This window comes from Burkholderia sp. Bp9090 (assembly GCF_003857985.1).
Taxonomy (GTDB): domain Bacteria; phylum Pseudomonadota; class Gammaproteobacteria; order Burkholderiales; family Burkholderiaceae; genus Burkholderia.
Genome location: NZ_QTPV01000002.1, coordinates 1 through 56587 on the forward strand (window position 1 = coordinate 1; position 56587 = coordinate 56587).

Here is a 56587-nt window from a genome sequence, read left to right on the forward strand (position 1 = left end):
GGTCGACGTGGACGTCGACAGCGAAGCGACCGAGCTATCGGTCGAGCTGAGGCCGGTCGACAGCGAGCTGATGCCGGTCGAGGTCGACGTGGACAGCGAGCTGATCGAGCTGGTCGCCGACGAGAGGCCGGTCGACGTGGAGGTCGACAGCGAAGCGACCGAGCTATCGGTCGAGCTGAGGCCGGTCGACAGCGAGCTGATACCCGTCGAGGTCGACGTGGACAACGAGCCGATCGAGCTGGTTGCCGACGAGAGGCCGGTCGACGTGGAAGTCGACAGCGAGGCCACCGAGCTGTCGGTCGAGCTGAGGCCCGTCGACAGCGAGCTGATACCCGTCGAGGTCGACGTGGACAACGAGCCGATCGAGCTGGTTGCCGACGACAGGCCAGTCGACGTGGAGGTCGACAGCGAAGCAACCGAGCTGTCGGTCGAGCTGAGGCCCGTCGACAACGAGCTGATGCCCGTCGAGGTCGACGTGGACAACGAGCCGATCGAGCTGTTAGCCGACGACAGGCCGGTCGACGTGGAGGTCGACAGCGAAGCGACCGAGCTATCGGTCGAGCTGAGGCCGGTCGACAGCGAGCTGATGCCCGTCGAGGTCGAGGTGGACAGCGAGCTGATCGAGCTGGTCGCCGACGAGAGGCCCGTCGACGTGGAAGTCGACAGCGAAGCGACCGAGCTATCGGTCGAGCTCAGGCCCGTCGACAGCGAACTGATACCCGTCGAGGTCGACGTGGACAACGAGCTGATCGAACTGTTAGCCGACGACAGGCCGGTCGAGGTCGAGGTGGACAGCGAGCTGATCGAGCTGGTAGCCGACGAGAGGCCGGTCGACGTCGACGTCGACAGCGAAGCCACCGAGCTATCGGTCGAGCTGAGGCCCGTCGACAACGAGCTGATCCCCGTCGAAGTCGAGGTGGACAGCGACGAAATCGAGCTGTTAGCCGACGAGAGGCCCGTCGACGTGGAAGTCGACAGCGAAGCGACCGAACTATCGGTCGAGCTCAGCCCCGTCGACAACGAAGTGATGCCGGTCGACAGCGACGAGATTGCGCTGCTGGACGACGACACCGTCGTCGACAGCGAATCCACGATGGAATTGGTCGCGAAGAGTTGGGAGCCGTTGATCGCGTCCGTGCTGGTCGGCGTGATTTGACCTGCTGCGACGTTGGTGATCTGACGCGTGGTGCCCGTACTCGCGTTGCCGACGCTCACCACGCTGCTCGGGTTGCCGCCCGCGAACGTGGTGGTTACGCCGCCGACGGTACCCGTTGGCGTTGCGTGGGGCGTGTCGGTGACGGAGCCGCTGCCGAGTGCGACGTCGCCGGTGTTGTTGGCGATGGCATTCGGGCCGATCGCGACCGAGTCGGTGCCGAGCGCCTGGCTGTCGGCTGCCGTCGACTTCGCGTGGAAGTACTTGATGCCCTGGCTGTTGATGCTGTCGATCGCCGAGCCGACGCTGCTGGCGGTCGACGTCGTGCCATTCGCGTTGTACGTCGTGTACGCCGGAGCGGAAACCGTTCCGGTCGTCGGATCATACTTCGCACCGCCGCCGAGGGCGGAGGCCGTGCTGGTGCCGAGATTGTCGGTCTTGGTCGTGACCGTGCTGAGGCCGGTGGACAGTGAATTGATACCGGTCGAGGTCGACGTGGAAAGCGAACTGATCGAGCTATTCGCCGACGAGAGGCCGGTCGACGTGGACGACGACAGCGATGCAACCGAGCTGTTGGTCGAACTCAGGCCCGTGGACAGCGAGCTGATACCGGTCGAAGTCGAGGTGGACAGCGAGCCGATCGAGCTGTTCGCCGACGACAGGCCGGTCGACGTGGACGACGACAGCGAAGCCACCGAGCTATTGGTCGAACTCAGGCCCGTGGACAGCGAGCTGATACCGGTCGAGGTCGAGGTGGACAGTGAGCCGATCGAGCTGTTCGCCGACGAGAGGCCGGTCGACGTGGACGACGACAGCGATGCAACCGAGCTATTGGTCGAGCTCAGGCCCGTGGACAGCGAACTGATGCCAGTCGAAGTCGACGTCGACAGACTGGTGATGTTCGACATAGTCGTGGTTGCGACCGCGTACAGTTGGCTGCCGTTGATCGCGTCCGTGCTCCCTGCGCTGACCAGGCCGGCGCCGACGTTCTGAATGCGGCGTTCGGCGTTGATGGCGCCGACGCTGACCACGCCGCCCGCCGATCCGGCGCCTGCGTACGGACCGAAGCTCTGGCCGCCGATCGTCGAGCTGCTGACCAGGCCGGTGCCGCCGGTCGTGGTGCCTGCCGTCGCGATCGTCGTCGAGTTGCTACCGAGCGCGACCGAGTTCGCGATGGTCACGCTCGACGCGGTGCCGATTGCGATGGCATTTGTGGCCGATGCATTAGCGTTTTGGGAGAGTGCGATCGAGTTTGAACCCGATGCGGTCGCGTTCGCTCCCAAGGCCGTCGCATAGGTGCCCGATGCGACGGCTGCCGCGCCGACGGCGACCGAGCCGGCGGTGCCGCTGGCTGTCGAGCCGTTCCCGAGCGCCAATGCGTCCGAGCCAGTGGCCAGCGACTTGGCCCCGAAGCTGCCGATGGTGCCGAGCGAGATCGCGCCGGTGCCGGTTGCGGTCGCGGCATTGCCGATGGCCACCGCTCCATTGGTGCCCGTGGCCGTCGCCGAGCTGCCAAGCGCGACGGAGCTGTTGGTCGCAGTGGTGCTGTTACCCAGTGCGACGGCGCCCGTACCGCTTGCGGAGGTGCTGTTGCCGAGCGCGACGGCGCCGGAACCGCTCGACGTGTTGTTTGCACCGATCGCCAGTGCACCCGTGCCGGTTGCGCTGTTCGGATCGCCGATCGCGACCGCGCCGTCGCCCGTCGCCACCTGGCCTCGGCCGATTGCGACGGCACCGCCCGCTGACGTGGCGCTGTTGGCCGTCGTGCCGCTCGAACCGATCGCGACGTTCTGGCCTGTCGCGCCCGAGACGACGCTATCGCCTTGTGCAATACCGTACGCGCCATTGACAGTCGCGTTGCGGCCGACCGCGACGCCGGACGTGGCGCCCGATGCAACGGAAGACTGACCGCCGATCGCGATCGAGTCCGAAGCGGCTGCTTGCGCGCCCTTGGTTGCGTTACTGCCGATCGCGATTGCACCCGCACCCGATGCGATGGTCGAGTTTGCCTGGGACAGCGGCGTCGTGCCGTTACCGCCCGCGCCGCCGATCGCGACCGAGTTCAGCGCGTTCGCGGTCGAGCCGAAGCCGAGCGCGGTGGACCCGGCGCCGCTGGCGGTGGTTTCGAGGCCGGCGGCCGTGCCCCACAACGCAGCCGAGCTGAGGAAGCCCATGGCGGTGCCGCCCTTGCCGGTGACCTGAGAGTAGGTGCCGTAGACCGTCGCGGCGAGATTGTTGTTGCCGGATGCGTTACAGCCGGTCACGGTCGACCACGTACCCGAGCCGTCGGTCGGATACGAGTTGGTGTCGCCCATGGTTATGCGCCCGGCTGCCGTGCTGCCGCTGGAGGACGTACAGCTCGATGGCGAAAACTGTCCGAATCCGTTGACTGTCCCGGGGATGTAAGTCGCCGCGCTGGCGAACGATGGCAGACCGATCGTCAGCGCCGCGAGGGCCGCGACCACAACGGCGGACTTGTTCGGCTTGCCCCGTGCCGAATCGTGTTCGGATGCCGCGACCCAGGCGCCAAGGGCTTCGTTCCAGATCGAGCGGTATGTGCGGTTCATGTCCTACTACCTCCAAATATGCACGCCACACACCGGTCTCTTTCGTTAGAGGAATCTGCCGTGCGCTCGCGCGAATCTTAAAATTGATGGGCGGAGTTTATTTGAGGCGATATTTTGAGATTGACAAACAGTGATAAATCGAAGGTTTTGGAAGTTAAAAGATGGTTAATAGATCGTGTTTTGATCTGTTGGTGTGTAAGAAAGTTGAAAATGACTGGAAGGTGGAGTGAAGGTCTCGTGCGGATGCGGTGATGGATGAAAAAAACCATAAAAATCAACGTTGTGACGTAGTTTTGTGTGTGTTGCCGCACATTGGGTAACCAAAAAAGTAAGACAAATGAAACGACAAACGTTTGCGGCAAACGTTTGCCTTTCTGAGTTGTAATGTCAGGCGGGACGCTGGCTCGTATGCATTCGAGGCTCTTGTTAATTTATTAATACGAGATTTGATGTGGATTTTTAATTGTATTTATTGGTTTGCCGGTAAATCAAAAAAAACATGAGCCACGGATTGTCTGATTATGCTGGTTTGCGCATCTCATCGGCCGCGCGCGCCCGTGGGGCGGGCCTTCCCCGGCGCCGGTTTCTCAAAGTTGTAAAAAAGTGCTACAGGTGCATTGGTACGGCGATTGGGATTCCAGTTCGGAATCTGTTCAATTGACGTACTTCATATGACGGGTTGGGGCAGGGGGAGACGAGGTGCCAGATCGCCCGCGCCGGGCAGTCTTGCAACCGGAGTCGTTGCGATGATGTGGCGGGGCGCCCACGATGACGGCCGAAGACGCGAACGATGGGGGCAACGGGGAGCCGCGAGCAGAAACCCGCATCTGCTTCGCGGTGACTCTACCGTGCTGGCAAGGGGGGCATTCCGCTGGAGAGAAAGACGATACGCAAGCGCGTCGGATGAGCATCGTCAGGCTGACGAGCGTTCGTTGGCTGGCGTGATGCCGCACCCAAATCGCCGGATGCGAGCCGGGGTGTGGTTCGTTCTCGTCCGGAAGGGTGAACCGCGATGAGGATGGCGGCCGCGGCAACGCGACCCGGTTCTGCCACCCGGTCGGGGCGGCGCAGTACATCGTCCCGGACAAGGCGCCGACGGCCGGCCTGCGTGCGTCGCCGGCAATCCGCCGCAGCAGCCTTATTTCCGCATGAATCGCAGCGCGAGGCGCGCCATGCGCGGCACGAACATCGGGCGCAGCAGCCGTTTGTCGTACCCGGCCATGCGCCGGTCGTTCTCGCTGACGCAAAGTTCGATTAGTTCGCGCGGGTTCAGCGCATCGCCGATGTCGGCGGTGCTCGTCGCCGGAAAGTTCGCGTCGTGCGCGACGCCGTCCGCATCGATCCCGCGCGCGATGCCGATGCGTTCCCGGATCAGGAATGCCCACACGGCCGCCACCCGCGCGAAGAACCACGGCCGGCGCCACCACGGCAAACTCCGCCAGTACCACGCATACCAGTTCACGAAGAACAGGATGTGCCGGCCTTCCTCCTGGATCACGGGCTCGAAGGTGTCGACGAGTTCGGGCGGGAAATAGCCGGAGCGCTGCGCGGAGCGGAACAGGCCGAACGCGAAGAAGCTGTCGATGCATTCGCTGAAGCCGGTCACCATCCACGACCACTCGGGGTCCTTCGGTGCCGGATAGGCCGGTTCGGGTGCGAGCTTGATGCCGTATGCCTGGACCAGCTTCGACAGCACGACCTTGTGCCGAGCCTCCTCGGCGCCGTCCATCTCGAGCGCCCGGCGCAGCAGCGGATCGCCGACGGTTGCCGCGAAGGTGGCGACGCGGATCGACGCGCGGCCTTCGGTCTGCACGGCGATGTCCCAGATCGGCAGCGACGTGAGCCGCTTGAGTTCGTCGGGCTTGAGCGGCGGCCAGTCGATGACGGCCGGTTTGTACGGGTTGTGCGTATCGAGCAGCATGCGGCAGAACATTTGCCTGTGCGCATCGGAACCGATCCTGACCGGACCTTGACGTTCGAAGGTCCAGTTGCGCATGGCGTGATCTGCCGCTGCATGGTCTTCCTGCAGCGTGTCGGACATGGCTGTTGTTATGCGATTACGAGACGAAAGATTCTTGCATAGCTTCCGTAATCGCGCATTTTCGAGCAGCCCTGCTGCTGCCGGGTGCCGCGCTCAGGCCTGTGTATCGACCCAGAGGCGTCCCCAGCGGGACGCATACGCGAGCGCGTGTTCCTCTTCGAAGAAGAAATCGATTGCGTCGAACGATACGGCGCGCGGCGACGGGCCGCCGCTTGCCTTCTCGATCGTCAGATTCGCGGCGAACAGCCCGTTCGGCAGCCGGGCGGCGGCGGGGGCGACTTCGTAGCCCTTGTAACGGATCGTGCGGTTCATGGCGTGCGCATGGAAGGTTCGGGCTTTCAGCGTACGAAAACCCGCGGCCCGCGTGAACCAATCTTTCGGCCAATGCAAATCACGTGGTGGGCCGGATCGTTATCGGGGTGGGGAGCCGGCATGAAGCAGGCGGTGGCGCTGCGATGCGCGCCGGACTGCCAGACGCGCGCAGCCCGCGCGCGGCGAACGTCGTCGGCCGGGCGCGGGCTGCGGGGAGGCGGGGATTACTGGTTGGCGATCTTCAGCACGGGCGCGAGCGCGTCGACCGACGCGGCATGCGTGGCCGCGCGATGCGATGCGAACGCGAGCGCGAATTCGGCTGCCTGCGAGCCGACGGTCTCGAGCTGTGCGACGACCTTCGGATCCGAGCAGCTGTCGGCGCTCTCGAAGCGCGTTTCGAGCGTGTTCACGGTGGCGCCGAACGGGGTCGGCCAGCCGCGCAGCGCGTGGACGATCGAGCGCAGCGACGTCAGCACGGTGCCGGCGGCCTGCCAGCCGTAGGCCGTGACGATCAGGCCGACCGCGCGACCGTCGAGGTACGGGCGCTCGTCGGCGCGCAGTTCCTCGAGCGTGTCGAGCGCGTTCTTCACGAGGCCGGACACGCCGCCGTGATAGCCGGGCGTCGCGATGATGATCGCGTCGGCTTCGCGCACGGTGTCGATCAGTTCTCGCTGCGCGTCGGTCAGCGTCTTGTGTTCGGGGGCGTAGTGCGGCAGCGTATGCAGGAACGGGCCGTCGAACAGGCGCGTGCGTGCGCCGGCGGCTTGCGCGCCGCGCAGCGCGAACGACAGCGCGCGCTCGGTCGACGACGCGGCCCGGGTGGTGCCGCCGATGCCGACCACGAACGGGCGGCGGTGTTGATCGAATGCAGTCAAAGGGCGCTCCTTGGGGATGGCTTGCCCGGCTAAGCACAGGCTTAAAACCAGATGGTAACGACCCCGCCGCCACTCTGAAAACGACTTTTCGTTCTATCGATATGCCAGGCACGCGGGGCGCGCGTGCGCGCGGCGACGCAGATGGATAGCAGAAATGCTTGGTTGGGACGGCGAGCCGCGCTCGATAAGATGGGCCCGTCTCCTCCATGATGTCTCTACTGACATGGGTTGGCCCCGCCGCGCGGATGCAGGCGGGGCTTTTTTTCGTCCGGCGCCGGAAAGGGGGCGCGATGCGCGGGGTTACTCGAACACCGGCCGGAAGAAGCTGCGCTCGTAGCTGACGATGCAGCGTGTTTCCTCTGCATACCGGAACGCGGCCTGGCACGCGGGATCGGCCTTCGAGCGTTCGCGATAGCGCTCGTACTCGGCGAGACTCGGGAACGAGAACATCGCGAGCGCGATGTTGCTCGCGCCCTCGGAAGGCAGGAAGTAGCCGTGGTGCGTGCCGCCGAATTGCTCGACGAGCGGAATCCACATCTTGCCGTAGGTTTCGAACTGCTCGAGTTTGTACGGATCGATGACGTAGCGAAGGAAGCAGGTGACCATGAGCGCTCGCGGTGCGGTGGAGGATCAGCGAGTCTGGAGCGCGTCGCCGGGTGTGTCAACGACGATGCGGGGCGCTCGCGCGGGGCATCGCGAGTCCGGAATCGGGCGGCATGGGGTCGGCGACGCAGTGTGCGTCACGCATTGCTTGCAGGCACAACGATCGGCGTGTTCGACCACGTGACCGAAGGCGCCGGACGCATGAAAATGCACACCGTCGCGCCATCGCCTCGCTTCGAATTCTCGTCTTTTTACGACATTTTTTCTTGCGACGCCTCGCGGCGCGCTCCTAGACTTCGGTCATCCTGACCACGGAGCGCTGCCATGTCGATATCCCGGAACACGATCGCCGAACGTTCACCCGCCGCGCCGCCTGCCGTGCGCGCCGACCGGGTCATCGTGCGGCGCTTCGATCCGGCAGTCGACAGCTACACGCAGCTCACCGCGCTGCTGCATCGTGCGTTCGCGCGACTCGGCGCGATGGGGCTCAACTGTACGTGTGTCGACCAGGCCGAGGAGGTCACGCGTCGCCGCGCGGAAGCGGGTGAATGTCATGTCGCGGTGTCTGGTGGTCGCGTCGTCGGCACGATGACGCTCTACGCCACCGATCCGGCGTCGCCGTGTTCGCTGTACCGTCGCGACGGCGTCGCGAGCGTGCGCCAGGTGGCCGTCGATCCCGGCTGGCAAGGCGGCGGGATCGGTGCGACGCTGCTCGCATTTGCCGGGCAGTGGGCCGCGTTGCGCGGTTATTCGCTGCTCGCGCTCGATACGCCGCATCCCGCGTCGCATCTGCTGGCGTTCTACCGGGCCCAGGGCTTCGACGTCGTCGATATCGTGCGCTTCGCCGGCAAGCGCTATGACAGCGCGATCCTGTGCAGGCGTCCCGTCGCATGCGTCGCGCGTCGCATGCCGCCGGCATCGCGGCGGGGCGTACGGCCTGTCGTGACGGCGCAATCATGGGCGCTTCGCGCGATCGCGGCGATCCGGGCCGACTGGCGTGCGCGTCGCGGTACGCGCTCGCCGGCGATGGGGGCGGCCGGCGCGGCCAGCTGCCGCTCGTCGCCGTGGCGGCCGCGTCCGCACGGCCGCGTCGCGGCGCGAACGGTGTGAACGGTGTGAACTGCGCGAACGGTGCGAGCGGCACCGGCCTGATTCGGCGTGCCGGTGTGCCGGCGTGGTCCTACTCGTCGCGAGCAGGCGTGTCGCCGCCGCCGCGTGCGAGGCGCCATGCGATCGTGCCGAGCACGCCGACCGCGACGACCAGCGCACCCCACAGCACGTAACGGCGGGCCGCATCCGTATCGGCTGCCGGCCCGGGCGCGACCGCCGAGGCCGGCAGCGCCGCACCGACGCGCGCGGGCCGCACCTCAGGCGCCATTCCGACCAGCAGCGCATCGCGGCTCACGGCCGACGACGGCAGCGACGCATTGCCGACACCGAGCGTGAACGGCGGCATGCCGCGCGCGACGAAGGTCAGGGCGGCCGGATGCCAGCCGACCGCGACGGCCGGCTGGCCGCCGCCGAGCCCGCCGTTGCGCATGTCGACGATGATTCGCCACGCGCGATCGGGATTCGATGCAAACGCCAGCGGCGGGTTGCGCTGTTCGCCGCCCTTGCCCTGCAGCCGGAACAGCACGGCATTGGCGACCTCGCGCCACGGCGCCTGCGCGTCGGGGCGACTCTGCAGCGTTGCGCGCGCAACCGTATTCGGTTGCGGCAGGTCGATGCGCACGCGGTCGACCGGATAGGCGCCATCGGTATCGAACAGATACTCGCCGGGCGCGCCGCCGGCCCGCACGTGTACGGCTTCGCGCCATTGACGCGGCACGGCAGCGGAGTCCGCCGTGCGCGCATCGTGCGGTTGCGTTTCGATCTCGATCGATCCGATCGCGGGCGCGCCGTCGAGCCAGTCGAGCCGCAGGTAGCGCGGTCCCGCGCCCTCGAGCGCGATGCGTTCCTGCACCAGCAGGTCGCCGCCGCGGCCGACCTTCAGCAGTTGCGTGCTGCCGAGCGAGCGCCAGCTGCGCAGGTCGTCGCTCGCTTCGACGGCGACACGGCCCTGGTAGCTGTCGTCGCTCACATGCACGAGCAGCGCGTCGACCTCGCCGTCCGCATGCGACAGGTCGACGAGATCGGCCGCGTGCTTTGCGCGAGCCGGCGCGGTGACGGCCGCGCGCAGCGAGCCGTCCGGCGCGACCGACACGCCGAGCGGCGCCTGACCGTCGTCGGCGCGCGCGGGCGGCAGCGGGAACCAGTGCACCGGCGTGCGCGCCGGCGGCACGGCGGCCGCCGCAGGCGCATCGAGCGAATACGGCACGGGCTCGCCGGCGCCGTTGAACACGCGCACGTCGCCGAGATCGTCGCGCCGGCTGGCCGCATAGATGGCCTGCGGCACGGTGAGCTGGTAATACGCGGCGCTGCCGTCGAGATCGAGCGAGAAGCGCCGCGCGACGCGTTCCGCGCCGGGGGCGCCGTCGGCCGTCGCGAACGACGTCAGCAGGCTCAGGCCGAGCAGGGCTGCGAGTCGTTTCATGGTTGGGTGTCGCCCGGTTGGGCCGCGGCCTTCGGCGGCAGCGGCGAGAAATAGCCGATCAACAGCAGCAGGATGCCGATGCCGATGAACGACACGATGCGTTCGATGCCGGTGACGTGCGACAGGTCGAACAGGAACAGCTTGATCACCGTGAGCGCGAGGAGTGCGGCGCCGACGAACCACAGCGGACGCAAGCCGCGGCGCGTGGCCCAGATCATCGTCGCGAGCGCGCAGAGCGTCCAGTACACGGAGACCGACGCCTGCACGAGCGTCGATTCCGCCATCGCGTCGAATGCGTACGGCACGCCGGTCCAGTGATGCAGCGTGCGCAGCAGGATCGCGTTCAGCCACAGGAAGGCCGTTGCGCCGGCCACGCCGAGCAGTTCGACGCGATAGTTGCTGAACGGCCAGCCGAGCGTGCGCGCACGCACGAACCACGACGCGGCGAGCGCATAGACCACCACCAGCACGAGGTCGAGCGGATTGAGCAGAGGAATGCGCGCCCAGCTGCCGCCGTCCTGCGTGAAGTTCGCGTAGAAGGTCCATGCCCACATCACGACGATCAGCGGCAGCGACGCGAGCGCGCACACGCGCGCGATGCCGTTGCGGCGCGTCAGCCACATGCCGGCGAACGCGAACAGGCTCCAGCCGACCATGAACACCTGCTGGATGCCGAACGAGGACAGCACGGCGTCGATGTCGTAGGCCAGGTGGAAACGCTGATGCAGCGTGCGCAGCAGCAGCGCGTTGAACCACAGGAACACGGTCGCGAGCGCGGCGAGGTCGGCCGCCAGCGGATGCCAGGTGACCCCGAGCGTCTTCAGGCGGCGCAGCCAGGTGGCGAACGCGACGAAGATCAGCAGTTGCGCGACGTCGAGCGGATTGAGCAGCGGCAGCCAGAACAGCGGCGACGCATCGCCGTCGCTCGTCACGCTGGCGATGCTCCACAGCCACAGCAGCGCGGCGAGCGGCGCAGCCCCCCATACCTGATACGCGCGCGGGAACGCGGCGACCGGCCAGCGCAGGCGCGAGCCGGGGCCCGACACCAGCAGAAGCAGCGCGCCGAAGCCGTAGGCCCACGCGCTCCAGCTCCACGCGCCTTCGGGGACGAACGCGCGCAGGCGCCAGAAGCCCTCGAGCGAGAACAGCCCGCACAACGTCCAGAACATCAGCGTGTGCAACGGCGCGATCACGGGAACGGGGATGGCCGCCACGGCCAACGTGCCCGCCGCGCCCGCCGCGCTCGCCGCCGGACCGGCTGCCGCCGTGCCGCGCGACTGCCGCAGCAGCAGCGCATAGCATGCGATGACGGCGATCGGCCACGCGAACGCGCCCATGCCCGACAGCGGCGCCTCGTGCGAATCGAACGCGCGCAACGCGAGGAGCGCGAGCACCGGCGTCAGCGCGAGTGCCGGCCATTCGGCGATCGGCCACGCGAGCTTGCGGCGCGCGACGTGCGCGAGCCACGCGGTGCCGGCGGCGAACAGCGCGGTCGCGTCGACGACGAACCGGTCCGCATGCAGGTCGACGTGACGGCCCGCGTAGACGAGGATCTCGTGCAGTCCGCCGCTCAGCCACCACAACAGCCCCCACGCCGCGGCGGCCGCGCCGACGTCCGGCATCCACGCGTGCCACGCGCGCGCTTCGTCGCGTCCGTGCAGCCACCAGCCCGTGAACAGCCCGGCGAGCGCGATCAGCAGCATCGCGATGTATGCGCTGTTGAGCACCGGCAGCGCGTTCGTGTCGGCCGGGCCGAGCAGGCTCGTGAAGAATGCGCCGGCCGCGGCGATCTGCATCAGCAGGCCGAAGCCGAACGGCGCAAGGCGTTTCTCGCGCACGCCGACCCACACGATCGCCGCGCCTTCGATCGCCCACGCGGCACTGGTCGTCGGGCCCGAGAACGCGAGCGGCACCGCGAGCGTCGCGAAGATCACCGCGAGCGCGAGCATCGCTTCGAACAGCAGCGCGAGACGATCGCGGCGCCGCGCGAGCCAGGCGGCGATCGCGACATAGAACGCCGACAGCGCGACCGCGCTCCATGCGAGCCCGAACGGCATGTCCTTCACGAGCGACGCCTGCAGCGCGGTCGCGACGATCGGCGTGCCGAACACGAGCGTGCCGTCGACATAGTGACGCAGCGCCAGTTCGCGTTTCACCGCGTACAGCAGCGCGATGCCGACATACATCAGGAAGAACAGGATCAGGAACGGCTCGGTGGTCGCGAACAGCGCGGGGCGGTACGCCGTCACGCCCCACGCCGAGCCGATCGTGAACGTGAACACGAAGCCGAGCAGGTTCAGCGGACGCCAGGCCTTGAACCACGCGATCGCGAAGATGCCTGCGTTCAGCAGTGCGTAGTAGCTGAACAGCGCGACATGGCTGCCGTGGCCGGTCGACAGCAGCACCGGCGCGAGAAAGCCGCCCGCGCTGCCCATGAACGCGAGCGGCAGCGCGTTCTGCTTCACCGCGAGGAACGCGCTCAGCGCGCACACCGCGACCATCAGCGGGAACGCCGCGCCGACCGGCAGCAGCGCGTAGAGCTTGGTCGCGGCGAAGATCGTCAGGTACAGGATGCCGATGCCGCCACCCTGCAGCACGAGACCGTACGCCGCGCGGCGCGCACGCACGCGCCAGCCGATCGCGAGCAGCGCGGCCGCGGCGAGCGCCGTGCCGGCCAGGCGGAATTCGATCGGCAGCATGTTGTTGTCGGCCGCGTACTTGAGCAGGAATGCGACGCCGAAGAACAGCACGATGATGCCGACGCGCACGACCGTGTTGCCGCCGAGCAGCCAGTCGCGCGCGGCGCGGAGCGCGCGTTCGGCGATACCGGGTTCGCGGGGCTTTGGCGGGGCGGGCGAGGCGGGCGGCGTGGTCGATGCGGGCGCACCCGTCGGTGCGCCGGCGGCGGCCGGTGCGGCGCTCGTCCGCGTGGCGACTGCCGGCGCGGGCGCGGGCGCGGACGTCGACGACGGCACGCCGGCGCTCGCGACCGCAGGCTGCACGGATGGTCGAGGCGGGATCGCGGCGGGTGCAGGCGTGATGGCGGAGGGAGGCGTCGACGGCACCTGCGCGGCGCTGCCGGTCGCTGCGGCACCGGCCTTCGCGCCGGCGAGCTGGCCGCGCAGCAAGTCGAGCTCGCGCGTGAGCGCGTCGACCGTCGCTTCGAGGCGCGCGACGCGATCGGCGAGCGGCACGGGAGCGGGTTGCGGCGTCGCGGAAATCGCGAACGCGTCGGGGGCCGTACCGCCGTGCGTGTGCTTGCGTTGCTGCAGCGCGTAGCCGATGCAGAACCCGGCCGCCGCACCGAGCAGCGCGCCGTTGGCGGCGGAGAAATCCCCGAACAATGCGGCGATACCGCCCACGATGAAACCGATTGCGGCAAAAGCCCAATTCATCGCCTTGCTCCCTCTCTCATTTCGTTATCGTCCTTCGATCGTCGCGCGGCGCGATCGAGGCTGTTTCCGTATGGCCGGCAGGCGAACCGGCATGCGCGGACTGCCGGCGCAGCGCCATGCGCAAGGCGCGCGGCGACGTCGCGATCGGCGTGTTTGCCGGAATGTATCACAATGGCCATGGGGGATTTTCTGGGTTGCGGGCGGGCCGCGAAGCATGGCTGCCGCGCGTTCGCGGCGCCTGTTTTCGTACGACCATTCTTTTTCCCGGCGCCGGGCAGGCGAACGGTCCGATCGGACGTGGAATTGTCGCAAAGCGACGCGCGGTTTTTGCGGGTTGTCGCAAAACGCCGCCGCTCGCGCGTCGCGCTGCTGCGCACAAGTCACGCCCGCGATGCCCGCCGTTGCTGGCTGTGCGCGTATTGCGTTGCCGCAATCGGGGGCCGCCGAGCGCCGCGCCCCGCCGGGCGGGCCTGCGGGGTGTGTCGTATTTGCGCAAGCGTTTGTCGTAATTCGTCGGCAGGTCGGGGTTTTTTCTGGCAACTATGTAGGCACGTTGAGTCACACGCGTGAGTCCCCGCTACACGAGGAGAAGGTTTCGATGGATGCCCCCAAGGTCGTAGTCGAAGGTCTGTGCAAGGTATTTGGAAGCAACCCGCAGCAGGCGCTCGACATGCTCGCCGCCGGCGCAACGAAAGACGATGTGCTCAAGCGTACCGGTCAGGTCGTCGGTGTGCACAACGTTTCGTTCGACGTGCAGGAAGGCGAAATATTCGTGCTGATGGGCCTGTCCGGCTCCGGCAAATCCACGCTGATCCGCCTCGTGAACCGGCTGGTCGATCCGAGCGCCGGCAAGGTGCTGATCGACGGGCTCGACGTCGCGTCGGCACGCCGCTCGGCGCTGACCGCGCTGCGCCGCAAGGACATGAGCATGGTGTTCCAGTCGTTCGCGCTGATGCCGCATCGCACCGTGGTGTCGAATGCCGCGTTCGGCCTCGAGGTCGCGGGCGTCGGCAAGAAGGAACGCGAACGCCGTGCGATGGAGGTGCTCGAGCAGGTCGGCCTCGCACCGTTCGCGCACAAGCTGCCGTCCGAGCTGTCGGGCGGCATGCAGCAGCGCGTCGGCCTGGCCCGCGCGCTGGCCGTGAACCCGTCGCTGATGATCATGGACGAGGCGTTCTCCGCGCTCGATCCGCTCAAGCGCCGCGAAATGCAGGACGTGCTGCTGCAACTGCAGAAGGAACAGCGCCGCACGATCATGTTCGTGTCGCACGATCTGGAAGAGGCGCTGCGCATCGGCAACCGCATCGCGATCATGGAAGGCGGCCGGCTCGTGCAGGTCGGCACGCCGCAGGACATCATCGCGAACCCGGCCGACGACTACGTGCGCGCGTTCTTCGACGGCATCGACACGAGCCGCTATCTGACCGCGGGCGACCTGATGCAGACGGGCGCCGTGCCGACCATGTCGAAGTGCGACGCCGCGAACGTCGCGGCGACGCTGAACGGCAGTGCCGAATATGCGTTCGTGCTCGACGCCGCACGCAAGATCCGCGGCTTCGTCACGCGCGAGGCGATCGGTCAGGACACGCCGTCGGTGCGGCCGATCGAAAGCATCCGGCGCGATGCGTCGCTCGAACATGTCGTCGCGCGCGTCGTCGCGAGCCCGAATGCACTGCCCGTCGTCGACGACGACGGCTGCTACTGCGGCTCGGTCGACCGCGCTCTTATCCTGAAGGCCATCACGCGTTCGCGAGGCTCCCATGTCTGAAATGATTCCGCTCGGTACCTGGGTCGACCAGTCCGTTCACTACCTGCTCGATCATGACGCGGCGACGTTCGATGCGATCGGCCGCGCGATCGAGGGTCTCGCCGCCTTCGTCGAGCACAGCCTGCAGGCGATCCCGATGTGGCTGATGATGGCGATCTTCATCGGCGTCGGCTTGTGGCGCGTGGGCTGGCGCTTCGCGCTGTTCACCACCGCGTCGCTGCTGCTGATCTTCGCGACGGGCTTCTGGGATCAGACGGTCATCACGCTCGGCCTCACGCTGTCGTCGACGATCATCAGCCTCGTGCTCGGCATTCCGCTCGGCATCTGGGCCGCGAAGAGCAAGTGGGTCGCCGCGATCGTGCGTCCGATCCTCGACCTGATGCAGACGATGCCCGCGTTCGTCTACCTGATTCCTGCCGCGATGCTGTTCGGTCTCGGCCGCGTGCCGGGGATCCTGTCGACGGTGATCTTCGCGATGCCGCCGGCCGTGCGCCTGACGAGCCTCGGCATCCGTCACGTGAACCGCGAGATCGTCGAAGCCGGCCAGGCATTCGGCTGCACGCCGTGGCAGCTGCTGTACAAGGTGCAGTTCCCGAACGCGCTGCCGTCGATCATGCAGGGCGTGAACCAGACCATCATGATGGCGCTGTCGATGGTGATCATCGCGTCGATGGTCGGCGCGGGTGGCCTCGGCAACGATGTGCTCGCAAGTATCCAGCGCCTCGACATCGGCCTCGGCTTCGAAAGCGGTCTGTCGGTCGTGCTGCTCGCGATCATTCTCGACCGCATCACCGAGAGCTTCGGCCGCGCGCCGGGCACCGCGAAAGCACCGCTGTTCTCGGGCCTGAAGCAGCTGTTCCGCGCGAAGGCCGCGCCCGCGCAAGCGTAAGCAACCGGCGGCCGGTTCGACTTCCGGCCGCCTCTTCCGATTCGATACCGGCTTCCGTGGCGTTTGCCACGGGGCTGGCTGCGTGCAACCTGCTCAACCGTTCGCCAGGAGCTCGATGTGACGTCCGCCGCCGCTGCCGCCGTGCCCGCCGCTCGCGTTTCACCGGTTTCGTCCCTTGCCCATTTCGGCTTCCTGACGCTGCCGCACTTCTCGATGATCGCGTTCTCGAGCGCGGTCGAAGTGCTTCGGATGGCGAACTACGTCGGGCGTGCCGATCACTACCAGTGGTCGATCTATTCGCTCGACGGTGCCCCCGTGCGGGCCAGCAACGGCATCGCGGTGCGGCCGACCCAGGCGCTCGACTACACGAACCTGCCCGACGTGATGATCGTGTGCGGCGGGATTCACATCCGCGAGGTGGTCGACGACGGCGCGCGCGACACGCTCGCGGCGCTCGCCGAACGCGGGCTGCCGCTGGGCGGCATCTGCACCGGCGCGTATGCGCTGATGTCGGGCGGCCTGCTCGACGGCTATCGCTGCACCGTGCACTGGGAGAACCTGTCCGCGCTGCATGCGGAGTTTCCGCAGGTGGGGTTCGCCGACGAGCTGTTCGTCGTCGATCGCGACCGGCTCACCTGCACCGGCGGCACCGCGCCGCTCGACCTGATGCTGAATCTCGTCGGCATGCGTTTCGGCCAGCAGCTCGCCGCGCAGGTGTCCGAGCAGTTCATCCTCGAACGCATCCGCAGCTCGACCGATACGCAGCCGATCCCCGTCGATGCGCGCGTCGGCTTCTCGCGCGCGGAACTGATCGAAGTGGTGCGGCTGATGGAAGCGAACATCGAGGAGCCGCTGTCGCTCGAGGAACTCGCGCGGCTCGTGCGGCTGTCGCAGCGTCACCTGCAGCGGATGTTCAAGGTGTACCTGAACGTGTCGCCCACTCACTATTACCTCACGCTTCGGCTGAAACGCGCGCGCGACCTGCTGCGCACTACGGATGCGTCGATCGCGCGCGTGACGACGACGTGCGGATTCCATTCGCCGTGTCACTTCAGCAAGGCGTATCGCGCGCAGTTCGGTCACGCGCCGAGCTACGAGCGACGGTTGCCGGGGCGCTGACGCAACCCGCGCGAACCATTCGGTCCGCGACGCCGCCGGGATCGCGGCGCGCGGCTTCAACCATCGATCCCGCCCCCATGAAAAACGACGTCACTTTGAGGAGAAGACAGATGAAGCGCCAATTGATCGCAGCGGTATGCGGGATCGGGATGGCCGCGCCGATGTCGGCGGTTTATGCGGCCGACCCGCCCGTATGCAAGAACGTGCGCTTCGCGGACGTCGGCTGGACCGACATCGCTGCCACCACCGGTCTTGCAGCGACGATGCTGCAGGGGCTCGGCTACGCGCCGACCAAGACGATCGCGTCGGTGCCGATCACGTTCGCGGGCATCAAGAGCAAGCAGATCGACGTGTTCCTCGGCTACTGGTCGCCGACGATGGACCCGATCATCCAGCCGTTCACGAAGGCCGGCACGATCAAGGTGCTCGCCACGCCCAACCTGACCGGCGCGAAATACACGCTCGCGGTGCCCGACTACGTGTACCAGGGCGGCCTGAAGTCGTTCGCCGACATCCAGAAGTACGCCGACAAGCTCAACGGCAAGATCTACGGGATCGAACCGGGCAACGACGGCAACCTGCTGATCAAGAAGATGATCGACGGCAACCAGTTCGGCCTCGGCAAGTTCAAGATGGTCGAGTCGAGCGAGGCCGGGATGCTGGTCGAGGTGAACCGCGCGATCCGCGACAAGCAGTGGATCGTGTTCCTCGGCTGGGAACCGCATCCGATGAACGTGCAGATGAAGATCGACTACCTGAGCGGCGGCGACGACGTGTTCGGCCCGAACTACGGCGAGGCGAAGGTGCTGACGGCCACGCCGCCGGACTACGCGCAGCGTTGCCCGAACGTCGCGAAGTTCGTGTCGAACCTGCAGTTCACGACGTCGATCGAGAACCACGTGATGTTGCCGATCATGAACAAGGAAGACCCGAACAAGGCCGCCGCCGAGTGGCTGAAGGCGAATCCGCAGGCGCTCGACAAGTGGCTGGCCGGCGTGACGACGCTCGACGGCAAGCCGGGCCTGCCGGCGGTGAAGGCGTATCTCGGCGTGCATTGAGCGTCGACGTGACCGGCGCGCTCGCCGAAGGCGGCGCGCCGGCGTGATGAAACGCGGCCCTCCCGTATCGTGCGGGCGGGCCGCGTTGCTTTCGGGCTGCGCGTCGATCGGCGCGAAGCCGGCCCGCGAACACCTCGTCACGATTCCTTCGTCGCCGCCGGCACATCGAACACGCGATCGAACGCCCACTGGAACACGAACGCGTAGCAGAAGAAGAACGCGAACAGCCCGATGTCGACGACGAACGCGTCGAACCACGAGATGTCGAGCCACCACGATACGACCGGCACGAGGATGAAGATGAGCCCGCCCTCGAAGCCGGTCGCATGCAGGATCCGTCGCGCGAGCGTGCGCGCGGGCTGCCGGCGCGACGCTTCCCAGCGCTCGAACAGCGCGTTGAAGATCATGTTCCACAGCAGCGCGATCGCCGACATCGTCGCGGACAGCGCGCCCGAATAGACCAGACCCTGCTTGAAGAGCGCCGCGATCGCGGGCGAGATGCAGGAAATGGCGATCGCTTCGTAGAGCACCGCCTGCGTGATCCTGCGCGGTAGGCCTTGCACGTTGGTTCTCCGGTTCGACGGTTGCTGGTGCGTCGATGGTTGGGCGGTGGGTTGGCCGCTACTGCGTGCCGCGGCCGCCGTGCCGCGACGTCCCGGAAGGCTACCCGCGTTGCGCGCGCGCCTCAATTCACCTAATCTCACGCGGATTGAATCGAATTCAACCTGGCCGGATCCGGCCCGCGAGGCCTCGTGTTCTCGAAAATTCCCCTGACTGCATTGCGTGTATTCGAGTCGTGCGCGCGGCTCGGCACGTTCAAGGCGGCCGCCGACGAACTTTCCGTGACGCCGGCGGCCGTGTCGCATCAGATCAAGTCGCTCGAAAGCCGGCTCGGCGTGCTGCTGTTCGAGCGTGGCGCGAGCGGCGTGCGGTTGACGGACGAGGGCGGGCAACTGTTTCGCGCGTGTCACGACGCGCTGCTCGGCATGAGCCGCGGGCTCGATGCGCTGCGGCCCGCGGCGGCCGATACGCGCACGCTGGTGCTGACCACCACGCCCGCGTTCGCCGCGATGTGGCTGATTCCGCGGCTCGGCCGGTTCCGGCGCGTCGATCCGCAGTTGCACATCAAGGTGGAAACCGGCAACGCGCTCGTCGATCTCGAACGCGACGCGCGGGTCGATCTCGCGATCCGCGCGACGTCGCGCACGTTTCCCGCGCTGCACGAGATCGCGCTGATCGACGAGTATTTCGGCGCGTATGCGGCGCGCGGCCTCGACGTCGGGCGCGCGAACGAGCGTATCGAGCTGATCGAGACCACCTGGGATACGCCGCTTCCCGTGTCGGTCGACTGGGCATCGTGGTGCCGTGCGGCTGGTCGCGAAGCATGGCTCGAGCGCGCGGTGTTCCGCCATTACGACGACGAGCATTACGCGCTGCAGGCCGTGCTGCATGGGCAGGGTGTCGGGCTGCTCAGTTCGGTGCTGGCCGCCGAGCACGTCGAACGCGACGCGCTGACGCCGATCGATGCATCGGTGCGGCTCGCCGGCGCGCGTTTCGTCGCGCTGTGCCGGCCCGGGCGAGAGCGCGAGCCGCGGGTCCGGCGGTTTCTCGACTGGCTTGAAGCGGAAATCGTGCAGACGCGCGACACGGTCGCGCGGATCGCGCCGCCGACGTAACGCAACGGGCGCGCGCTGCGTGTGAGTCGTTCGTTATCCGAAGCGCACGCAATACACCGGTGGCAAATGCGCGGAGACCTGCCGCCAGTTTTCGCCGCCGTCCGCGGAGGTCCATAACCCGCCCGTCGTCGACGCCATCGCGAGACGCGTGCCGGAGTCGTCCACCGCGAGCCCGTGCCGATAGACGAGATCGTAGGCCGGCGCAGGCGGCAACCCGTTCGACAGGCTCTCGAAGCTGCGGCCGCCGTCGCGCGTGCGCGTGACGACGAAGCGGCCGTTCACCGGAATCCGGCACGCATCCTTCACGGCGGGGACGAACCACGCGGTGTCGGGGTCGTGCGGATGCACGGCGACCGCGAAGCCGAAGCTCGATGGCTGCGCTTCGATCCGCTGCCAGTGCGCGGCACCGTCGGTCGAGCGGAAGATCGCGCAGTGATGCTGGGTCCACAGCACATCGGGGTTGGCCGCGCACTGGACGACGCGATGCGGGTCCTGCACGTTGGGTTCGCCGCGCCGCTCGGGCGGCATGTAGTCGGCCTCCATGCCGTCGGCGCTGACCCGCCAGGTCGCGCCGCCGTCGAAGGTCTGCCAGACGCCGCCGCACGAGATGCCGATCGTCACGTGCCGGCTGTCGCGCGGATCGACCATCACCGAATGGATGCCCGGCGCATCGTAGCCGCCGCCGAACCACTCGGGGCGCTCCGGGCGATCCCACAGCGGGCGGTTGAGCGCCCACGAATCGCCGCCGTCATCGGAGCGGAAGAGGCCGCCCGGTATCGTGCCGGCCCACAATACGCCCGGTTCGTCCGCGCCGCCGGTTTCGAGCGACCAGATCTGCTGAAGCGTCCACGGCGGGCGGGGCGGGGTGGGCGCTTCGTCGTGCGTGTCGCCGGTGCCGGCATGGGCGCTGACGTCGGCGCGCGGTTCATCGGCGGGCTGCGGCGGATAGACGGGGACCGCACATTCTTCCCATGCGGCGGCACCGGCACGCCTGCGGTGCAGCTTGACCCCGAAATGGCCGAGATTGAGCGCCGCGTACAGCGTGCCGTCGCGCGGGTCGGCCAGTGCCATGCTGACCGGTTCGCCGACGAAGTGCGGCTCGCCGAGCGCCCAGCCGCCGTTGCCGTCGGCGTGCAGCACGAACAGGCCCTTGCGGGTCGCGACGAGCAGTCGATCGTTCATGTCGGATGTCTCCTGTGGGCGCGGCCGCGCGCTCGTTTGGATGGCGATGCGTCCCTTTATCCGCCGGACAGCGCCTGCACGACGTACACGCGGCTGCCGTTGCCGAGCGGATCGGACAGATGTTGCCGGTCGCGTACCGGCTGGCCGTCGATGAACACCGACAGGTGCTTTCGCAGCGCGCCCTGGTCGTCGACGATATAGCCGCGCAGCCGCGGCTGTTCACCGAAGACGGTTTCGAGCGCTTCGCCGAGCGTCCGTGCGTCGATGTCGCGCTCGGGCGTGTCGATATGGCGCTGGATCGACGCCGCGAAGAAGAGGTGTGCCATGGCGGTGGCTGGCAGGAGCCGTGCGGGGGGACGGTCTGTAGTGTAGGCGATCGATCGGGCCGGCAGCGACATTGCCGTACGGCCGGCGGCGCGGCGACGTTGCTGCGCCGCGCAACGGCCGTGGTGCCTGATCCCCGTCGATGCGCTATGCGTACTTGTCGCCGACCGTACTGCGGATCGGATAGGTGTCGTAGACGATGATCATGCGCTCGATGCGCGCGTCGTCGTCGAATTCGAAGACGTCGACACACTCGAATTGCACCGCGGTGCCGTCCTTCAGTCCCCAGTCGTAGACGAAATAGCCGGTGGCCCGACGTGCGCCCGTGGCGCTGACGCAAATGTCGATCGGCGTGATCCGGCTTTGTCCGGAGGCCGCCGCGACTTTTTCGAAGAAGGGCAGTGGCGACATCCAGCCGAGGAACGGCGAAAATATCTGCGCATCCGGCGTGAACAATGCGCAGATCGCGACGACGTTGCCGCTCTCGAGCGCTTTGAGGTAGGTATCGACCTGCCGCGTGTATAGTGCGTCGGACGACGAGACCATGGTATTTCTCCGCTGATTGTTGACGAGCCAGCCACGACAGCCGTCGCGAACCGGTTCAACCACGATAGCGATGCAGCGATGACCGAACAAACGAATAATCCGCAACCCGGGTATGCCGCCCGCGCATATCCGCTCGCGGATCTCACCCGTGCGCTGCCGCCGCTGACGGCATTCCAGGCGTTCGTCGCCGCCGCCGAACTCGGCAGCTTCAACCGTGCGGCCGAGCATCTGTGCCGGACCCAGGGTGCGGTGAGCCGTCAGGTGCAGCAACTGGAAGCGCATTACCGGTGCGCGTTGTTCGTCCGTCATGCGTCGGGATTGACGTTGACCGCGGAAGGCGGCGCGCTGCTGACGGTGGCCGTCGACGTACTCTCGCAACTGGCGCAACACGCGCGCGCGCATGCGCATGCCGCGTCGACCCTCACATTGCGCTTGCCCTCCACGTTCGCGATTCGCTGGCTGTTGCCGCGGCTGTCGGCGCTCAATCATGCGTTGCCGCGCACGGAGTTGCGCATTCACACGTCGGCGGACGACACGCCGGATTTCACCGACGCCGGTTTCGATGCGATCGTCGTGCGCGGCAGCGGAAGCTGGGCGGGCATGGTGGCCGTGCCGCTGTTCGACGAGTGCCTCACGCCGATGTGTACGCGCGAGGCGGGCGCGGTGCTGAAGTCGATCGCCGATCTCGCGCACGCGACACTGCTGCATCCCGCCAGCAATCGCGACGAATGGCGATGCTGGCTGGACGCCGTCGGCGCAACGCAGGTCGACCCGGGCACCGGGCTCGTGTTCGATACGCTCGAGCTGACATTGACGGCCGCGTCGGACGGGCACGGCGTCGCGATCGGCGATCCGCGCATGGCGGCGGATCGGCTGGAAGCCGGCGCGCTGGTCGCGCCGTTTCCGGAGGTGGTGCGCAACGGTCTGGGCTACTACCTCGTGTACCCGGTGCAGCGCGCCGCTCAACCCGCGATTCAAGCGCTCACGGAGGTGCTGACGCGGCTTGCGCGCGAGGATCGACCGCAAGGCGCGTGCGCCGGGCGGGTTGCTAGACCGGAATCGACCGCCCCCGCACCCTGATCCCGAGCCGCACGACGCCGATCACCGCATTCGACAGCCACATCAGCAAGCGCGGCATGCCGCGCCGGCGGATATCGAGCAGCAGCACGATCCGCACTTCGTCACTGTCGTTCCACACTTCGTGCACGAAGGTGTCGTCCCACAGCAGGAAGCAGCCTTCGTCGAGCCGGTAGTCGCGGCCATCGACCTTCAGCACGGCGGCCGGCGTGCCATCCGCGCGCTTCGGCATCGACAGCACCAGATATCCGCGCAGGATGCCGCGGAACGGCCCGCGATGCGGCGGGATGTGTTTGCCGGGCGCGAGGAACGACAGCGACGCGGACAGCACGTCCGGCGACGCCGCGACGATCGATTCGACGGTCGGGCAGCGCGACAGGTTGCGCGGGAACGGCTGGCCGTAAGCCTGCATGATGAACATCCGCCAGTCGCGCGCATCGTTGGCCGAGATGTCGTGCTGCTCGCGCATGATCTCGTGGAAGCGCGGGATGCGCGGCAGGTCGCGCGCGACGGCCAGCGCTTCCGCGCGAATGGCCGGCCACGCACGAACGAATCGCTCGGCGTCGGGAAACGCGGCCGTATCGAGCACGGCGCCGCCGTCGAGATGGCGATCGTACAGCGTGCGAAGCAGGCCGGCTGCATAGTCGTAAGCGACGGACATGATCGAGGGGCGATCCACAAGGTGTCGTCAGTCTGCCCCACGCGCGGTGGGGCCTGCGTTACGTCAGGTTACGCCGGCTGACGAAAGAATGACAGATCGGTGAAGGTCTGGTGCGAGCGCTCCGGCATTCCGGGAATAAACGTACGCCCCGCGTCGTCATACGGGTGTAGCACCTCGTTTCGTTGACTTCCGAAGGAGTGGAGCATGAATACGCATTGGCTGGTGGCCGCCACGGTGGCGGCGATGTCCGTCGCGAGTGTCGCGACGCCTGCGTCGGCACAGGCACTGACGCGCGCGCAGGTCAGGCAGCAACTGATCGACGCCGAAACCAACGGGCTGCGCTTCGTGACCGATACGTCGTATCCGGACGTAAGTCCGCTGTTCCAGCAGCAGGCCGGGCAACTTCCTCGGCATCAGGCCGAAACCGCGGTCGGCGGCGATCCGGCGGGGACGTCCGATGCGGGCAGGCCGGCGGCGCAACCGACCCGTCCGCGCCCGGCCGCATGCGTCGGCCCCGAGAGCTTTTGCACGCCGTATTTCGGAAGCTGACGCAGCGGACCGCCGCGGCGGGTTCGACATTCACGAAGGTTGATCGGCACGCAACATTGAAGGAGTTGATGATGAAAACTTATATCGCACTACTGATGATGATCGGCGCAATCTCCGGTCAGTCCGCATTCGCGCAATCGAATGCGCCGCTCACGCGTGCCCAGGTTCGCGAGGAGCTGATTCGTCTGGAAGCGGCCGGGTACGATCCGTCGAAGGGGGATGACGGCGAATATCCGGCGGACATTCAGGCCGCGCAGGCGAAGCTCGCCGAGCAGGATCGCGCGAGGATGGCGGCTTCGGCTTCGGCTTCGGCTTCGGCCGCCGCGCCTGCGCCGGCCTCCGTCATGCCGGCGCAGGCCGGCAACTAGGAGCCGACATGTACGTGTGTGTCTTCAGGCCGTCGTGTTCGCGGTGCGGCGATACGCATGCCGTTCGCGGCACGCGGCCCGGTCGAACGGCACGGACGGCCAGGCCGTCGATCGCGCGCCGCTTCGCGCGGCGCCGCGACCGTCTCGTTGCCCGATTCCGTTGGGCGCGCAGGTGGATCGCGGGATGAGCGGCGATGCGGGCGAGATGCGATCCGCGATCGGCGGACTGCTGTCCGCGATGGCGCGCAACGATGCCGGCGGCGGGATTACCAGGGCATCATCCGCTGCATGACCTGGTCGCGCAGGATGAAACGATGCGCGACCGCGGCCGCGACGTGAAGGCAGATGCCGCCGAACAGCACCCACGCGAGGATGCCGTGCACGTCGCCCATCGCATGCCCGAATCCCGATCCGGCCGCCGACAGCGCAGGCAGCGGCACGATGCCGAGCAGCGTCACGGCCCAGGCACGCGACGACGCATTGATCCAGCCGAGCAACGGCACCGCGATCAGCAGCGCATAGAGCCCGAAGTGCGTCGCGCCGGACACGGCGCGCATCGCGGGCGACAGCTGGTCGGCGGGCGGACGATGCGTCACGCGCCAGAGTACGCGGCAAGCCATCGCGGCGAGCAGCGCGGTGCCCACGATCAGGTGCGCGGCGATCAGGCCGACCGGTTGCGTATCGCGATGCACGTCGGGCATCGTCCAGCCGATTGCATACTGCGCGACGACGAGCGCCACGATCAGCCAGTGGAGAAGGCGTGCGACTGCATCGTATCGGGCGGAGGTAGACATGAAAGCTCCTGGCAAGCGGGTGGGGACCGTATCTTCCGGAGGATTCTACGGCCGAATCCTTAACAAAACGTTAAGCGTGCGGCTGTGCATCGGATTCGCCCCGTGACGCATGCGCGCTCTCGACCCGGGCGGCGTCGGCCGACGGCAACACGATCGCGACGCCGGGGCCGTATCCGCCGATGCCGGGCCCGAACCGCACGCGGCCGCCGAACCATCGCGCGATGCGCCGGATGATCGACAGCACGGACCCGCTGCCGGGCTGCTTGTGCGCCGGATCGTCGGTTGCAAGCGCCACCACGCACGGGTGTGTCGTGCCGGTTCCGCTGGGTTGCGCCGCGCGTACCCGAAGCGTCTTTCACGGCGATGACATTCCGCATCCGGACCGTCATCGCGACCGCGATCCTGTCGGCCCGTAAGGTGGCTCACGCGGCGTTCAGGGGCGCGGACGTTCGCGGCTGTGTGCGCGTGGCCGGAATCGATCGCCGCACGGTAGTTGTGTCATCTGATTGCGCGTACCGTCGGTTGGTCGTCCTTGATATCCGGCTCAACGGGAATCGACACGGCGGCGTGTCCGGGCGAGCGCGCGTTCGCGCGTGCCGGCCGGGGCGTCGCGGTCATTGGGCCACCACTGGGGAGAAGCATGATCTTGTTGCATCTGCTGCACGCGCTGGCCGGCGCGATGTCGATCGCCTGCGGACTGGGCGTGTTGCTCGGCATTGCCTACACGGTCACGGCCAGCGTGCTGGTCGGCCGGTTCTTTTCCCGCGCGCGGGCGGTGCCGTGCGATTATCCGGGCGTGACCGTCGCGAAGCCGCTGCACGGCGACGAATGGAATCTCGTACAGCATCTCGAAAGCTTCTTCGTGCAGGATTATCCGGGGCCGGTACAGCATCTGTTCGGCGTGCACGATGCGGGCGACGCGGCGCTCGCGGCCGTCGAAACGTTGCGCAGGCGCCATCCGGACGCGAACATCAAGGTCGTCGCCGACGCGCGACTGTACGGGCCGAACCGCAAGATCGCGAATCTCGTCAACATGCTCGAACACGCGGAACATTCAGTGCTGTGTCTTGCCGACAGCGACGTGCTGGTCGAGCGCGATTATCTGCGTGCCGTCGTCGGCGCGCTGCAGCAGCCGGAAGTCGGCATCGTGACGAGCGTGTATCGCGGCATCGCGTCGCCGGGCTTCTGGCCTGGTGTCGCCGTCGCGATGACGAACTACCATTTCCTGCCGGGTGTCATCACGGGGCTTTTCATCGGGCGCGCCCGTCCGTGCTTTGGCCAGACGATTGCGATCACGCGCGCGACGCTCGAACGCATCGGCGGGCTCGCGCGTTTCGCGCATCACCTGGCCGAGGATCACGCGCTCGGCGAAGCAGTGCGGCAGATCGGCGCGCAGGTCGTCGTCCCGCCGTTGGTCGTCGGGCACGCCTGTGTCGAAGAGACGTTCGCCACGCTGTACGCGCACGAATTGCGCTGGAGCTGCACGATCCGCGCGGCGGACCGGCTCGGTCACGCCGGGTCGGTGCTGATGCACCCGTTGCCGCTGGCGGTGCTGGCCGTGCTGTTTTCCGGCGGCACGCTCGCTGCCTGGGGGCTGGCGTTCGCGGCGCTCGTCGCGCGGGCGTTGCTGATGTTGAAGACGAGCCGCGCCACCGGCGCGGGTCTGCGCGGCGCGCTCTGGTTGCCGTTCGTCGATTTCCTGCAGTTCGTGGTGTTCGTGTCGAGCTTCTTCTCGTCGCACGTCGTCTGGCGCGGCACGCGCTTTCGCGTCGACCGCGAGGGCTTGCTGTCGCCCGCGGGGAAATCATGACGCACGACACACATGCCGACCTCGAAGGCGCGGACCGGCGGTCCGCGCGTCGCGACGCGCGCCTGCGGCAAGCGGGGCGCGCGGCGGCGCTGGCCGGGCTGGTGCTCGCGGTGTGGCTGGTCTGGCGCGAGCATCCGCTGGAGATCCTGCACCGGCTGCGGATCGCCGGCGCCGGGTTGCTGGTCGCCGCGCTGGCCCACATCCTGCCGATGCTTGCGAATGCGTGGGACTGGCGGATGCTGATCCGCGGCCCGCGCCGGCCGTCGTTCGCGACGATGCTCGAGCTCGTATGGATCCGCGAATCGATCAACGGATTGTTGCCGGTCGCGCGAATCGGCGGCGAGATCGTGTCGTTCGGCCTGCTGCGGCAGGCGGGCGTACGCCCGGCGACCGCCGTGGCGAGCCTCGTCGCCGACATGCAGCTGACGTTGATCAGCCAGCTCGTGTTCGCGCTGGTCGCGATCGGCTACGTGCTCGAACACGTATCGTCCGATGCCGCGCAGGTGGCCGCGCGCCTCGCCATCGGCATGGCGGCGCTGGTGCCGGTGCTGCTGCTGTTCGCACTGGTTCAGCACGCGCGGCCGTTCGAGCGCGCGATGCGCGTGGTCAACCGCGTCACGAGCGGCAAGGTGGTGGCGCTGGTCGGCGAATCGGCACGCACCGATCAGTCGATCCTCGTGATCTGGCGCAAGACGGGTATCGTCGTCCGCTATCTGGTGATCTGGCAGACGCTGCAGTTCGCCGGCTATGCGCTGGAAATCTGGCTCGCGCTGCGTTTTCTCGGCGCCGATCCGACGTTCGCGCAGGCGCTCGCGATCGAAGCGCTGATCCAGCTGCTGAGCAGCATCGCGTTCCTGATGCCGGGCGGGCTGGGCGTGCAGGAGGGCGGGTTCGTGCTGATCGGCGGGCTGCTCGGGTTCGACGCGCCGACCTGTCTGGCGCTCGCCGGCGCGCGACGAGTGCGCGATCTGCTGTTCTATCTGCCCGGATTGCTGGCGTGGCAGCATGCGGCCGGCGCGGCGCGCTCGCCATCCGGCGCGAAGCGCGCATCGATACACGTCGGGGAGTCCGCCGGGCCGCGCTGATGCAGCCGGACGTTGCCGGCCTGCCGGGCAGGCGGCAGCGACGCCGGGGCGGTCGCTCGCCTGCCGGGCGGCGCGGCCGTCAACGCCGTTCGTCGGCGAGATGGCTGCGGATGACGTCCGCGAACGACGTGTCGCCTTTCAGCCCGAGCGCTTCCGCGCGCGTCGTGTCCCAGCGGCCCGGCCAGCTGCCGACGATCTTCTCGACGCGTTCGTCCGGCGCATGGCGGATCAGCTTCACGACCTCGTCGCCCGCGACTTCGCGCAGCGCCGCGATCATCTCGTCGACCGACACCGACAGGCCGGGCAGGTTGATCACGCGCTTGTTGCCGAGTTTCTCGCTGTCGAGCTCGCAACCGGCGACGAGCGCGTCGATCGCGCCGCGCGGCGACAGCAGCCACAGCCGCGTCGACCCCGGCACCGGGCACACGCTTTCCTCGCCGTTCAGCGGCTCGCGGATGATGCCGCTCGCGAACGACGACGCAGCCGCGTTCGGGCGGCCCGGCCGCACGCTGATGGTCGGCAGCCGCAGCACGCGGCCGTCGACGAAGCCGCGGCGCGCGTAGTCGCAGAGCAGCAGCTCGGCGATCGCCTTTTCCGCGCCGTACGACGATTGCGGATTCAGCGCGGTATCGTCCCGCACGACGTCGGGCAGCACGCCGCCGTAGACGGCCACCGAGCTCGTGAACACGACGCGCGGACGATGGCCGCGCGCGCGGCACACTTCGAGCAGCGTGCGCGACGCGTCGAGGTTGATCCGCATGCCGAGATCGAAATCGGCTTCGGCCTGCCCGCTGACGATCGCCGCGAGGTGGAAGATCGCGCCCGTCTGCGTGTCGATCGCGCTTTCGAGCACCGCGCGATCGGCGATGTCGCCGACGATCGACGTCACGCGCGCGTCGCCGAAATCGCTGCCCTCGACGACGTCGAGCAGCACCAGCTCGTCGATCCTGCTGCTCCGGCCGTCGGGGCCGGTCAGCTCGCCGCGTTCGAGCAGCTTGCGCGCGAGACGCTGGCCGAGAAAGCCGGCGCCGCCGGTGATCAGTACTTTCATGTTCTTTGCCCTCTGAGGAATACGGAAATTACAGGTACGGCCTGAGCCAGCCGAGGCCCTCGGACGTGCCGGCCTTCGGGCGATACTCGCAGCCGATCCAGCCGTCGTAGCCCAGCGCGTCGATCAGCGCGAACAGATACGGGTAATTGAGTTCGCCGATGTCCGGCTCGTGACGCTCGGGCACGCCGGCGATCTGGATGTGGCCGATGCCCGCGAAATCGCGCTTGAGCTTCATCGCGAGGTCGCCCTCGACGATCTGGCAGTGATAGCAGTCGAACTGCACCTTCAGGTTCGGCGCGCCGACTTCCGCGCGGATGTCGTGCGCATCGTCCTGGCGGCTCAGGAAATAGCCGGGCATGTCGCGCTGGTTGATCGGCTCGATCAGGATCGTGATGCCGTGCGCGGCAGCCGCCTGCGCCGCATGCCGCAGGTTCGCCACGTAGGTGTCGCGATGGCGCGCGCGATCGGCGCCCGGCGCGACCATCCCGGCCATCACGTGCAGCTTCTTGTTGCCGAGCACGCGCGCGTAATCGAGCGCCTGGTCGATGCCGCGCCGGAACTCGTCCTCGCGGCCCGGCAGCGATGCGATCCCGCGTTCGCCGGCGGCCCAGTCGCCGGGCGGCGCGTTGAACAGCGCCTGCTCGAGGTCGTGCGCGTCGAGGCGCGCGCGGATGTCCTCGGCGGCGAAGTCGTACGGGAACAGGTACTCGACGGCCTTGAAGCCGTCGTGCGAGGCAGCGGCGAAGCGTTCGAGGAACGCGTGCTCGGTGTACATCATCGAGAGGTTGGCGGCGAAGCGGGGCATGGCAGCGGTCCGGTGAATGAATGGGGCGGGGCGCCCGGCGCCCCGCGTCGAATGAGGGATCAGCGGTTCACGAGTTTCGCGGGCGTGAGCCACACGGCGATCGCGCCGATCACGAGCATGCCGGCCAGCACGTACATGCCGGACGACGTGCTGTGCGTGACGTCCTTCAGGTAGCCGATCACGTACGGGCTCGCGAACCCGGCGAGGTTGCCGACCGAGTTGATGATCGCGATCCCGGCGGCCGCGGCGGAGCCGGCGAGGAACGCGGTCGGCAGCGACCAGAACAGCGGTGCGCAGGTCAGTACGCCGCCCGCCGCGAGCGACAGGAACACGATCGACACCGCCGTATTGTGCGAGTACGACGCGGCGACCGCAAACCCGACCGCGCCCATCAGCGCCGGCACGATCAGGTGCCAGCGGCGTTCGCGGCGCTTGTCCGCGCTGTGGCCGAACAGGTTCATCACGACGATCGCGACGACGAACGGGATCGCCGACAGCAGGCCGATCTGGAGCGTATCGGTGATGCCGGTCGACTTGACGAGGGTCGGCATCCAGAACGTGAGGCCGTACTGGCCGGTGACGAACGCGAAGTAGATCAGCGACATCCACCACATGCGCGGGTCGGCGAACACGGCCCTCAGCGAATGGCCGTGCTGCTGCTGTTCCTGCGGCTGCGCGGCGATTTCGTCCTCGAGCAGCTGCTTCTCGCGCGCGTCGAGCCACTTCGCGCTGCGGATGCCGTTGTCGAGATACAGGATCGTCGCGATACCGACGAGCAGCGCCGGCACGGCTTCGATCACGAACATCCATTGCCAGCCGTGAAAGCCCGAGCCGCCGTGGAAGCGCTCCATGATCCAGCCGGACAGCGGGTTGCCGAAGATGCCCGACACCGGAATCGCGGACATGAACACCGCGATGATCTTCGCGCGCCGATGCGACGGGAACCAGTACGTGAGGTAGAGGATCACGCCCGGATAGAAGCCGGCTTCCGCGAGACCGAGCAGGAAGCGCAGCACGTAGAACTGCGTCGGCGTCTTCACGAACGCGAACACCGCCGACAGCAGGCCCCACGTGATCATGATCCGCGCGATCCAGATGCGTGCGCCGATGCGGTGCATCAGCAGGTTGCTCGGCAGCTCGAACAGGAAGTAGCCGAGGAAGAAGATGCCGGCGCCGAGGCCGAACACGGTTTCGCTGAACGCGAGGTCCTGCGACATCTGCAGCTTCGCGAAGCCGACGTTCACGCGGTCGAGATACGCGACCACGTAGCAGAGCATCAGGAACGGCACGATGCGCCAGAACACTTTCCTGTAGGTGCGGTCGAGCTCGGCCGATTGGGCGGGCGCGGCGGGCGAGCGGCTTGCGGCCGCGTCGAGAGCAGTCATCGTCGTCTCCAGATATGTCGTGTGCCGGCGGCGCGTAGGCCGCCGGATCGTGTGTGTGTGCTGACAGAAGGGCCCGCGCACACGGCGGGCATGGGAATCGCTACGGAGTCCTGCGTGATTCGTATACGCGACGCGTTGCGTTACCAGCGCGCGCCGAAGGCCTGGCGCAGTTCGTCGAGCGCGGCGTCGGACAGCGGCTCGGGCTTCGGGTCCGTCATCAGCCACAGCCGCGCGGTTTCCTCGAGTTCCTCGAGCGCATACGATGCGTGCGACACCGACGGCCCCCACATCACCGGGCCGAGGCGGTCGAGCAGCACGCCGCGCACCTGGTCGGCGAGCGCCGCGACTTCGGCCGCGACGGCCGGGTCGCCGGGGCGGCGATAGCGGATCAGCGGAATGTGGCCGACCTTCATCACGTAGTACGGCGTGAGCGGCGGCAGCACGTCGGTGTCGCGCCACACGCCCGCGAGCGTCAGCGCGACGAGGTGCGTCGAATGCGTATGGACGATGCCGTGCGCTTGCGCGTTGCGCGCGTAGATCCCGCGATGCAGCGCAAGCGTCTTCGACGGCCTGCCGCCCGATACCGGCTGGCCGTCGAGGCCGACCTTCGCGATGTCGTTCGGGTCGAGGCGGCCAAGGCACGCGTCGGTCGGCGTGATCAACCAGCCGTCGTCCAGGCACGCGCTGATGTTGCCGGCGCTGCCGACCGCGTGGCCGCGCGCATACAGGCTCGCGCCGACGACGCAGATCTCTTCGCGCAGTGTCGCTTCTTGACTCATCATGCGGCTCCGTCGAGTGCGCGCAGCGCCTTGTCGAAAAAGTCCACCGTGCCGAAGTTGCCGGACTTCAGCGCGAGGCCGAGCGGCTGCGCGTCGACGGTGGCCGTCGCCGGCACGCCCGGATCGATCTGCGCGCCGATCTGCAGCGATTTCACGTCGAGCGCCTGCACGACCGCGCCGGACGTCTCGCCGCCGGCCACGACGAACTTGCGCACGCCGAGGTCGCGCAGGCCGCGGGCGATCGCCGCGAGCGTGCTTTCGACGAGATGGCCGGCCGCTTCGACGCCGAGCGCCTGCTGGACGGCCTTCACTTCGTCGGGCGTCGCAGTCGCGTAGATCAGCACGGGCTGCGGCAGGTGCGAGCGTGCGAACGCGAGTGCCGCGTCGACGACGGGTTCGCCGCGCGAGGCCGCGAGCGGATCGATCCGGAAGCTCGGCCGGCTTTCGCGCCACGCGGCGACCTGTGCGTTGGTCGCCTTCGACGCGCTGCCGGCGAGCACCGCCGACGATCCGTCGATCTGCGGCAGCGAGGCTGCGTTGTCGCGCTCGGGCAGTTGGTCCACGCGGCGGAAATTCGCGGGCAGGCCGAGCGCGACGCCCGAGCCTCCGGTGACGAGCGGTAGGCCCGCGCACGCTTCGCCGAGCACGTAGAGGTCGTGATCCGACAGCGCGTCCGCGATCGCGAAGCGCGCGCCTTCCGCGCGCAGCTGCTCGATCCGCTCGCGCACGGCGGCCGCACCCAGCGCGATCGTGTCGTAGCGGATCAGGCCGACTTGCGACTTCGTCTGCCGCTGCAGCACGCGCACGAGGTTCGCGTCCTTCATCGGCGTGAGCGGGTGGTTCTCCATTCCCGATTCGTTCAGCAGCACGTCGCCGACGAACAGGTGGCCGCGATAGATCGTGCGGCCGTTCTCCGGGAACGCCGGGCAGGCAATCGTGAAGTCGCCGCCGGCCGCATCGAGCAGCGCGTCGGCCACCGGCCCGATGTTGCCCGCGTCGGTCGAATCGAACGTCGAACAGTACTTGAAGAAGAACTGGCGGCACCCTTGCGCGCGCAACCATTCGTAGGCGGCAAGCGATTGCGCGACGGCGTCGGCGGCGGGAATCGTGCGCGACTTCAGCGCGACGACGATCGCGTCGGCATCGATTGCGGTGCCGCCGGCGGGCACGCCGATCGTCTGCACGGTACGCATGCCGCTCTTGACGAGCATGTTCGCGAGATCGGTCGCGCCGGTGAAATCGTCGGCGATGCAGCCGAGCAGGGGGCGGGAAGCGGAAGCGGTCATGGCGGGAACGTCGTTCGAATCAGCGGGCGGGCGGCAGCGTGATGCCGGGGAAAGTCTTGATCACGGCGGAATCGTCCTCGCCGCCGTGGCCGGCGCTCGATGCGCTCATGAACATCTGGTGCGCGGTGGCCGACAGCGGCAGCGGGAACTTGCTGCGGCGCGCGGTATCGAGCACGAGGCCGAGATCCTTCACGAAGATGTCGACGGCCGACAGCGGCGTGTAGTCGCCGTTCAGGATGTGCGGCACGCGGTTCTCGAACATCCACGAGTTGCCGGCGCTGTGCGTGATCACGTCGTACAGCGCGTCGGCATCGACGCCTTCGCGCAGGCCCAGCGCCATCGCCTCGGCGGCCGCCGCGATATGCACGCCGGCCAGCAGCTGGTTGATGATCTTCACCTTCGAGCCGATGCCGTGCGCGTCGCCGAGGCGATAGACCTTGCCGGCGATCGCGGCGAGCACGTCGTCGCAGGCTGCATACGCGGCGGCGGGGCCCGACGTCATCATCGTCATCTCGCCCGACGCCGCGCGCGCGGCGCCGCCGGACACCGGCGCATCGAGCATCTGCAGGCCTGCGGCCTCGATGCGCGCGCCGAGCGCGACCGCGAAGTCGGGCGCGACGGTCGCGCTCGCGATCACGACGCCGCCCGGCTTCATCGCCGCGACCGCGCCGTGCTCGCCGAACAGCACCGTTTCGGTCTGCGCGGCATTGACGACGAGCGTGACGACGACGTCGCACTGCGCGCCGAGTTCGGCCGGGTTCGCGCAGGCCACGCCGCCTTCGGCCGCGAATGCCTGCAGCACGGTGTCGCGCACATCGCACGCGTGCACGCGGAACCCCGCGCGCAGCAGCGAGCGGGCGACGCCGAGGCCCATCGAGCCGAGGCCGATGACTCCAACATTTCGTGACATGGTCAACCTTGATCGATTCGGAAAAGGTTCGGGACAACGACGGCGCCGGTTCGGCCCGGGCCGCCGCATTCGTTCATCAGCAGATGCCGGCTTCGGCGAGGCGGCGCGCGGCGTTGTACATGTGCGTGCGTGCCGCGTTGCGCGCCGCCATCGGGTCGCGTGCGCGGATCGCGTCCGCGATCGCCGCGTGTTCGTCGCGCACCTGCCGCGAGAAATCCTCGCGCGTCGCTTCGTTGCGCCGCGTGACCTTCACGCCGGCCTCGAGGTACTGGTTCAGGAACTGCAGCGTCCTCAGGAAATACGGGTTGCCGGTAACGGCCGCGATCGTGCGGTGAAACGCGACGTCTTCCGCGACGCCGTCGCGCCCTTCGGCCACCGCGTCGTCGATCTTGCGCAGCGCGTCGTCGATGTCGGCCATGTCGTCGGCGGTGTGATGCAGCGCGGCTTCGGCCGCGACTTCAGCCTCGATCGCGCGGCGTACCGCAAGCAGGTGCGGCAGCGAGCTCGCCTCGACGGCTTCCGCGTAGTCGATCCGCAGCGGCCGGATCGCGCCGTGCTGGTTCACGTACACGCCGCTGCCCTGGCGCGGCTCGACCACGCCTTCGTTCTTCAGGCGCGAGATCGCCTCGCGGATCACGGTGCGGCTCACGCCGAATTCCTGCGCGAGCACGGCTTCCGTCGGCAGCTTGCCGGTGGCCGAGAAACTGCCGGCTTCGATCTGCTTCAGCAGCTGCTGCGCGACGTGGTCGCTCATCGCACGGGCGGGAATTTTCTCGAACATGGCGCTCTGGTTTGTAAGGTGATGTGGTCATCATACAAATTTGAAGGTGCGTCAGCATCCGGAATAACCCTCGATCAATGAGTTGCAACGTCGGTCAATTGGGTTGGAACCGGTTCCAAATGGAGGGGAAATGTGGCGATCGTGCCGGGTTCGATGTGCGGTTGGCGGGCGAAGGGAGGTCGGAGGTGAAGGGCGAACGGCGGGGCCGAGGCGAAGGGTGAAGAGCGAAGAACGAAGAACGAAGCCGCGCGCCGACGGCGCGCGTGATCGTCAATCAGTCGGCGACGTCTTCCACGGGATCGGGATCGGTCGCCGCCGACATACCGCCTTCCGCGACTTCCCCGCCGCGCTCGCGATAGGTCGCCGGCGGCACGCCGAACTGCTTGCGGAACTCGCGGCCGAGGTGCGACGCGTCGGCGAACCCGCAGCTCGACGCGATATCGGCGACGGTGCGGTCGGAACTGGTCAGCAGCCAAGCGGCCGTGCGCAGCCGCACCTGCTTCGCGAACGCCTGCGGGCTCTTGCCCGTCTCGGCCTTGAACAGCCGCTCGAGCTGGCGGGTCGACATGTCCAGCTTGCACGCGAGTTCCTCGAGCGGCAGCGCGCGCCCGACATGCTGTTCCATCAGGAGAATCGCGCGCTTGACCTTCGGATGCGTGGCCGGCTCGAGGCCCGGCGGGTGCGGCTGCGGCGCATTGCCTTTCTGCATCTCGCCGACCAGCAGGATGCGCAGCGCCTTCTGCACGGTCGCATGGTCGAAATGGCGCAGCAGGATCGCGGCGGCGACGTCGATCGACGCACGGCCGCCCGAGCAGGTGATCCGGCGCCGGTCGATCACGAACAGGCGATCGGCGATCAGGAGGTCCGGATCGGCGTTCGGGAAGCGCTCGATGAAATCCCAGTAGTGGAACCAGCTCACGCAGGTGCGGTAGCCGTCGAGCACGTTCGCGCGCATCAGCGTGAACACGCCCGTGCAGATGCCGACGACCGTCGCGCCGTCCGCCGCCGCGCGGCGCACGAACTCGAGCGTTTCGGGGCCGGCTTGCGGCCCCGAATGCAGCAGCCCGCCGACCACGACCACGTAGTCGAACGGCTCGGCGCTCTCGAAGGTTTCCCACGGCGTGATCTGGATCCCGCAGCTCGCGCGCACCGGCGCCAGCGTCTCGCCGATCACGCTCCACGCGCAGCGCACCGGCTTGCTGTAGTCGCCGTCGTCGGCCGACAGCCGCAGCATGTCGACGAAACCCGAGAAGGCCGTGAGCGTGAAGTTCGGCAGCAGCACGATGCCGAAGCGGATGCGCCGCGGCGCAGGTTCGGCGAGGGGGAAAGCGGGTACGTCGGGTGTCATCGCGGTCAATCTCGTCACGCCGGGAAGGCGGGTCTCACTTGTTGCACTCTGCTTGCGGGCGCGCCGGCCGACTTGTGGTTTTGCGTCGCCGATCATCGTCAAAACGCACTTTCCGGCCGTCCTGCGCGGGGCTTGGCGGCGGTATCCCACGCCGATGCCGTTTTTGTTCTATCGGCCAATTTTACGCTTTGATGTACTGATGCCAACGACATTTCACGTACGCCCACCCAGAGGAAGCCAGATGAACGTCAGCGCGTTCGACCTGTTCAAGATCGGCATCGGCCCGTCCAGTTCGCATACGGTCGGCCCGATGATCGCCGCGTGCCGCTTCGCGTCGCACATCGAGGACGCGAACCTGCTCGGCTTCGTGCGCCGCGTGCGGGTCGAACTATACGGCTCGCTCGGTGCAACGGGCAAGGGCCACGGCACCGACAAGGCGGTGCTGCTCGGCCTCGAGGGCCACCTGCCGGACACGATCGATCCGGACCTGATCGAGCCGCGGCTCGCGGCGATCCGCGCGGAGAAGTCGCTGGCGCTGCTCGGCAAGCAGACGATCCGCTTCGACGAGAAGGAGAACATCGGCTTCTACCGCAAGCTGATGAGCGGCACGAGCATCGTGCATCCGAACGGGATGCGCTTCCAGGCGTTCGACGAGCACGGCCAGTTGCTCGTCGAGAAAGAGTATTACTCGGTCGGCGGCGGCTTCGTCGTGAATCGCGACGGCGATCGCGTGAACGGCGTGCGCGCGGCGGTCGAGGTGCCGTATCCGTTCCGCACCGGCGACGACCTGATGCGCCAGTGCCGCGAACACGGGCTGTCGATCGCCGAACTGATGCTGCGCAACGAATGCGCGCTGCGCCCCGAGGACGAAGTGCGCGCCGGGCTGCTCGCGATCTGGCGCACGATGGCCGCGTGCGTCGAGCGCGGCTGCAAGGTCGAGGGCGAACTGCCGGGCCCGATGCGCGTGAAGCGCCGCGCGGCCGAACTGAACGGCCGCCTGCGCGCGCGTTCGGAGGAGTCGCTGCGCGATCCGCTGTCGATGCTCGACTGGGTCAACCTGTACGCGATGGCCGTCAACGAGGAGAACGCGGCGGGCGGCCGGGTCGTCACCGCGCCGACCAACGGCGCGGCCGGCGTGATTCCCGCGGTGCTGCACTACTACGTGAAGTTCGTGCCGGGCTCGAACGAAGCCGGCATCGTCGAATTCCTGCTGACGGCCGCGGCGATCGGGATCATCTACAAGGAAACGGCGTCGATCTCCGGCGCGGAAGTCGGCTGCCAGGGCGAAGTGGGCGTCGCGTGCTCGATGGCCGCCGCCGCGCTGGCCGCGGTGATGGGCGGCACGCCTGACCAGGTCGAGAACGCGGCCGAGATCGGCATGGAGCACAACCTCGGCATGACTTGCGATCCGGTCGGCGGGCTCGTGCAGATTCCGTGCATCGAACGCAACGCGATGGGCGCGATCAAGGCGCTGAACGCGTCGCGCATGGCGCTCAAGGGTAACGGCCAGCACTACGTCTCGCTTGATTCGGTGATCAAGACGATGCGCGAGACGGGGGCCGACATGAAGACGAAATACAAGGAAACGTCGCGCGGCGGTCTTGCCGTGAACGTCATCGAATGCTAACGAAGGATCACTAACATGAGCCGCTACTCGATATTCAGCCTGTTCCGCAACGGCCTCTCGTATCACGAGAACTGGGAAAAGCAGTGGAAGAGCCCGGAACCGAAGAAGGAATACGACGTCGTGATCGTCGGCGGCGGCGGCCACGGCCTCGCGACCGCGTACTACCTCGCGAAGGAGCATGGCATCACGAACGTCGCGATCCTCGAGAAGGGCTGGATCGGCGGCGGCAACACCGCGCGCAACACGACGATCGTGCGCTCGAACTACCTGTGGGACGAATCGGCCGCGCTGTACGAGAAGGCGATGAAGCTGTGGGAAGGGCTGTCGCAGGACCTCAACTACAACGTGATGTTCAGCCAGCGCGGCGTGATGAACCTCGCGCACACGCTGCAGGACGTGCGTGACACCGAGCGTCGCGTGAACGCGAACCGCCTGAACGGCGTCGACGCCGAATTCCTGACGCCCGCGCAGATCAAGGAAATCGAGCCGACGATCAACCTGAACAGCCGCTACCCGGTGCTCGGCGCCTCGATCCAGCGCCGTGCGGGCGTCGCGCGTCACGACGCGGTGGCCTGGGGCTTCGCGCGCGGCGCCGACCGCGCCGGCGTCGACATCATCCAGAACTGCCAGGTGACGGGCATTCGCCGCGAAGGCGGCGCGGTGGTCGGCGTCGACACGGTGAAGGGCTTCATCAAGGCGAAGAAGGTCGCGGTGGTCGCAGCCGGCAACACGACGACGCTCGCCGACATGGCCGGCGTGCGCCTGCCGATCGAAAGCCACCCGCTGCAGGCGCTCGTGTCCGAGCCGATCAAGCCGGTGGTGAACTCGGTGATCATGTCGAACGCGGTGCACGCGTACATCAGCCAGTCCGACAAGGGCGACCTCGTGATCGGCGCGGGTATCGACCAGTACACGGGCTTCGGCCAGCGCGGCAGCTTCCACATCATCGAAAGCACGCTGCAGGCGATCATCGAGATGTTCCCGGTGTTCTCGCGCGTGCGGATGAACCGCCAGTGGGGCGGCATCGTCGACGTGTCGCCGGACGCCTGCCCGATCATCACCAAGACCGACGTGAAGGGCCTCTATTTCAACTGCGGCTGGGGTACCGGCGGCTTCAAGGCGACGCCGGGCTCGGGCTGGGTGTTCGCGCACACGATCGCCCGCGACGAACCGCACCCGCTGAACGCCCCGTTCGCGCTCGACCGCTTCTACACGGGCCACCTGATCGACGAACACGGCGCTGCCGCCGTTGCGCACTAAACCCGACGACCATTGGAGAAAGAAACATGTTGCTGATCGAATGTCCGTGGTGCGGGCCGCGCGCCGAATCCGAGTTCACGTGCGGCGGTGAAGCCGACATCGTGCGCCCGGTGGCGAACGAGACCATGACCGACCGCGAATGGGGCGAATACGTGTTCATGCGCGAGAACAAGCGCGGCCTGCACAAGGAGCAATGGCTGCACACGCAGGGCTGCCGCCGCTGGTTCAAGGTGACGCGCGACACGGTCACCTACGATATCAAGGGCTACGAAAAGTTCGGTGGCGCAGCTGCCGGCAACGCACACGAAGAGGGCACGAGCAAATGAGCCAGAAAGACCGCCTCGGCACCGGTGGCCGCATCAATCGCGCGATTCCGTTGACGTTCACGTTCAACGGCCGCACGTACCAGGGCTTCCAGGGCGACACGCTCGCGTCCGCGCTGCTCGCGAACGGCGTGCACTTCGTCGCGCGCAGCTTCAAGTACCACCGTCCGCGCGGGATCGTGACGGCGGACGTCGCGGAACCGAATGCCGTCGTGCAGCTCGAAACCGGCCCGTACACGGTGCCGAACGCGCGCGCGACCGAGATCGAGCTGTACCAGGGCCTCGTCGCGACGAGCGTGAACGCCGAGCCGTCGCTCGAGAACGACAAGTACGCGATCAACCAGAAGTTCTCGCGCTTCATGCCGGCCGGCTTCTACTACAAGACCTTCATGTGGCCGCGCAACATGTGGCCGAAGTACGAAGAGAAGATCCGCGAGGCCGCCGGCCTCGGCAAGGCGCCCGAAGTGCTCGACGCCGATCGCTACGACAAATGCTACGCGCACTGCGACGTGCTCGTGGTCGGCGGTGGCCCGTCGGGCCTCGCCGCCGCGCATGCGGCAGCGATCGCCGGCGCACGCGTGATCCTCGTCGACGACCAGCGCGAACTCGGCGGCAGCCTGCTGTCGTGCCGCGCGGAAATCGACGCGAAGCCCGCGCTGCAATGGGTCGAGAAGATCGAGGCCGAGCTGCGCAAGCTGCCCGACGTGACGATCCTGTCGCGCAGCACGGCGTTCGGCTACCAGGACCACAACCTCGTGACGGTCACGCAGCGCCTGACCGATCACCAGCCGGTGTCGATGCGCAAGGGCACGCGCGAGCTGCTGTGGAAGGTCCGCGCGAAGCGCGTGATCCTCGCGACCGGCGCGCACGAGCGTCCGATCGTGTTCGGCAACAACGACCTGCCGGGCGTGATGCTCGCCGGCGCGGTGTCCACCTACGTGCATCGCTACGGCGTGCTGCCGGGCCGCAACGTGGTCGTGTTCACGAACAACGACCGTGCGTACCAGACCGCGCTCGACCTGAAGGCATGCGGCGCGAAGGTGACCGTCGTCGATTCGCGTGCGTCGTCGAACGGCGCGCTGCCCGCGGCCGCGAAGCGGCAGGGCGTGACGGTGATGAGCGGTGCGGTCGTGACGGCCGCTTCGGGCAAGTGGCGCGTATCGTCGGTCGACGTCGCGTCCTACTCGAACGGCCAGACCGGCGGCAAGCTGCAGTCGCTGCCGTGCGACCTCGTCGCGATGTCGGGCGGCTTCAGCCCGGTGCTGCACCTGTTCGCGCAGTCGGGCGGCAAGGCGTGCTGGAGCGACGAGAAGGCGTGCTTCCTGCCGGGCAAGCCCGTGCAGGCCGAAGCGAGCGTCGGTGCGGCCGCGGGCGAGTTCGGTCTCGCCCGTGCGCTGCGGCTCGCGGTCGACGCGGGCGCCGAAGCGGCGAAGGCCGCCGGCTTCACGGCCGCGCAGCGCCCCGTCGCGCCGCAGGTCGCGGAAACCGTCGAAGGTGCGCTGCAGCCGTTGTGGCTCGTCGGCAGCCGCGAGGCCGCCGCACGCGGGCCGAAGCAGTTCGTCGACTTCCAGAACGACGTGGCGGCCGCCGACATCCTGCTGGCCGCGCGTGAAGGCTTCGAGTCGGTCGAGCACGTGAAGCGCTACACCGCGATGGGCTTCGGCACCGACCAGGGCAAGCTCGGCAACATCAACGGGATGGCGATCCTCGCGCAGGCGCTCGGCAAGACGATTCCGGAAACGGGCACGACGACGTTCCGCCCGAACTACACGCCCGTGTCGTTCGGTACGTTCGCGGGCCGCGAGACGGGCGACTTCCTCGACCCGATCCGCAAGACGGCCGTGCACGAATGGCACGTCGAGCACGGCGCGATGTTCGAGGACGTCGGCAACTGGAAGCGGCCGTGGTACTTCCCGAAGAAGGGCGAGGACCTGCATGCGGCCGTGAAGCGCGAATGCCTCGCGGTGCGCAACGGCGTCGGCATCCTCGACGCGTCGACGCTCGGCAAGATCGACATCCAGGGTCCGGACGCGGTGAAGCTGCTGAACTGGATGTACACGAACCCGTGGAACAAGCTCGAGATCGGCAAGTGCCGCTACGGGCTGATGCTCGACGAAAACGGGATGGTGTTCGACGACGGCGTGACGGTGCGCCTCGCCGACCAGCATTTCATGATGACGACGACCACCGGCGGCGCGGCGCGCGTGCTCACGTGGCTCGAGCGCTGGCTGCAGACCGAATGGCCCGACATGAAGGTGCGGCTCGCGTCCGTCACCGATCACTGGGCGACGTTCGCGGTGGTCGGCCCGAAGAGCCGCAAGGTCGTGCAGAAGGTATGCCAGGACATCGACTTCGGCAACGACGCGTTCCCGTTCATGAGCTACCGGAACGGTACCGTCGCGGGCGCGAAGGCGCGCGTGATGCGGATCAGCTTCTCGGGCGAACTCGCCTATGAAGTGAACGTGCCGGCCAACGCGGGCCGCGCGGTGTGGGAAGCGCTGATGGCAGCCGGTGCCGAGTTCGACATCACGCCGTACGGCACGGAAACGATGCACGTGCTGCGCGCGGAGAAGGGCTACATCATCGTCGGCCAGGACACCGACGGCTCGATCACGCCGTACGACCTCGGGATGGGCGGGCTCGTCGCGAAGTCGAAGGACTTCCTCGGCAAGCGTTCGCTGTCGCGCTCCGATACGTCGAAGGAAGGCCGCAAGCAGTTCGTCGGCCTGCTGACCGAGGACGAACAGTTCGTGCTGCCGGAAGGCGCGCAGATCATCGCGAAGGACACGCAGGTGTCGGCGGTCGATCCGACGCCGATGATCGGCCACGTGACGTCGAGTTATTACAGCCCGATCCTGAAGCGCTCGATTGCGCTGGCGGTGGTGAAGGGCGGCCTGAACAAGATGGGCGAGAGCGTCGTGATTCCGCTGGCCAACGGCAAGCGCATCACCGCGAAGATCTCGAGCCCGGTTTTCTACGATACCGAAGGGGTGCGCCAGCATGTGGAATGAAACGAGAAACCAGACGCCGGTGGCGGGCGCGGGCGTGACGCTTGAATCGCCGTTCGTCGGCGCGGCCGATGTGCTGAAGCTGCACCAGGCACGCGCATCGAAGAAGTTCACGCTGCGCGAGCGGCCGTTCCTCGATCTCGTGAACGTGCGCGGCGAGCTGAGCGATCCGGCATTCGTCAGCGCGTTCGAGCGCGTGGTCGGCTGCCGGCCGCCGGCGGTGCCGAACACGGTGGCGCGCGGCGCCGAGTACGACGTGCTGTGGCTCGGTCCCGACGAGTGGCTCGTGCGCTCGAACGGGCCCGTGCAGGCGGGCGTGCTCGAGGCGCAACTCGCGGAGGCCGTGCAGGGTTCGTATGCGGCGGCCGTCGACGTCGGCAGCGGCTACACGGTCGTCGAGGTCAGCGGCGAACGCGTGCGCGACGTGATCGCGCGCGGCTGCCCGCTCGACCTGCATCCGCGCGTGCTGAAGCCGGGCCAGTGCGCGCAGTCGCACTACTTCAAGTCGCCGATCACGCTGATCCCGACCGGCGACGATACGTTCGAGATCGTCCTGCGCCGCAGCTTCGCCGACTATTTCGTGCGCATCATGCTCGACGCCGCGGCGCCGCTCGCATCATGAAGCCGTTCGACGAACCGTTCGTGGCGATCGACGCGCCGCGCCTGCGCGGGCGTGGCTGGAGCGTGTTCGTCGACGAACTGAAGGTGCCCGCGCGGATCGGCATCCACGCGCACGAGCACGAGGCGCCGCAGCCGATCGTGATCGATGCGCGGCTCGGGTATCGCTGCGAGCCGAGCGAGCAGGGCGAGTGGATCGACTACGACGGCTACTGCGCGCGCGTCGCGTCGTTCCTGTCGCACAAGCCGCATACGCGGCTGCTGGAGACGCTCGTCGCCGATCTCGCGGTGCTGTCGTTCCGCGAATGGCCCGCGCTGGAGTCGCTGACGCTGTCGATGTACAAGCCGAAGATCCGGCCGGGGACGAAGCGCGTGGGCGTGTCGCTCGACTGGACGCGCGGGGATTACCTGCGGTGGACGGGGGCGGCGGGGCAGCTTTGAGCGGGTAGGGCTGGTCGGCGGGATCCGGTCAGTGCGAGACGGCGGCGCGGAGGCGTCGCCGTTTCCATTTATAATTCCTGAAATATGCGAATAATCGACGGTCACGTGCCGCTCTCGATTTTATTCCTGAAATACCGGAACAATTGGCCGTTCGGCCGTTGAACCACTATAATTCCGATATTTACGTAACTATGCCGTCAGCTGACCGTGACGGCGCTTTGTTCCTGAAATTTCGGAATTATGGCTCGAACCTTACCGCAACCCATCGCAGCACCCGACCCGTTCGCACCGGACCTTGCCGCCCTGGGCGCGCTCGTGCGCAACCGGCGCGCGCAGAACCAGATGCGGATCGACGATGCGGCCGACATGCTCGGCGTCTCCAAGGACGTGCTGTCACGGCTCGAAAACGGCCGCGCGGTGAGTCTCGACAAGCTGTTCAAGGTACTGGACGGCTTCGGCCTCAATTTGCTCGTCGTGCCGAAACGCGACGTCCCGGCGGCGCGCAACGCATTGCGTGACACCTCGACGGTGCGCGCCGCTCCGCAAGGCTCGTCCGGTTTGCCCGAGGGCCCGTGATGATCCATCGTCTGCGCATTTCGGCCGATGGCTCGCCGGTCGGGCAGTTGACTTACGATGCCCGCCGCGACGACTACGGCTTTTCCTACGATCCGGCGTGGCTGGCACGCGGCGATGCATTTGCGCTGTCGCCGAGCATTCCGCTCGACGGGGGGATCCCGCCGTCGGGTGCGATCCAGCGCTTCGTGGGCAACCTGCTGCCCGAGGGGCGCGCACTCGACGTGGCCGCCTCGATGTATCAGATGTCGAAGGACAACGTTTTCGGCCTGATTCGAATGCTCGGCAAGGAGCCCGTCGGTGCGTTGAGCTTCGTTCCGGACGACGGTTCGCCCGCACGGGCGCCTGAAACCCTCGAACCCGTGCGCCGACCGATCTCCGCGGAGGAACTGACCGATCGTATCCGCAAGCGCGATGCGATTCCGTTTCCAGTCTGGGACGATCAGGTACGCCTGTCGATCGCCGGCCATCAGGACAAGCTGCAGGTGCTCGTCGAGGGCGAACGGTATGCGCTTGTCGACGGGTCGCTCAGCAGTTCGCATATTCTGAAGCCCGAGTCGCGCAGCCCGCAGGCGCCGTTCATGGTGGCCAACGAGCATTTCTGCATGACGCTGGCGGCCCGCATGGGCTTGCCGGTCGCGCGTGTCGAGATTCGGCGCATCCCCGAACCGATTCTGCTGATCGAACGATTCGACCGGGTCGTGACGACCGATCCGGCGGATCCGCAGCGCGTGAGCGCGGTGCGGCGACTTCATGTCATCGATGGATGCCAGGCCCTCGACTTGCCGGCGACACTCAAATACGAACGCAATCTCGGCAACAATGCGGACGTACGCAATATCCGCGAAGGCGTGAGCTTCGAAAAGCTGTTTTCGCTGACGCCGTTTCTCGAGACGCCCGCCGCCGCGCGTTCGGCCATGTTGCGCTGGGCGTTGTTGCAACTGCTGATCGGCAACAGCGACGCGCACGGCAAGAACATTTCGTTTTTCGTCAGCAGCGGCGGGCTCGATCCGGCGCCGCTTTACGACCTGGTGTGCGTGAACGTCTACGGCGACGCCTATGTGCAGGACATGGCGATGGCGTACGGCGATGTGTTTCGCACCGAGGAGTTCACGGCTTTCGCGCTCGCAGACTTCGCGCATCGTGCGCGGATCCGGCCGGCGCTCGTTGCGCGTGAAATGACGCGGATGGCGACGCTGGCCGGGAAGCTGGCTCCCGAACTGGCGGAATCCGGCGTGTACGCAGGCGACGAGCGTGCATGGGTACAGCGTATTTCGGAGTACGTGCGAGCTCAGGCCGAGCGCGTGCTGCGGATTGCGCCGATGGTGCCCAAGGTCAACGTCGAACTGCTCTGACGCGCGCGGTGCGCTTACTTTGCGTTGCGGCTCGCGGCGGGCGCCGCGGTCGACGGATCGCTGACCGGCACCATGCGCGGGCTCGTGTCGTTCGAGCCTTTCGCGCCGTCTTCCGGTTCGAGCACGAAGCGGAACGTGTCGACCCGCTGCATCACCTTCGCCGCATACGCGTTGGAGCCGCCATAACTCCTCAGCCCGGCCTGCACGTTGCCGCCGGCCGCCCGCACATAGCCCGACAGGATTTTGGAGCCCGCTTCGACGTTCGCATTCGGCTCGGTGAGGTCCTTCACGTCGCGCAGCATGCCGCGGTGTGCTGCCGGCACGACCTGCATCAGCCCGGTCGCGCCATGCTGGCCGCGCGCTTTTTCCTGAAAGCGCGATTCGATCGAGATAATCGCGTAAACGAGTGCAGGAGGCAGCGAATATTTCGTCGCAGTGACGCTCACGATGTCGGCGAGCTTCGCGGCGCGCTCTTTTGCGACGCCGAATTTCTTCGTCAGGTAGGAGGTGATGCGGCGGTTTGCTTCGTTCGGCTGATCGTTCGCGAGCGGGGCGGAGGCCTCGGCCGGCGCGGATGCGGCCGCTTCGGGCGCGGAGGCAGGCAGCGTTGGCACCTGCTGCGCCGAGGCCTGTTGCGCAATGCCGAGCGAAAGCACGATCAGCCAGAGAAACCGTCGTCGCATGGTGGAGTGCGGGGAAATGAGAGGCGCATAGTATATCGGCCAATCGTCGTGCGCGTTCGAGCGCAGGCTCGAATGAAAGCACGATGTAGGTTTGTATCGATGCGCGCGGCGCGCAGGTGGGATCGTTGCACGAACACGCATCGGAGTCCGGATGAAGCGCATCCGGTTTTTTGGCGCCCCCTTTTTCGCCCGCGACGCAGCGACTGCGGGTGCGTAATCCGCCTGCCGCCTGCCGCGTGCTACGCCCGCCGCGCGCCCGCCACCCGCGCGATCGCCCCAATCGCATCGCTGACCAGCACCGCGAGCAGCCCGACGATCACGCCGCCCTGCAGCACGAACGCTGTGTTCGACGTCTGCAGGCCCGCGATGATCACGTCGCCGAGCCCGCGCGCGGCAACCGTCGAGCCGATCGTCGCGGTGCCGAGATTGATCACGACCGCGAGCCGGATGCCGTTGACGATCACCGGAAACGCGAGCGGCAGCTCGACCGACACCAGTTGCTGCCAGCCGCTCATCCCCATTCCGCGCGCGGCGTCGACGACGTCGCGCGGCACGTCCTCGAGCCCCGCGATCGTGCTCTCGAAAACCGGCAGGAGCCCGTACAGCACGAGCGCGATCAGCACGGGTTTCAACCCGAAGCCGACGGCCGGTACCGCGAGCGCGAGCACCGCGACGGGCGGAAAGGTCTGGCCGATGTCGACCACGCTGCGCGCGACCGGCAGGAAATCCGCGCCGGCCGGCCGCGTGACCGCGATCCCGGCCGCGACCGCGATCAGCGTGCCGAGCAGGCTCGACAGCGCGACGGTGCCGAGATGCGCGAGCGTGAGATCGAGCAGGCTCGCGCGATCGTAGATGACCGGCGCGCCGTTGTCCGCGAACGGCGCGAACACGCCCTGCAGCCACGCGGGGCGCAACAGCAGCACGAGCAGCAGCGCGAGCGCGGCCGCGCGTGCGACATGCGCGGGCAGCCGCCGCGGCCGGGACGAGTGCGAACGCGCGGGCCGCGTCGTCATGCGGGCTTCCTCGCGTGCGCGCGGATCGCGTCGAGCGTGATGCGGCGCACGGCGTGCCCGTTGCCGCCTTCGACCGGCAATGCGTCCGCGCCGCGCCACAGCAGTTCGGACACCGCGTCGCGCAGCGTGCGTGTCGCGGCGATCGGTTCGCCGTCGGCGTGGCCGGGCTCGGCCACCGCGTCGATCGGCGTCAGCGCGAGCAGGCGCAGCGGCCGGTCGACGCCGGCGACGAGCTGTTCGACGACACCCGCTGCCGGCTTGCCGAGAATCTCGGCCGGCGACGCGACCTGCAGCAGCCGGCCGCCGTCCATCACCGCGATCGTGTCGCCGAGCTTCAGCGCTTCCTCGATATCGTGCGTGACGATCACGACCGTGATGCCGAGGCGGCGCTGCAGTGCGTACAGATCGTCCTGCGCCTTGTTGCGGATGATCGGATCGAGGGCGCCGAACGGCTCGTCCATCAGCAGCATCGCGGGCTCGGCCGCGAGCGCGCGCGCGACGCCGACGCGCTGCTGCTGGCCGCCCGACAGTTCGTGCGGCAGCTTGTCCGCGAATTCGGACGGCGCGAGATGAAACAGGTCGAGCAGTTCGCGCACGCGCGCGTCGATGCGCTCGGCCGGCCAGCCGAGCAGCCGCGGCACGGTCGCGATATTGCGCGCGACGCTCCAGTGCGGGAACAGGCCGTGTCCCTGGATCACGTAGCCGATGCGCCGCCGCAGCTGCTCGGGCGGCACGCTCGCGGTGTCGACGCCGTCGATGCGGATCGTGCCGCCGGTCGGCGCGATCAGCCGGTTGATCATCCGCAGCAGCGTCGACTTGCCGCTGCCCGATGCGCCGACGAGCGCGGTGATCGTGCCTTGCTTCATCGTCATCGATACGTCGTCGACGGCGACGACGTCGCCGAAGCGTTTGCCGATGCGTTCGATCTCGATCATGCGGTACGTCCCTTCGCGAGCGTGGTCGCGGCTTCGAACACGACGGCGGCCGCCAGCGCGAGCGCGATCGTCGGGATCGCGCCGAGCAGCACGAGATCGGCGGCCGATTGCCCGATTCCCTGGAAGATGAAGATGCCGAACCCGCCGCCGCCGATCAGCGCGGCGACCGCGGTCAGGCCGATGTTCTGCACCAGCACGATGCGCACGCCGCTCAGGATCACCGGCAACGCGAGCACGAGATCGACGCGCAGCAGCCGCTGCGCGCGCGTCATGCCCATCGCGCGTGCTGCTTCGGTCACGTGCGGCGGCACCTGCTCGAGCCCGACCACGACGCTCGACGCGATCGGCAGCAGCGAGTAGAGAAACAGCGCGAGCACGGCCGGCGCGACGCCGATCCCGCGGATGCCGAGCGCGGCCGCGAGCGGCACGTGCGCGGCGAGCAGGCCGAGCGGCGCCATCATCAACCCGTACATCGCGATGCTCGGGATCGTCTGCACGATATTGAGCACCGGCATCACGACGGTGCGCACCGCCGCGACCCGCGCGCATGCGATGCCGAGCGGCAGGCCCGCGACGAGCGCGGCCGCGACCGAGCCGCCCGCGAGCGCGACGTGCCGGATCGCCTCGCGCCAGAAGTCGTCGTTGCGCACCGCGTATTCGCGCATCACGGACAGGCCGTCCCACCAGCCGCTCGCGAGCGGCAGCGATATCGCTGCCATGGCGACGGCGAGCGCGACGAGGCGTCGCCACGGGCCGAAGGCGAGCCGCGCGAGCGCGTCGGCGACGAGCACGGCCCACGCGAACAGCAGCAGCCACACGCCCGCCGCGGGCGACACGCGTGCGAGCGCGTCGTCGGCGGCGACGGCGTGCGTCGCGGCCGCACCGACCGCGTAGGCCAGCGTCGCGAGCCACGTGCAACCGGCCGCGAGCCGCCATGCGGGACGGCTCGCCGTCATCGCCCACAACGCGCCGACGAGCCACAGCGCGGCGAGCGCGGCACCCTGCACGGCGGGCAGCGCGGCGAATACCGACAGCCCCGTGCCGGCCGCGATGCGGTTCGGCCGCAGCACCATGAACGGCATGCCGAACACCGCCACGATCGTCAGGACACCGATCAGGATACCGACCTTGTCGAGCGTGATGCGTCGCGCGGACGCCACCGCGCGACCCGTCACTTAACGAAGCCTTTCGACTTCAGGTAGCTTTTGGCCACGCCGGCCGCCGGTTCGCCGTTGATCTGGATGCGCGCGTTCAGCGTCTGCAGCGTCTTCAGGTCGAGGCTCGCGAACACGGGTTTCAGGAAGTCGGCGATTTGCGGATGCGCGTTCAGCACGGCTTCGCGGATCACCGGCGTCGGCGCATAGACGGGCTGCACGTGCTTGTCGTCGTCGAGCACGACGAGGCCGCTCGACGAGATGCCGCCATCGGTGCCGTACACCATCGCCGCGTTTACGCCGTCGGTCTGGTTCGCGGCGGCCTTGATCGTCGCGGCCGTGTCGCCGCCCGACAGCACGACGAGCTGATCGGGTTTCAGCTTGAAGCCGTATGCCTTTTCGAACGACGGCAGCGCGGATGCGCTGTTCACGAACTCGGCCGATGCCGCGAGCTTCAGCTTGCCGCCGCCCGCGATCCACTTGCCGAAGTCGGAGAAGGTCTTCAGGTGCTGCGCTTGCGCGACCGGCGCGAGCACGGCGACGCCCCACGTGTTGTTCGCGGGCGCCGGCGTCAGCCAGACGAGATGGTTCGCCGCATAGTCGAGCTTCTTCGCGGTGTCGTAGCCCTGGCTCGCGTTCTTCCACAGGGGATCGTCGGCCTTGTTGAAGAAGAACGCCGCGTTGCCCGTGTATTCGGGGTAGATGTCGATCTCGCCGCTCGTGAGCGCCTTGCGCACGATCGGGGTCGTGCCGAGCGCGATCTTTTCGGTGACGGGGATCCCGTGGGCCTTCAGCACCTGTGCGATGACGTTGCCGAGCAGGTTGCCTTCGGTGTCGATTTTCGATGACACCACGACGGGCGTGTCGGCGTGCGCGCCGGGTGCGACGACTGCAGCGGCGAACGCGAGGCCCAGGATGCGGGCGGGCAGGGCGAGCTTCATCGGGGCCTTCTCCAGAACGGGGACGTACGCCGAAAGTTACTTGACTGAGTCGGCTTTGGCAAACCGCGTGCGGCGGCACGTCCACAGCACGCGTGGGGGTAACCCGCATGCGTCGCACGCCGTTGTTACACTGGAGCGCATTCCCGCCTGCGGACACTTGCTGACATGAAACCCGAGCTACTGGTCCTTATCGCGCTGCGCGACGACGCGCACCGCCAGATCGCCGCGTCGTACGACGTCCACCATGCACCGACCGCCGAGGAACGCGAGCGCGCGATCGCCGAACACGGCCGCACGATTCGCGCGGTGTTGACCAACGGCAGCACGGGCCTGACAGCCGCCGAAATCGATCGTCTGCCGCAGCTCACGTTCGTCAGCGCGCTCGGCGCCGGCTACGAGCACATCGACGTCGCGCATGCGAAGGCGCGCGGCATCACCGTGGTGACGGGCGCGGGCACCAACGACGATTGCGTTGCCGATCATGCGTTCGCGCTGCTGCTGGCGGCGGTGCGCAACGTCGTGCAACTCGATGCGAAGACCCGCGCGGGCGTATGGCGCGACGCGCTGCCGATGCCGCCGAACGTGTCGGGCAAGAAGCTCGGTATCGTCGGGCTCGGCAAGATCGGCGAGAAGTGCGCGCGGCGCGCGGCCGGCTTCGACATCGAGATCGGTTATCACAACCGTTCCGGGAAGGATGTTCCGTATCGCTATTTCGAGCGCGTCGAGGCGCTCGCGCAATGGGCCGATTTCCTGATCGTCGCGACGCCGGGCGGCGCGGGCACGCGTCACCTCATCGACCGCGCTGTGCTCGATGCGCTCGGCCCCGGCGGGTTTCTCGTCAACGTGTCGCGCGGCAGTGTTGTCGATACCGCCGCTTTGGCGGATGCGCTGCGCGAACGGCGCATCGCGGGCGCGGGGCTCGACGTCTACGAAGGCGAGCCGGAGCCGCCGCGCGCGCTGACGGCGCTCGACAATATCGTGCTGACGCCGCACATGGGCGGCTGGTCGCCGGAGGCGCTCGATCGCTCGGTCCAGCAGTTTCTCGACAATGCGGCGCGGCATTTCGCCGGGGAGACGGTGCTGACGCCGCTGTGAGTGTGGTCCGTGCGGCGCGCGGGCATGTATCCGCAACCCGCACGCGAAAATCGGAAAAATTCGCATCATGGCCGGCCATTCGGCGCCGGAACGTCGATCCAGCTGCAATGACATCGCATTCCATGCCGTCCGGCTGCTGCCGGACGTGTGCCGTTCATGGAGACGATCGATGGCTATCGCTGCCGTACCCTTCGTGCCGAGCCGCGGCGGGATCGGCCGTCACCCCCGCGAACATGCCGGCGACGATCAGCTCGTCGAGCGCGCGAACGTGTGGCCGGATGTCGTGCCCAGGCGTGTTGCGGCGGGCTGAGCCGCGTTGCCGATGAAGAACGGCGCCACGCAACGGTGCAGCATCGCCGCGTGGCGCCCAGGGTGCGTTTCGTGTGGATTCGGGCGCGTGCGATCGTTCACGATCGCACGCGCATCCTTTGGGCCACCGCGCCCGTTTTGCGCGCGCCGGGTCAGGACGACACCAGCGGCACCGTCACCGACGTTCCTGCCGGGTCGAGGGCGAGCCCCGTGCCCGGTGCCGGCCGCAGCGTCGCCTCGTTGTCGCTCGACAGCACGACGAGGCCGAGCTTGTGACCCGCTTCGAGCGTGTAGTCGCGCGGCATGAACGTCAGCTTCAGGTCATACGGCATGCCCGGCAGCACCGGCGCCGAGATCCAGTCCGACACGCGGTTGCGCGGATCGGTCCATGCCCGCGAGACGATCGTCGCCGTGCCGTCCGGCGCGCGGTCGACCAGCAGCGCCGTCACGTTCGCGACGCCGGTGAAGGTCAGCCGCACGCGGGCGGTCGCGGAGCCGGACAGGCGCGTCGCGGTCGTGAACGGAGTCGTCTCGAAGCGGCTGCGATGCTCGCCGGTCGGCGCGTTCGCCAGCGTGAGCGCGGGAATCGACGCATCGTCGGTGAAGCGCGCGAGCGGGCCGCCGCTCGGCAGCCGCGACAGCGTGCCGGTGCCCGTGCCGTCGCCGCCCGCGAAATACGCGACCGGCGTGGCGCGCCGCGCGGCCCAGTCGGTTTCCTTCAGCAGCGTGCCGTCGGCCTGCGCGACCACCGCGCGCGGATCGCGTTCGACGCCGTTGTCGACGCCGATCAGGTAGCGCGTGAACCAGCGGTTCACCTCGGCGGTCCACGCATCGGCCATCGCCGGCACGCGGGTCGGGTCGGTGTGCTTCAGGCGATGCAGCCACAGCTGCGTCGGCACGCCCTGACGCCGCATCGCGAGATACCACGATGTCGACTGGTCGACGCGCACGTTGTCGTCGGTCAACCCTTGCGCGACGAGTGCCGGCGCGACGGCGTGCTCGGTCGGGATGTCGCGCGCGGCCCAGAACGGCGCATAGTCGCCCGTCTTGCGGTCTTCCTGCTGCAGCGCTTCGTCGATCAGATGCGTGCAGCGCTCCGGATGCGCATTCGTCAGCAGCGCCTTGATGTAGACGTCGACGTCCTCACCCTGATAGCCCTCCGGCGCGCGCACGAGGCCGCCCGAGCGATAGTAGCCGTACATGTTCGACAACCCGGCGATCGGCACGATCGCATCGAGCCCGCGCGTGCGCAGGCTCGCGACCATCTTCGGCAGCGTGCCGTCGTACGACACGCCGTACATGCCGACGTGGCCCGTCGACCAGCTCGCGACGACTGCCTTGCCGCTCGCATCCTTCGCGGTCGCATCGCGGCCGAGCCAGCGGATCACCGACGCCATCGCGACGGATTCGTCGCGCGTAAGGATCGTCGGGCAGCCGTCGGAGCCGGCGGTGCCGAGCGAATCCGCATAGACGATCGTGAAGCCGCGCGGAATGAAGTAGCCCTCGATCCACGAACGGCCGGCCGCGGCCGCCTCGAGCTGCTGCAGCATCCGCACTTGCGGCGCGGCGGCCATGATCCGCGTGGACGTGCTGCCGGGGGCGGCGGCCGTCGCAACGGGATGCGGCGAGCCGTCGAGTTCGACGTCGACGTCGTGGTTCGGGCTGTCGGCAAGCCCCGCGTAGTACGGGCTCGCGAGCACGATGACCGGCGTGCGCGCGCCGCTGGCGGTCTCGGACGGACGCACGACGCGCACGTGAATGCGGTCGCGCGTACCGTCGCCGTCGGAGTCGACCGGCGTGTCGATCCACGCGTTTTCCTCGATCGTGCCGCCCGACAGCGACGGCTGTACCTGGCCGTTGCTGATCACCGGTTTGTAGCGTCCGCTGCTCGCCGGGTTCGCGTACGGGACGCCGGACGGCGACACGCGCGCTGCGAGCGATTGAGCGCCGGCCGCCGATGCAGCGGCCTCGTCCTGTTGATTTTGCGCGAGCGCGGAGACGCCTGCCACGCTGCCGCCGTCGTCACCGCCGCACGCGGCGAGCGTCGCGGCCGCAACGAGCGCGGGTAGCCATGCGCTGCGCGATCCTCTGATATGAAATTGCATTGCCGACCTCGTTCTTTTGATTGTGTGGATACGACCGTTCCGCGATACGCCCCCTGCGGGCCGGGCCGATTACTGCATGCGACGAAGAGGAAACTGCACCATCGGGACAACGCCGGGCGCGATCCCGGCCGGAAGGCGGCGGCAGTGCATTGCAGTCATGCAGGACTACGAATCAAATTCGTGCATGCCACGCGTCCTTCCAGATGAAACGGAACGACATCATTCGATGAGACGGGGATGTTGCGAGCTGCGGTGCTGCGCTGCGAAAAAACACGACGCGACGCGCGTGCGGCGACGGAATGAAACGGATCGGCGGTTTCGGCCGCGCCGCGCATCGTGATGGCTTGCCGGTTCGCGTTTGCTTTCCGGAAGCTTGCGCAAAAGTTATCTCAGCGAAAACGGCGTGTCAAACTTTTTTAACCGTAGGTAAAAAAGTTTCGAAGCGCATGCCGATGCGGCGCGCGTAGTGCGATGACCTCGCGCATGTGCGGCGACGCGCTTGCCGTTGCTTCGCGTCCTGTCGCCCCAAGCAAAACGGGCGGTGACGAATCGCATTCGCCACCGCCCGCATCGCCGGATGCTTCCGGTCTTCCTTCCATTGATCAACGCCCGCGCGCGCCGTCACCCGTCATCCGCCTTCGCCTGCAGATCCTTCAACCCTTGAATCACGACCAGCAGTGCGCGCCCGTGCTCGTCGGAGCCGTCCCACGCGTCGACGATCGCGTCGCGCAGCAGGTCGTTGTAGCGGCGGCGCGCCGGGCCGGTATCGACGCCGTAGAAACTGCATAGCTTGTTGAATGGCGCGCTGCGCCGCAGCCGATGCCCGTTCGACAGCCGCAGCCGCGACACGGTCGGCTGGCTGACCCCGGAAAGTCGCGCAATTTCGCTGGACGAGCGCGTGTCCGCCATCAGACGGCGTAACAGGTCTTGTACAGGAAAATCGTGATCCGGGGCTTCCATGCGATGCATTATACCTATACAGTTACGGTTGTTGAATGGGCTTGCTGTCACCAGCGAGGCTGTATCCCGAGAAAGTTGATGACACTGAAACACCTCCCTCCCACGTTCTGCTGGACGAAGATCGGTACCGAGTCCGGCGAGGAACTGCCGACCGTCGTGCTCCGCAAGGAATGGGAGCGCCGGCTCGGAGGCGGGCGTTTTCTGTGGGGCATCAACCAGCCGCTCGGCAGCAGCGCCCAAGTCGCCGCGCATCGCACCGGCTCGCTGCTCGCGCTGTTCTCGCCGGTTGCGTCGCGCACGCGGCCGGGCGAGCGCAAGCGCGAGGACGCGCTGCTGTGGAACGCCTGGGTCGACGCCAGCGGCCAGGTGCGGCCGCTGCCGCCGCACACGTTCATTGCAAGCCGCGCGACGCTGCCGTCGGGCCGGCGTCGCGAACAGCACTACGCGCTCGTCTGCGCATCGTCCACCGCGCTGACGGTCGGCACGCAACTGCGCGTGTGCCCCGATCACCTGCGCAGCGTGAGCACGGGCAAGCCGCTCGGCGTCGCGCAGGGCGCGGCCGTGGTCGACTGCATCGGGCGCGCGAGGGAACAAACCGGCAAGAGCTATCCGCTCGCGCTGTCGGTCGAACTCGAGGCACCGTATTTCGTGCGGCTCGCACAGCCGTGCGTGCTGAAGGCGCGCGATCTCGCCGAAGTGAACAAGGCGACGCGCGTCGGCGATTTCGACCGCTTCGTCGAACTGGTCGCGCGCTTGCGCGGCCGTTCGCCGACGGATGCCGTGCGCGGCGTCACGCGCGACCTGTTCGACGTGCCGCCGATCGAAACGGCGGCTGCCTACGTCGCGCCCACGCATGTCGCGCGGCTGCGCAGCCGGCCCGCGGCCGAGCATCCGGGCGAGCTCACCGGCGATCTGTTCGATCTGTCGCCCGGCGAAGCGGCCGCGTTCGGCGGTCTCGCGCATCCGCGCATCGGGCGCGCATGACGTTCGCGCCGCCGGTGCGCGGTGCGTGACGCGTGACGCCAGGCAGGGCAGATGAATGCGCGTGCAACGACGCGCATGCGTGTGGCCGCCATCTCGGCGCGCGCAAGAATTTGTTGCAATCTCGCCGTAGCGGATCGGCGGGTGCGGAGCGACAATCGCCACGAAGCGTGCCGCGCGGCGGCCGTGCATCGACAGGCTGCTTGCCGTCGTTCACGCCGCCGACATGCGCACCACGCACACTGGGCGTCGGCTTGCTTCACACAGCAACCCTGAGGGAGAAGTGTCGATGTCGACCCACACCTGTTCGCGGGAAGCCCGGGCCGCGCAACGCTTCGTCGAGGCGACGCGCAACGTCGACCAGGCGTTTCGCGCCGTGCGCGGCGAAAGCGACGACGACATCTCGTCGGCCGACTATGCACTTGCGATGTCGCGCCTCGATCGCGCGCTCGACGAACTGGCGCGCGCGCAGGAAT

At 67.8% G+C, this 56587-nt stretch carries 51 protein-coding genes and 1 pseudogene (1 of these 52 cut by a window edge); 23 read left to right on the plus strand and 29 right to left on the minus strand.

Annotated elements, in window-relative coordinates; translation table 11 throughout:
• The 5 genes from DIE16_RS01660 to DIE16_RS01680 form a co-directional block, all read right to left on the minus strand.
• A partial coding sequence (locus tag DIE16_RS01660; protein ID WP_260434316.1) for an ESPR-type extended signal peptide-containing protein occupies positions 1–3720 on the minus strand: 3720 nt, incomplete at its 3' end.
• Between the two features lie 1138 nt (positions 3721–4858).
• Positions 4859–5761: a ferritin-like domain-containing protein gene (locus DIE16_RS01665; RefSeq protein WP_124485089.1), complete on the minus strand. Its 903-nt coding sequence runs from the start codon at positions 5759–5761 to the stop codon at positions 4859–4861.
• Between the two features lie 93 nt (positions 5762–5854).
• Positions 5855–6073, minus strand: a complete 219-nt coding sequence (locus tag DIE16_RS01670; protein WP_006749916.1) for a hypothetical protein — start codon at positions 6071–6073, stop codon at positions 5855–5857.
• A 224-nt stretch (positions 6074–6297) separates the two neighbouring features.
• Complete coding sequence (locus DIE16_RS01675) at positions 6298–6948, minus strand: NADPH-dependent FMN reductase (protein WP_044844444.1); 651 nt, start codon at positions 6946–6948, stop codon at positions 6298–6300.
• Positions 6949–7248: 300 nt separating this feature from the next.
• The gene (locus DIE16_RS01680; protein WP_124485090.1) at positions 7249–7554 is read right to left on the minus strand and encodes an NIPSNAP family protein; all 306 of its coding nucleotides are present in this window, start codon (positions 7552–7554) and stop codon (positions 7249–7251) included.
• 321 nt (positions 7555–7875) lie between these two features.
• On the opposite strand from DIE16_RS01680, the gene DIE16_RS01685 reads away from it, so the two are divergent.
• Positions 7876–8661, plus strand: a complete 786-nt coding sequence (locus tag DIE16_RS01685; protein ID WP_124485091.1) for a GNAT family N-acetyltransferase — start codon at positions 7876–7878, stop codon at positions 8659–8661.
• Between the two features lie 70 nt (positions 8662–8731).
• Here DIE16_RS01685 and DIE16_RS01690 read toward each other — a convergent pair whose 3' ends face one another.
• Both DIE16_RS01690 and DIE16_RS01695 read right to left on the minus strand, forming a co-directional pair.
• Positions 8732–10084, minus strand: coding sequence for a DUF3999 domain-containing protein (locus tag DIE16_RS01690; protein ID WP_124891645.1), 1353 nt, complete (start codon positions 10082–10084; stop codon positions 8732–8734).
• Positions 10081–13479: a DUF2339 domain-containing protein gene (locus tag DIE16_RS01695; RefSeq protein ID WP_124891646.1), complete on the minus strand. Its 3399-nt coding sequence runs from the start codon at positions 13477–13479 to the stop codon at positions 10081–10083. Before DIE16_RS01695 ends, DIE16_RS01690 begins: the two co-directional genes overlap by 4 nt.
• A gap of 356 nt (positions 13480–13835) precedes the next feature.
• On the opposite strand from DIE16_RS01695, the pseudogene DIE16_RS01705 reads away from it, so the two are divergent.
• The 4 genes and pseudogenes from DIE16_RS01705 to DIE16_RS01720 form a co-directional block, all read left to right on the plus strand.
• Positions 13836–15247 (plus strand): annotated as a pseudogene (locus DIE16_RS01705) (glycine betaine/L-proline ABC transporter ATP-binding protein); the annotation flags it as partial.
• Positions 15240–16136, plus strand: coding sequence for a choline ABC transporter permease subunit (gene choW / locus DIE16_RS01710; RefSeq protein WP_044844439.1), 897 nt, complete (start codon positions 15240–15242; stop codon positions 16134–16136). The pseudogene DIE16_RS01705 and the gene choW, both read left to right, overlap by 8 nt.
• A gap of 117 nt (positions 16137–16253) precedes the next feature.
• Complete coding sequence (locus DIE16_RS01715) at positions 16254–17255, plus strand: GlxA family transcriptional regulator (protein WP_044844438.1); 1002 nt, start codon at positions 16254–16256, stop codon at positions 17253–17255.
• 110 nt (positions 17256–17365) lie between these two features.
• Complete coding sequence (locus DIE16_RS01720; protein ID WP_124521396.1) at positions 17366–18313, plus strand: choline ABC transporter substrate-binding protein; 948 nt, start codon at positions 17366–17368, stop codon at positions 18311–18313.
• A 137-nt stretch (positions 18314–18450) separates the two neighbouring features.
• On the opposite strand, the gene DIE16_RS01725 is transcribed toward DIE16_RS01720, so the two are convergent.
• The gene (locus DIE16_RS01725) at positions 18451–18876 is read right to left on the minus strand and encodes a PACE efflux transporter (RefSeq protein WP_124485095.1); all 426 of its coding nucleotides are present in this window, start codon (positions 18874–18876) and stop codon (positions 18451–18453) included.
• A 189-nt stretch (positions 18877–19065) separates the two neighbouring features.
• Here DIE16_RS01725 and DIE16_RS01730 point away from each other — a divergent pair, with 189 nt between their 5' ends.
• Positions 19066–19989 (plus strand): LysR substrate-binding domain-containing protein, encoded by a 924-nt coding sequence (locus DIE16_RS01730; RefSeq protein ID WP_124891647.1) that lies wholly within the window; start codon positions 19066–19068, stop codon positions 19987–19989.
• A 33-nt stretch (positions 19990–20022) separates the two neighbouring features.
• Here the strand turns inward: DIE16_RS01730 and DIE16_RS01735 are convergent, their stop codons facing one another.
• The 3 genes from DIE16_RS01735 to DIE16_RS01745 all read right to left on the minus strand — a co-directional run bounded on the left by DIE16_RS01735 (position 20023) and on the right by DIE16_RS01745 (position 22041).
• Positions 20023–21171 (minus strand): exo-alpha-sialidase, encoded by a 1149-nt coding sequence (locus DIE16_RS01735; protein ID WP_124891648.1) that lies wholly within the window; start codon positions 21169–21171, stop codon positions 20023–20025.
• A gap of 56 nt (positions 21172–21227) precedes the next feature.
• Complete coding sequence (locus tag DIE16_RS01740; protein WP_044844433.1) at positions 21228–21497, minus strand: MoaD/ThiS family protein; 270 nt, start codon at positions 21495–21497, stop codon at positions 21228–21230.
• A 145-nt stretch (positions 21498–21642) separates the two neighbouring features.
• Positions 21643–22041 carry a nuclear transport factor 2 family protein gene (locus tag DIE16_RS01745; protein ID WP_124485391.1) on the minus strand — a complete coding sequence of 133 codons (399 nt, stop codon included), beginning with the start codon at positions 22039–22041 and terminating at the stop codon, positions 21643–21645.
• Between the two features lie 78 nt (positions 22042–22119).
• Between DIE16_RS01745 and DIE16_RS01750 the strand changes: the two genes are divergently transcribed.
• Positions 22120–23121 carry a LysR substrate-binding domain-containing protein gene (locus DIE16_RS01750; protein ID WP_124891649.1) on the plus strand — a complete coding sequence of 334 codons (1002 nt, stop codon included), beginning with the start codon at positions 22120–22122 and terminating at the stop codon, positions 23119–23121.
• On the opposite strand, the gene DIE16_RS01755 is transcribed toward DIE16_RS01750, so the two are convergent.
• Positions 23090–23779 carry an aspartyl/asparaginyl beta-hydroxylase domain-containing protein gene (locus DIE16_RS01755; RefSeq protein ID WP_044844430.1) on the minus strand — a complete coding sequence of 230 codons (690 nt, stop codon included), beginning with the start codon at positions 23777–23779 and terminating at the stop codon, positions 23090–23092. The two genes, DIE16_RS01750 and DIE16_RS01755, sit on opposite strands and share 32 nt — an antisense overlap.
• Before the next feature lie 204 nt (positions 23780–23983).
• Between DIE16_RS01755 and DIE16_RS01760 the strand changes: the two genes are divergently transcribed.
• Positions 23984–24328, plus strand: coding sequence for a DUF4148 domain-containing protein (locus DIE16_RS01760; RefSeq protein ID WP_044844429.1), 345 nt, complete (start codon positions 23984–23986; stop codon positions 24326–24328).
• A 71-nt stretch (positions 24329–24399) separates the two neighbouring features.
• Positions 24400–24696 (plus strand): DUF4148 domain-containing protein, encoded by a 297-nt coding sequence (locus DIE16_RS01765; RefSeq protein WP_124666932.1) that lies wholly within the window; start codon positions 24400–24402, stop codon positions 24694–24696.
• Positions 24697–24962: 266 nt separating this feature from the next.
• On the opposite strand, the gene DIE16_RS01770 is transcribed toward DIE16_RS01765, so the two are convergent.
• Both DIE16_RS01770 and DIE16_RS01775 read right to left on the minus strand, forming a co-directional pair.
• On the minus strand, positions 24963–25490 hold the full coding sequence (locus DIE16_RS01770; RefSeq protein WP_124521404.1) for a cytochrome b: 528 nt from the start codon (positions 25488–25490) through the stop codon (positions 24963–24965).
• A 70-nt stretch (positions 25491–25560) separates the two neighbouring features.
• Positions 25561–25788: a hypothetical protein gene (locus DIE16_RS01775; RefSeq protein WP_124891650.1), complete on the minus strand. Its 228-nt coding sequence runs from the start codon at positions 25786–25788 to the stop codon at positions 25561–25563.
• 342 nt (positions 25789–26130) lie between these two features.
• Between DIE16_RS01775 and hpnI the strand changes: the two genes are divergently transcribed.
• Positions 26131–27300, plus strand: a complete 1170-nt coding sequence (gene hpnI, locus DIE16_RS01780; RefSeq protein WP_124485101.1) for a bacteriohopanetetrol glucosamine biosynthesis glycosyltransferase HpnI — start codon at positions 26131–26133, stop codon at positions 27298–27300.
• A complete protein-coding gene (locus DIE16_RS01785; RefSeq protein ID WP_124891651.1) occupies positions 27297–28385 on the plus strand; it encodes a lysylphosphatidylglycerol synthase domain-containing protein in 1089 nt (362 codons plus the stop codon). Before hpnI ends, DIE16_RS01785 begins: the two co-directional genes overlap by 4 nt.
• A gap of 79 nt (positions 28386–28464) precedes the next feature.
• Here the strand turns inward: DIE16_RS01785 and denD are convergent, their stop codons facing one another.
• The 8 genes from denD to DIE16_RS01825 form a co-directional block, all read right to left on the minus strand.
• A complete protein-coding gene (gene denD / locus DIE16_RS01790; RefSeq protein ID WP_124521412.1) occupies positions 28465–29436 on the minus strand; it encodes a D-erythronate dehydrogenase in 972 nt (323 codons plus the stop codon).
• A gap of 28 nt (positions 29437–29464) precedes the next feature.
• Complete coding sequence (gene otnI, locus DIE16_RS01795) at positions 29465–30241, minus strand: 2-oxo-tetronate isomerase (protein WP_124521414.1); 777 nt, start codon at positions 30239–30241, stop codon at positions 29465–29467.
• A gap of 59 nt (positions 30242–30300) precedes the next feature.
• Entirely contained in the window at positions 30301–31626 is a 1326-nt protein-coding gene (locus DIE16_RS01800; RefSeq protein WP_124891652.1) for an MFS transporter, read from the minus strand.
• A gap of 140 nt (positions 31627–31766) precedes the next feature.
• Positions 31767–32405, minus strand: a complete 639-nt coding sequence (locus tag DIE16_RS01805; protein ID WP_124891789.1) for an aldolase — start codon at positions 32403–32405, stop codon at positions 31767–31769.
• Positions 32405–33691, minus strand: a complete 1287-nt coding sequence (otnK, locus tag DIE16_RS01810; RefSeq protein WP_124891653.1) for a 3-oxo-tetronate kinase — start codon at positions 33689–33691, stop codon at positions 32405–32407. The genes DIE16_RS01805 and otnK overlap by 1 nt, the downstream gene beginning before the upstream one ends.
• Before the next feature lie 19 nt (positions 33692–33710).
• Positions 33711–34601, minus strand: coding sequence for an L-threonate dehydrogenase (gene ltnD, locus DIE16_RS01815; RefSeq protein ID WP_124891654.1), 891 nt, complete (start codon positions 34599–34601; stop codon positions 33711–33713).
• A gap of 76 nt (positions 34602–34677) precedes the next feature.
• Complete coding sequence (locus DIE16_RS01820) at positions 34678–35382, minus strand: FadR/GntR family transcriptional regulator (RefSeq protein WP_124891655.1); 705 nt, start codon at positions 35380–35382, stop codon at positions 34678–34680.
• 274 nt (positions 35383–35656) lie between these two features.
• Positions 35657–36730: a GlxA family transcriptional regulator gene (locus DIE16_RS01825; protein WP_124521420.1), complete on the minus strand. Its 1074-nt coding sequence runs from the start codon at positions 36728–36730 to the stop codon at positions 35657–35659.
• 241 nt (positions 36731–36971) lie between these two features.
• On the opposite strand from DIE16_RS01825, the gene DIE16_RS01830 reads away from it, so the two are divergent.
• From DIE16_RS01830 to DIE16_RS01865, 8 genes are all read left to right on the plus strand, one after another.
• Positions 36972–38357, plus strand: a complete 1386-nt coding sequence (locus DIE16_RS01830; protein ID WP_044844415.1) for an L-serine ammonia-lyase — start codon at positions 36972–36974, stop codon at positions 38355–38357.
• Between the two features lie 15 nt (positions 38358–38372).
• The gene (locus DIE16_RS01835) at positions 38373–39617 is read left to right on the plus strand and encodes a sarcosine oxidase subunit beta family protein (protein ID WP_034180813.1); all 1245 of its coding nucleotides are present in this window, start codon (positions 38373–38375) and stop codon (positions 39615–39617) included.
• A gap of 26 nt (positions 39618–39643) precedes the next feature.
• Positions 39644–39943, plus strand: coding sequence for a sarcosine oxidase subunit delta (locus DIE16_RS01840; RefSeq protein ID WP_124485108.1), 300 nt, complete (start codon positions 39644–39646; stop codon positions 39941–39943).
• Positions 39940–42951, plus strand: a complete 3012-nt coding sequence (locus DIE16_RS01845; protein ID WP_044844413.1) for a sarcosine oxidase subunit alpha family protein — start codon at positions 39940–39942, stop codon at positions 42949–42951. The genes DIE16_RS01840 and DIE16_RS01845 overlap by 4 nt, the downstream gene beginning before the upstream one ends.
• Positions 42941–43570 carry a sarcosine oxidase subunit gamma gene (locus DIE16_RS01850; protein WP_044844412.1) on the plus strand — a complete coding sequence of 210 codons (630 nt, stop codon included), beginning with the start codon at positions 42941–42943 and terminating at the stop codon, positions 43568–43570. Before DIE16_RS01845 ends, DIE16_RS01850 begins: the two co-directional genes overlap by 11 nt.
• The gene (locus DIE16_RS01855) at positions 43567–44007 is read left to right on the plus strand and encodes a dihydroneopterin aldolase (RefSeq protein WP_006749884.1); all 441 of its coding nucleotides are present in this window, start codon (positions 43567–43569) and stop codon (positions 44005–44007) included. Before DIE16_RS01850 ends, DIE16_RS01855 begins: the two co-directional genes overlap by 4 nt.
• A 240-nt stretch (positions 44008–44247) precedes the next feature.
• On the plus strand, positions 44248–44583 hold the full coding sequence (locus DIE16_RS01860; protein ID WP_124891656.1) for a helix-turn-helix domain-containing protein: 336 nt from the start codon (positions 44248–44250) through the stop codon (positions 44581–44583).
• A complete protein-coding gene (locus tag DIE16_RS01865) occupies positions 44583–45935 on the plus strand; it encodes a HipA domain-containing protein (protein ID WP_124891790.1) in 1353 nt (450 codons plus the stop codon). Before DIE16_RS01860 ends, DIE16_RS01865 begins: the two co-directional genes overlap by 1 nt.
• Before the next feature lie 14 nt (positions 45936–45949).
• Here DIE16_RS01865 and DIE16_RS01870 read toward each other — a convergent pair whose 3' ends face one another.
• From DIE16_RS01870 to DIE16_RS01890, 5 genes are all read right to left on the minus strand, one after another.
• The gene (locus DIE16_RS01870) at positions 45950–46618 is read right to left on the minus strand and encodes a lytic transglycosylase domain-containing protein (protein WP_124666934.1); all 669 of its coding nucleotides are present in this window, start codon (positions 46616–46618) and stop codon (positions 45950–45952) included.
• 239 nt (positions 46619–46857) lie between these two features.
• On the minus strand, positions 46858–47631 hold the full coding sequence (locus DIE16_RS01875) for an ABC transporter permease (RefSeq protein WP_124891657.1): 774 nt from the start codon (positions 47629–47631) through the stop codon (positions 46858–46860).
• Positions 47628–48566 (minus strand): ABC transporter ATP-binding protein, encoded by a 939-nt coding sequence (locus DIE16_RS01880; protein WP_124521431.1) that lies wholly within the window; start codon positions 48564–48566, stop codon positions 47628–47630. The genes DIE16_RS01875 and DIE16_RS01880 overlap by 4 nt, the downstream gene beginning before the upstream one ends.
• Entirely contained in the window at positions 48563–49741 is a 1179-nt protein-coding gene (locus DIE16_RS01885) for an ABC transporter permease (RefSeq protein ID WP_124891658.1), read from the minus strand. Before DIE16_RS01885 ends, DIE16_RS01880 begins: the two co-directional genes overlap by 4 nt.
• Complete coding sequence (locus DIE16_RS01890) at positions 49738–50661, minus strand: ABC transporter substrate-binding protein (RefSeq protein WP_044844405.1); 924 nt, start codon at positions 50659–50661, stop codon at positions 49738–49740. The genes DIE16_RS01885 and DIE16_RS01890 overlap by 4 nt, the downstream gene beginning before the upstream one ends.
• 165 nt (positions 50662–50826) lie before the next feature.
• Between DIE16_RS01890 and DIE16_RS01895 the strand changes: the two genes are divergently transcribed.
• Both DIE16_RS01895 and DIE16_RS36480 read left to right on the plus strand, forming a co-directional pair.
• On the plus strand, positions 50827–51756 hold the full coding sequence (locus tag DIE16_RS01895; protein WP_124666870.1) for a 2-hydroxyacid dehydrogenase: 930 nt from the start codon (positions 50827–50829) through the stop codon (positions 51754–51756).
• Between the two features lie 169 nt (positions 51757–51925).
• Positions 51926–52066 (plus strand): hypothetical protein, encoded by a 141-nt coding sequence (locus DIE16_RS36480; protein WP_185735440.1) that lies wholly within the window; start codon positions 51926–51928, stop codon positions 52064–52066.
• A 151-nt stretch (positions 52067–52217) separates the two neighbouring features.
• Here the strand turns inward: DIE16_RS36480 and DIE16_RS01900 are convergent, their stop codons facing one another.
• Positions 52218–54170 carry a Xaa-Pro dipeptidyl-peptidase gene (locus DIE16_RS01900; protein WP_124891659.1) on the minus strand — a complete coding sequence of 651 codons (1953 nt, stop codon included), beginning with the start codon at positions 54168–54170 and terminating at the stop codon, positions 52218–52220.
• Between the two features lie 621 nt (positions 54171–54791).
• On the minus strand, positions 54792–55130 hold the full coding sequence (locus tag DIE16_RS01905) for a helix-turn-helix transcriptional regulator (protein WP_044844401.1): 339 nt from the start codon (positions 55128–55130) through the stop codon (positions 54792–54794).
• 78 nt (positions 55131–55208) lie between these two features.
• Here DIE16_RS01905 and DIE16_RS01910 point away from each other — a divergent pair, with 78 nt between their 5' ends.
• Both DIE16_RS01910 and DIE16_RS01920 read left to right on the plus strand, forming a co-directional pair.
• On the plus strand, positions 55209–56114 hold the full coding sequence (locus DIE16_RS01910) for a hypothetical protein (RefSeq protein WP_124891660.1): 906 nt from the start codon (positions 55209–55211) through the stop codon (positions 56112–56114).
• A gap of 286 nt (positions 56115–56400) precedes the next feature.
• Positions 56401–56587: the 5' portion of a hypothetical protein gene (locus DIE16_RS01920; RefSeq protein ID WP_124666872.1), read on the plus strand. It continues 44 nt past the right edge of the window; the window shows 187 of its 231 coding nt (coding positions 1–187); the start codon lies at positions 56401–56403; its stop codon lies off the right edge, out of view.

Excerpts from the sequence above, each read along its gene's own strand:
- DIE16_RS01830 (WP_044844415.1), top strand. The coding sequence starts at position 36,972 with ATGAACGTCAGCGCGTTCGACCTGTTCAAGATCGGCATCGGCCCGTCC.
- DIE16_RS01870 (WP_124666934.1), bottom strand. The coding sequence starts at position 46,618 with ATGCGACGACGGTTTCTCTGGCTGATCGTGCTTTCGCTCGGCATTGCG.
- DIE16_RS01770 (WP_124521404.1), bottom strand. The coding sequence starts at position 25,490 with ATGTCTACCTCCGCCCGATACGATGCAGTCGCACGCCTTCTCCACTGG.
- otnK (WP_124891653.1), bottom strand. The coding sequence starts at position 33,691 with ATGACCGCTTCCGCTTCCCGCCCCCTGCTCGGCTGCATCGCCGACGAT.
- DIE16_RS01835 (WP_034180813.1), top strand. The coding sequence starts at position 38,373 with ATGAGCCGCTACTCGATATTCAGCCTGTTCCGCAACGGCCTCTCGTAT.
- DIE16_RS01745 (WP_124485391.1), bottom strand. The coding sequence starts at position 22,041 with ATGGTCTCGTCGTCCGACGCACTATACACGCGGCAGGTCGATACCTAC.
- DIE16_RS01900 (WP_124891659.1), bottom strand. The coding sequence starts at position 54,170 with ATGCAATTTCATATCAGAGGATCGCGCAGCGCATGGCTACCCGCGCTC.
- DIE16_RS01785 (WP_124891651.1), top strand. The coding sequence starts at position 27,297 with ATGACGCACGACACACATGCCGACCTCGAAGGCGCGGACCGGCGGTCC.
- DIE16_RS01670 (WP_006749916.1), bottom strand. The coding sequence starts at position 6,073 with ATGAACCGCACGATCCGTTACAAGGGCTACGAAGTCGCCCCCGCCGCC.
- DIE16_RS01910 (WP_124891660.1), top strand. The coding sequence starts at position 55,209 with ATGACACTGAAACACCTCCCTCCCACGTTCTGCTGGACGAAGATCGGT.
- hpnI (WP_124485101.1), top strand. The coding sequence starts at position 26,131 with ATGATCTTGTTGCATCTGCTGCACGCGCTGGCCGGCGCGATGTCGATC.
- DIE16_RS01865 (WP_124891790.1), top strand. The coding sequence starts at position 44,583 with ATGATCCATCGTCTGCGCATTTCGGCCGATGGCTCGCCGGTCGGGCAG.
- DIE16_RS01855 (WP_006749884.1), top strand. The coding sequence starts at position 43,567 with ATGAAGCCGTTCGACGAACCGTTCGTGGCGATCGACGCGCCGCGCCTG.
- DIE16_RS01850 (WP_044844412.1), top strand. The coding sequence starts at position 42,941 with ATGTGGAATGAAACGAGAAACCAGACGCCGGTGGCGGGCGCGGGCGTG.
- DIE16_RS01740 (WP_044844433.1), bottom strand. The coding sequence starts at position 21,497 with ATGGCACACCTCTTCTTCGCGGCGTCGATCCAGCGCCATATCGACACG.
- DIE16_RS01685 (WP_124485091.1), top strand. The coding sequence starts at position 7,876 with ATGTCGATATCCCGGAACACGATCGCCGAACGTTCACCCGCCGCGCCG.
- DIE16_RS01880 (WP_124521431.1), bottom strand. The coding sequence starts at position 48,566 with ATGATCGAGATCGAACGCATCGGCAAACGCTTCGGCGACGTCGTCGCC.
- DIE16_RS01665 (WP_124485089.1), bottom strand. The coding sequence starts at position 5,761 with ATGTCCGACACGCTGCAGGAAGACCATGCAGCGGCAGATCACGCCATG.
- DIE16_RS01905 (WP_044844401.1), bottom strand. The coding sequence starts at position 55,130 with ATGGAAGCCCCGGATCACGATTTTCCTGTACAAGACCTGTTACGCCGT.
- DIE16_RS01895 (WP_124666870.1), top strand. The coding sequence starts at position 50,827 with ATGAAACCCGAGCTACTGGTCCTTATCGCGCTGCGCGACGACGCGCAC.
- DIE16_RS36480 (WP_185735440.1), top strand. The coding sequence starts at position 51,926 with ATGGCTATCGCTGCCGTACCCTTCGTGCCGAGCCGCGGCGGGATCGGC.
- choW (WP_044844439.1), top strand. The coding sequence starts at position 15,240 with ATGTCTGAAATGATTCCGCTCGGTACCTGGGTCGACCAGTCCGTTCAC.
- DIE16_RS01890 (WP_044844405.1), bottom strand. The coding sequence starts at position 50,661 with ATGAAGCTCGCCCTGCCCGCCCGCATCCTGGGCCTCGCGTTCGCCGCT.
- DIE16_RS01875 (WP_124891657.1), bottom strand. The coding sequence starts at position 47,631 with ATGACGACGCGGCCCGCGCGTTCGCACTCGTCCCGGCCGCGGCGGCTG.
- DIE16_RS01820 (WP_124891655.1), bottom strand. The coding sequence starts at position 35,382 with ATGTTCGAGAAAATTCCCGCCCGTGCGATGAGCGACCACGTCGCGCAG.
- DIE16_RS01690 (WP_124891645.1), bottom strand. The coding sequence starts at position 10,084 with ATGAAACGACTCGCAGCCCTGCTCGGCCTGAGCCTGCTGACGTCGTTC.
- denD (WP_124521412.1), bottom strand. The coding sequence starts at position 29,436 with ATGAAAGTACTGATCACCGGCGGCGCCGGCTTTCTCGGCCAGCGTCTC.
- DIE16_RS01750 (WP_124891649.1), top strand. The coding sequence starts at position 22,120 with ATGACCGAACAAACGAATAATCCGCAACCCGGGTATGCCGCCCGCGCA.
- DIE16_RS01755 (WP_044844430.1), bottom strand. The coding sequence starts at position 23,779 with ATGTCCGTCGCTTACGACTATGCAGCCGGCCTGCTTCGCACGCTGTAC.
- DIE16_RS01825 (WP_124521420.1), bottom strand. The coding sequence starts at position 36,730 with ATGACACCCGACGTACCCGCTTTCCCCCTCGCCGAACCTGCGCCGCGG.
- DIE16_RS01860 (WP_124891656.1), top strand. The coding sequence starts at position 44,248 with ATGGCTCGAACCTTACCGCAACCCATCGCAGCACCCGACCCGTTCGCA.
- ltnD (WP_124891654.1), bottom strand. The coding sequence starts at position 34,601 with ATGTCACGAAATGTTGGAGTCATCGGCCTCGGCTCGATGGGCCTCGGC.
- DIE16_RS01720 (WP_124521396.1), top strand. The coding sequence starts at position 17,366 with ATGAAGCGCCAATTGATCGCAGCGGTATGCGGGATCGGGATGGCCGCG.
- DIE16_RS01805 (WP_124891789.1), bottom strand. The coding sequence starts at position 32,405 with ATGAGTCAAGAAGCGACACTGCGCGAAGAGATCTGCGTCGTCGGCGCG.
- DIE16_RS01845 (WP_044844413.1), top strand. The coding sequence starts at position 39,940 with ATGAGCCAGAAAGACCGCCTCGGCACCGGTGGCCGCATCAATCGCGCG.
- DIE16_RS01800 (WP_124891652.1), bottom strand. The coding sequence starts at position 31,626 with ATGACTGCTCTCGACGCGGCCGCAAGCCGCTCGCCCGCCGCGCCCGCC.
- otnI (WP_124521414.1), bottom strand. The coding sequence starts at position 30,241 with ATGCCCCGCTTCGCCGCCAACCTCTCGATGATGTACACCGAGCACGCG.
- DIE16_RS01735 (WP_124891648.1), bottom strand. The coding sequence starts at position 21,171 with ATGAACGATCGACTGCTCGTCGCGACCCGCAAGGGCCTGTTCGTGCTG.
- DIE16_RS01680 (WP_124485090.1), bottom strand. The coding sequence starts at position 7,554 with ATGGTCACCTGCTTCCTTCGCTACGTCATCGATCCGTACAAACTCGAG.
- DIE16_RS01695 (WP_124891646.1), bottom strand. The coding sequence starts at position 13,479 with ATGAATTGGGCTTTTGCCGCAATCGGTTTCATCGTGGGCGGTATCGCC.
- DIE16_RS01840 (WP_124485108.1), top strand. The coding sequence starts at position 39,644 with ATGTTGCTGATCGAATGTCCGTGGTGCGGGCCGCGCGCCGAATCCGAG.
- DIE16_RS01765 (WP_124666932.1), top strand. The coding sequence starts at position 24,400 with ATGAAAACTTATATCGCACTACTGATGATGATCGGCGCAATCTCCGGT.
- DIE16_RS01760 (WP_044844429.1), top strand. The coding sequence starts at position 23,984 with ATGAATACGCATTGGCTGGTGGCCGCCACGGTGGCGGCGATGTCCGTC.